This window comes from Arenibacter amylolyticus (genome assembly GCF_002150785.1).
GTDB lineage: Bacteria > Bacteroidota > Bacteroidia > Flavobacteriales > Flavobacteriaceae > Arenibacter > Arenibacter amylolyticus.
This window is the reverse complement of the sequence record NZ_MTAZ01000007.1, coordinates 1-57,671: the sequence shown is the minus strand read 5'-3', so window position 1 is coordinate 57,671 and position 57,671 is coordinate 1. Positions and strand designations below refer to the sequence as shown.

General features: G+C 41.3%; 43 protein-coding genes, 2 tRNA genes and 1 riboswitch (1 of these 46 running past the window's edge). Of the genes, 28 read left to right on the top strand and 17 right to left on the bottom strand.

All coding sequences use genetic code 11. The features are described from left to right. The 6 genes from BV214_RS04445 to folE all read right to left on the bottom strand — a co-directional run. On the bottom strand, positions 1–871 hold the 5' portion of the coding sequence (locus BV214_RS04445) for an ATP-binding cassette domain-containing protein (RefSeq protein ID WP_086476281.1). It extends 362 nt beyond the left edge of the window; only the first 871 of its 1,233 coding nucleotides appear in the window; the start codon lies at positions 869–871; the stop codon falls past the left edge of the window. 497 nt (positions 872–1,368) lie between these two features. Then, entirely contained in the window at positions 1,369–1,863 is a 495-nt protein-coding gene (locus tag BV214_RS04440; RefSeq protein WP_086476280.1) for a DUF192 domain-containing protein, read from the bottom strand. Between the two features lie 76 nt (positions 1,864–1,939). Continuing rightward, complete coding sequence (lgt, locus tag BV214_RS04435) at positions 1,940–2,905, bottom strand: prolipoprotein diacylglyceryl transferase (protein ID WP_086476279.1); 966 nt, start codon at positions 2,903–2,905, stop codon at positions 1,940–1,942. Positions 2,906–3,063: 158 nt separating this feature from the next. Then, positions 3,064–3,285 (bottom strand): membrane protein insertion efficiency factor YidD, encoded by a 222-nt coding sequence (gene yidD, locus BV214_RS04430; RefSeq protein WP_086476278.1) that lies wholly within the window; start codon positions 3,283–3,285, stop codon positions 3,064–3,066. Between the two features lie 39 nt (positions 3,286–3,324). After that, positions 3,325–4,806, bottom strand: a complete 1,482-nt coding sequence (gene cysS, locus BV214_RS04425) for a cysteine--tRNA ligase (protein WP_086476277.1) — start codon at positions 4,804–4,806, stop codon at positions 3,325–3,327. Positions 4,807–4,821: 15 nt separating this feature from the next. Then, positions 4,822–5,502: a GTP cyclohydrolase I FolE gene (gene folE, locus BV214_RS04420; RefSeq protein WP_086476363.1), complete on the bottom strand. Its 681-nt coding sequence runs from the start codon at positions 5,500–5,502 to the stop codon at positions 4,822–4,824. A 485-nt stretch (positions 5,503–5,987) separates the two neighbouring features. Between folE and BV214_RS04415 the strand changes: the two genes are divergently transcribed. Next, complete coding sequence (locus BV214_RS04415) at positions 5,988–7,430, top strand: T9SS type B sorting domain-containing protein (protein WP_317045164.1); 1,443 nt, start codon at positions 5,988–5,990, stop codon at positions 7,428–7,430. A 151-nt stretch (positions 7,431–7,581) separates the two neighbouring features. Here BV214_RS04415 and BV214_RS04410 read toward each other — a convergent pair whose 3' ends face one another. Further along, positions 7,582–9,084 carry an OmpP1/FadL family transporter gene (locus BV214_RS04410; RefSeq protein ID WP_086476276.1) on the bottom strand — a complete coding sequence of 501 codons (1,503 nt, stop codon included), beginning with the start codon at positions 9,082–9,084 and terminating at the stop codon, positions 7,582–7,584. Between the two features lie 49 nt (positions 9,085–9,133). Further along, on the bottom strand, positions 9,134–10,357 hold the full coding sequence (locus BV214_RS16635; protein ID WP_140157714.1) for a hypothetical protein: 1,224 nt from the start codon (positions 10,355–10,357) through the stop codon (positions 9,134–9,136). A gap of 98 nt (positions 10,358–10,455) precedes the next feature. Here BV214_RS16635 and proS point away from each other — a divergent pair, with 98 nt between their 5' ends. The 4 genes from proS (at position 10,456) to rpsT (ending at position 12,528) form a co-directional block, all read left to right on the top strand. Continuing rightward, the gene (gene proS, locus BV214_RS04395; protein ID WP_086476273.1) at positions 10,456–11,931 is read left to right on the top strand and encodes a proline--tRNA ligase; all 1,476 of its coding nucleotides are present in this window, start codon (positions 10,456–10,458) and stop codon (positions 11,929–11,931) included. A 78-nt stretch (positions 11,932–12,009) separates the two neighbouring features. Next, positions 12,010–12,081: transfer RNA gene (locus tag BV214_RS04390), tRNA-Glu, on the top strand. 73 nt (positions 12,082–12,154) lie between these two features. Continuing rightward, positions 12,155–12,226: transfer RNA gene (locus tag BV214_RS04385), tRNA-Glu, on the top strand. 50 nt (positions 12,227–12,276) lie between these two features. Further along, positions 12,277–12,528: a 30S ribosomal protein S20 gene (rpsT, locus tag BV214_RS04380; protein WP_086476272.1), complete on the top strand. Its 252-nt coding sequence runs from the start codon at positions 12,277–12,279 to the stop codon at positions 12,526–12,528. A 96-nt stretch (positions 12,529–12,624) separates the two neighbouring features. Here the strand turns inward: rpsT and BV214_RS04375 are convergent, their stop codons facing one another. The 3 genes from BV214_RS04375 to rho form a co-directional block, all read right to left on the bottom strand. Then, positions 12,625–13,338: a hypothetical protein gene (locus tag BV214_RS04375; RefSeq protein ID WP_086476271.1), complete on the bottom strand. Its 714-nt coding sequence runs from the start codon at positions 13,336–13,338 to the stop codon at positions 12,625–12,627. Positions 13,339–13,378: 40 nt separating this feature from the next. Beyond that, positions 13,379–14,056 carry a hypothetical protein gene (locus BV214_RS04370; RefSeq protein WP_086476270.1) on the bottom strand — a complete coding sequence of 226 codons (678 nt, stop codon included), beginning with the start codon at positions 14,054–14,056 and terminating at the stop codon, positions 13,379–13,381. 324 nt (positions 14,057–14,380) lie between these two features. Further along, positions 14,381–16,060 carry a transcription termination factor Rho gene (rho, locus tag BV214_RS04365; protein WP_086476269.1) on the bottom strand — a complete coding sequence of 560 codons (1,680 nt, stop codon included), beginning with the start codon at positions 16,058–16,060 and terminating at the stop codon, positions 14,381–14,383. 198 nt (positions 16,061–16,258) lie between these two features. On the opposite strand from rho, the gene BV214_RS04360 reads away from it, so the two are divergent. After that, positions 16,259–16,669, top strand: a complete 411-nt coding sequence (locus tag BV214_RS04360) for a DUF4293 domain-containing protein (RefSeq protein WP_086476268.1) — start codon at positions 16,259–16,261, stop codon at positions 16,667–16,669. A 66-nt stretch (positions 16,670–16,735) separates the two neighbouring features. On the opposite strand, the gene BV214_RS04355 is transcribed toward BV214_RS04360, so the two are convergent. After that, entirely contained in the window at positions 16,736–17,236 is a 501-nt protein-coding gene (locus BV214_RS04355; protein WP_086476267.1) for a metallophosphoesterase family protein, read from the bottom strand. A gap of 209 nt (positions 17,237–17,445) precedes the next feature. Here BV214_RS04355 and truA point away from each other — a divergent pair, with 209 nt between their 5' ends. Then, entirely contained in the window at positions 17,446–18,198 is a 753-nt protein-coding gene (gene truA, locus BV214_RS04350; RefSeq protein ID WP_086476266.1) for a tRNA pseudouridine(38-40) synthase TruA, read from the top strand. Next, a complete protein-coding gene (locus BV214_RS04345; RefSeq protein ID WP_086476265.1) occupies positions 18,191–19,957 on the top strand; it encodes an ABC transporter ATP-binding protein in 1,767 nt (588 codons plus the stop codon). Before truA ends, BV214_RS04345 begins: the two co-directional genes overlap by 8 nt. A gap of 66 nt (positions 19,958–20,023) precedes the next feature. On the opposite strand, the gene BV214_RS04340 is transcribed toward BV214_RS04345, so the two are convergent. Beyond that, positions 20,024–20,809 (bottom strand): diadenylate cyclase, encoded by a 786-nt coding sequence (locus BV214_RS04340; RefSeq protein WP_086476361.1) that lies wholly within the window; start codon positions 20,807–20,809, stop codon positions 20,024–20,026. 116 nt (positions 20,810–20,925) lie between these two features. After that, positions 20,926–21,750, bottom strand: a complete 825-nt coding sequence (folP, locus tag BV214_RS04335) for a dihydropteroate synthase (RefSeq protein WP_086476264.1) — start codon at positions 21,748–21,750, stop codon at positions 20,926–20,928. A 108-nt stretch (positions 21,751–21,858) separates the two neighbouring features. On the opposite strand from folP, the gene BV214_RS04330 reads away from it, so the two are divergent. The 5 genes from BV214_RS04330 (at position 21,859) to BV214_RS04310 (ending at position 25,665) form a co-directional block, all read left to right on the top strand. Then, positions 21,859–22,410: a DUF1599 domain-containing protein gene (locus BV214_RS04330; RefSeq protein WP_086476263.1), complete on the top strand. Its 552-nt coding sequence runs from the start codon at positions 21,859–21,861 to the stop codon at positions 22,408–22,410. 20 nt (positions 22,411–22,430) lie between these two features. Then, positions 22,431–23,528, top strand: a complete 1,098-nt coding sequence (locus tag BV214_RS04325; RefSeq protein ID WP_086476262.1) for a BT_3928 family protein — start codon at positions 22,431–22,433, stop codon at positions 23,526–23,528. Positions 23,529–23,607: 79 nt separating this feature from the next. After that, positions 23,608–24,357: a triose-phosphate isomerase gene (gene tpiA, locus BV214_RS04320; RefSeq protein ID WP_086476261.1), complete on the top strand. Its 750-nt coding sequence runs from the start codon at positions 23,608–23,610 to the stop codon at positions 24,355–24,357. Positions 24,358–24,531: 174 nt separating this feature from the next. Beyond that, entirely contained in the window at positions 24,532–25,368 is an 837-nt protein-coding gene (gene prmA / locus BV214_RS04315; protein WP_086476260.1) for a 50S ribosomal protein L11 methyltransferase, read from the top strand. A 21-nt stretch (positions 25,369–25,389) separates the two neighbouring features. Continuing rightward, positions 25,390–25,665, top strand: a complete 276-nt coding sequence (locus BV214_RS04310; protein WP_086476360.1) for an ATP-dependent Clp protease adaptor ClpS — start codon at positions 25,390–25,392, stop codon at positions 25,663–25,665. 284 nt (positions 25,666–25,949) lie between these two features. Here the strand turns inward: BV214_RS04310 and BV214_RS04305 are convergent, their stop codons facing one another. Next, a complete protein-coding gene (locus tag BV214_RS04305) occupies positions 25,950–26,666 on the bottom strand; it encodes a LytR/AlgR family response regulator transcription factor (protein ID WP_086476259.1) in 717 nt (238 codons plus the stop codon). After that, positions 26,663–27,751, bottom strand: coding sequence for a sensor histidine kinase (locus BV214_RS04300; RefSeq protein ID WP_086476258.1), 1,089 nt, complete (start codon positions 27,749–27,751; stop codon positions 26,663–26,665). Before BV214_RS04300 ends, BV214_RS04305 begins: the two co-directional genes overlap by 4 nt. A 297-nt stretch (positions 27,752–28,048) precedes the next feature. Between BV214_RS04300 and BV214_RS04295 the strand changes: the two genes are divergently transcribed. From BV214_RS04295 to BV214_RS04245, 11 genes are all read left to right on the top strand, one after another. Then, complete coding sequence (locus BV214_RS04295; RefSeq protein ID WP_086476359.1) at positions 28,049–29,101, top strand: carbohydrate-binding family 9-like protein; 1,053 nt, start codon at positions 28,049–28,051, stop codon at positions 29,099–29,101. Between the two features lie 28 nt (positions 29,102–29,129). Continuing rightward, a complete protein-coding gene (locus BV214_RS04290; RefSeq protein WP_086476257.1) occupies positions 29,130–31,457 on the top strand; it encodes a beta-N-acetylhexosaminidase in 2,328 nt (775 codons plus the stop codon). Between the two features lie 772 nt (positions 31,458–32,229). After that, the gene (locus tag BV214_RS04285; protein ID WP_086476256.1) at positions 32,230–35,349 is read left to right on the top strand and encodes a SusC/RagA family TonB-linked outer membrane protein; all 3,120 of its coding nucleotides are present in this window, start codon (positions 32,230–32,232) and stop codon (positions 35,347–35,349) included. 21 nt (positions 35,350–35,370) lie between these two features. After that, entirely contained in the window at positions 35,371–37,284 is a 1,914-nt protein-coding gene (locus BV214_RS04280) for a SusD/RagB family nutrient-binding outer membrane lipoprotein (RefSeq protein ID WP_086476358.1), read from the top strand. Positions 37,285–37,678: 394 nt separating this feature from the next. After that, the gene (locus BV214_RS04275; RefSeq protein ID WP_086476255.1) at positions 37,679–40,786 is read left to right on the top strand and encodes a SusC/RagA family TonB-linked outer membrane protein; all 3,108 of its coding nucleotides are present in this window, start codon (positions 37,679–37,681) and stop codon (positions 40,784–40,786) included. 10 nt (positions 40,787–40,796) lie between these two features. Continuing rightward, positions 40,797–42,269 (top strand): SusD/RagB family nutrient-binding outer membrane lipoprotein, encoded by a 1,473-nt coding sequence (locus BV214_RS04270; protein ID WP_086476254.1) that lies wholly within the window; start codon positions 40,797–40,799, stop codon positions 42,267–42,269. Between the two features lie 102 nt (positions 42,270–42,371). Then, positions 42,372–45,695, top strand: a complete 3,324-nt coding sequence (locus BV214_RS04265) for a VCBS repeat-containing protein (protein ID WP_086476253.1) — start codon at positions 42,372–42,374, stop codon at positions 45,693–45,695. Positions 45,696–45,752: 57 nt separating this feature from the next. Then, positions 45,753–46,637, top strand: a complete 885-nt coding sequence (locus tag BV214_RS04260) for a phytanoyl-CoA dioxygenase family protein (RefSeq protein ID WP_245806742.1) — start codon at positions 45,753–45,755, stop codon at positions 46,635–46,637. A gap of 131 nt (positions 46,638–46,768) precedes the next feature. Continuing rightward, positions 46,769–47,644, top strand: a complete 876-nt coding sequence (locus BV214_RS04255; protein ID WP_086476356.1) for an SMP-30/gluconolactonase/LRE family protein — start codon at positions 46,769–46,771, stop codon at positions 47,642–47,644. A gap of 538 nt (positions 47,645–48,182) precedes the next feature. Continuing rightward, positions 48,183–49,772 carry an FMN-binding glutamate synthase family protein gene (locus tag BV214_RS04250; protein WP_086476252.1) on the top strand — a complete coding sequence of 530 codons (1,590 nt, stop codon included), beginning with the start codon at positions 48,183–48,185 and terminating at the stop codon, positions 49,770–49,772. Between the two features lie 168 nt (positions 49,773–49,940). After that, positions 49,941–50,819 (top strand): SdiA-regulated domain-containing protein, encoded by an 879-nt coding sequence (locus BV214_RS04245; RefSeq protein WP_086476251.1) that lies wholly within the window; start codon positions 49,941–49,943, stop codon positions 50,817–50,819. A gap of 99 nt (positions 50,820–50,918) precedes the next feature. Here the strand turns inward: BV214_RS04245 and BV214_RS04240 are convergent, their stop codons facing one another. Further along, a complete protein-coding gene (locus BV214_RS04240) occupies positions 50,919–51,362 on the bottom strand; it encodes a hypothetical protein (protein ID WP_086476250.1) in 444 nt (147 codons plus the stop codon). A 489-nt stretch (positions 51,363–51,851) separates the two neighbouring features. Further along, positions 51,852–52,036, top strand: a riboswitch (cobalamin riboswitch). 531 nt (positions 52,037–52,567) lie between these two features. Between BV214_RS04240 and BV214_RS04235 the strand changes: the two genes are divergently transcribed. From BV214_RS04235 to BV214_RS04220, 4 genes are all read left to right on the top strand, one after another. Further along, positions 52,568–53,842, top strand: coding sequence for a ribonucleotide-diphosphate reductase subunit beta (locus BV214_RS04235; protein ID WP_086476355.1), 1,275 nt, complete (start codon positions 52,568–52,570; stop codon positions 53,840–53,842). A 1-nt stretch (position 53,843) separates the two neighbouring features. After that, complete coding sequence (locus BV214_RS04230; RefSeq protein ID WP_086476249.1) at positions 53,844–55,631, top strand: ribonucleoside-diphosphate reductase subunit alpha; 1,788 nt, start codon at positions 53,844–53,846, stop codon at positions 55,629–55,631. 343 nt (positions 55,632–55,974) lie between these two features. Continuing rightward, the gene (locus tag BV214_RS04225; RefSeq protein ID WP_394334913.1) at positions 55,975–56,790 is read left to right on the top strand and encodes a sugar phosphate isomerase/epimerase family protein; all 816 of its coding nucleotides are present in this window, start codon (positions 55,975–55,977) and stop codon (positions 56,788–56,790) included. A gap of 289 nt (positions 56,791–57,079) precedes the next feature. Next, a complete protein-coding gene (locus BV214_RS04220; protein WP_317045163.1) occupies positions 57,080–57,568 on the top strand; it encodes an MgtC/SapB family protein in 489 nt (162 codons plus the stop codon). Positions 57,569–57,671: the final 103 nt, after the last annotated feature.

Sequence of the window (57,671 nt, the reverse complement as noted above, 5' to 3'; positions counted from 1 at the left end):
AATCGTTTAATCCCGATATAACCATATTGAAGGCGGTATGCAGGCCAGAGAAGTTATCTGTCATGGAAGGGGTGTAGTACCCAATGTTTTTTTTGATGTCCCAAACGCTTTCCCCACTTCCTTTCCGCTTTCCAAAGAGATAAAGCTCCTGATTGTATCCCTTATGGTTGTCTCCTGTGATCATAGAGAGTAGGGTAGATTTACCGCTGCCGTTAGCGCCTTTTAATTGCCAAAACTCCCCCTGCTTTATGGTCCAGTTAATATTGTTTAACACCTCCTTTTCCCCATAGGTTACCGAAATATTTTTGCATTCCACTAAAATGGGGTCTTGGTAGGGGTTGGACTGAAACGGGAGTGGTATCTGTCCGTTAAAAAGGGCTTTTGGCTGATTTTCTATTGCGGTGTTTTCTAAGGGTTGTAAGGTTGATACGTCTAGGGTGAGGTGTTGCTCACAGAAGGGAAGTAGGTCTCCTTTCCTGCTTAGTAATTGGATTATGGAGGTGGTCTTGCTTACTTCTTGAAGACGCGCTCTAAGCGCTTGTTGTGACTCTGCATCCAGATTATCGAAGGGATTGTCTAAAATTAAAAATCCGGGATCTAATTGCAATAGGTATTTTAGGAGTGTTTTTTTCTGCTCCCCGCTAGACATAGTGCTAAGGCGTTGCTCCGTGTCCTTGTTTATTATTTTTATATCGTGCCGGTCCTCTTCCTGGATAAGTTTCTCTAGGCTTATTTTGGAGAATAGCGCACCTTCCCTCTCGGAGAGGGTGCTGAGTGGTTCGGGAAATTTCCCTTTCATCAATTGCTGAATAAAGGGGTCTTTCTTAGAATTGTTGTTGGTGAAAATGGCCCAATGTTTTGGTGATTTCATTTAGATAGCCTTTATATAATTGGTGTTTTGTTGTTGTAATATTCGGAAGGACCAAGATATTAACAAATCCCACTGCTTGCAATGCATTTGCTGTTTTATGCAGTCCTGGGTTTTTCCCTTGGATATGTGTAGTAGCGTAGGCTGTTATTGACTAGGTGGATGGGTTTAATCTCGGTAAACTCATTTTTGGCCAGTTCTAAGCGCAGCAGTGCTTACTGCCTTAGGTTACACTTATATGTAGTGCTAGGCGGCTGCCAAAGCCTCTTATTGGTTAGGGTGGCGAATGCTGAGGGGTGACGTCTTCCCTGTTTCTAGAAGGCTCTATTTGCTTAGGAATCGGTAGAGATGCTATTTAATTAAATAAAATGGTTGGGAAGAAAGCTTTTGCTCTCTTGAAGTTTTTGGGAGCAGTGGTGTTTAAAATACTGCTACTAGTGTATATAAATGGAAATGCCGTGGGGTTTCCACGGCATTTTAATAACATTGTAGTTTTTATCCTAGGGTATTTTATGGTACTTTATGTGGTCTCCTACTTTCAATCCCCATTCATCTGACTTGCCAGCATTGATTTCCAGCACATATTTGGCTGGAAATTGCGAGCTTAGGCCTGTTTCGTCAAAAGGTCTGGCATTCTTTTGAAAACTAACAATCTTTAGGTCTTCATCTATGTAGAGAATGTCTAAAGGGATAGCGGTGTTCTTCATATAGAACGAGCGCATGGCCACATCCTCAAAAACAAAGAGCATGGCTTGGTTTGCTTCCATCGACTCTCTGTACATAAGGCCGGTGGCGGTCTCATATTCACTTTCGGCAATTTCTATGTCCAAGGTCACCAATACGGAATCGGTTTCCTGCTGAATTATTTCTAAACTGCCTTCCTTCTTAAATTCGATTTTAGTGGTTTTAATAATGGCTTTTTCTTTTTCCTTGCAAGATACCAATAGTGTGAAAATGGCAAGGATTGCCACTAAATATACGCTGTGCTGCTTCATTTGTACAGTGCTTATTTATCCTTTAGGATGTTATTATCTTTATTGAATATGTTGATGTTGTCTGATAGTATCCCCCTTATTTTACCTTGGCAGCTGTTGGCCTGAACATAAAATAAAACCCGATTAGGATAAAAGGTATGCTCAGCCACTGACCCGTAGATAAAAGTCCCAAGCTTTCTTCGAATCCGCCTTGACTCTTTTTAACGAATTCTACAAAGAATCTAACCGTCCATAGCAATACTAGGAAGAGGCCAAATAAGAAACCAGATTTGTTCTTCTTGTCTGTTTTCCAGTAGAGGTAGTAAAGGATGGCGAATACAAAAATATAGCATATCCCTTCGTAGAGTTGCGCTGGATGCCTATAGGGTACTGCCTCTAGGTATTCGGCAAATCTAGGGTCTTTTTCTATAAGTTTATAGGCGGCGTTCACTGTTTTTTCCTTGGTAATTGCCAAAGCGTTGGCAGGATGCAGGTCGTCTGGATCTCTTAGGAATCGTGTAGCAAATAGAAAGGATTTGTCCACTATTTTTCCATTGATCTCAGAGTTGAAAAAATTCCCCAATCGAACGCAAAAGGCACCGATGGATACGGGAATGACGATGCGGTCTAAAATCCAGAGCATTTTAAACTCCGGATATTTCCGGGTGTATAGATACATACCTATAATTATCCCGATGGCTGCACCGTGACTTGCCAAACCGGAAAAGCCAGTAAATTCATAACCGTTGATAATGCCAAAAAGGGCGCTCCCTTCCGTCTCCCTGATGGGAAGTAAAATTTCGGCCAAATGATTCTTGTAATAGGGCCAATCGTAGAAAAAGACATGTCCCAAACGAGCACCTAACATGGTCGCTAAAACGGTGTATATGAAAAGGGAATCTAATTGCTCTATGGATTTTTTCTCCTTAACATAGATTCTCTTCATTATATACCAGCCCAATGCAAAGGCGATTATCCAGAGGAGGTTATAATATTTTATTTGTAATACCCCTATATTGATTAAGGTGTCGGCGGGGTTCCAGGTGAATCCTAAAAAATACATTCGCAAACTAATTTAAGGGACTAAGATAAGTAAATAGTAGGAAGTATCGCCTCTGGATAAATAGTAATTAAATGCAGGCAGGTAAAGCTAGTCCTTAGTGAGAAAAGTACCGGCAAATACTACCGCATGCAAGATGGGTTCTGGGTAGTTTAAAGTAGCTAAGGAACAGGGTCGTACCCGCTTCCGCCCCAAGGGTTGCAGCTAAATATTCTTTTTATGGCGAGCCACCCTCCCTTGAACAAGCCGTGTTTTTTTAAGGCTTCCAAAGTGTATTGGGAGCAGGTGGGAGAATAACGGCAAGAGGCCGGGGTAAGGGGGGAAATAAGGGTCTGGTAAACTCTAACCAAGAACACAAAGGGGGCGATCAATATTTTTTTCATCTGTGCCTAAGTGTTCTTGGTGAGTATAATCTTTATTTTTTATGAAAGGGTAAAGGTAGTTCCGTCTTTCCCATCTTTTAGTTGGATGCCCATTTCGGCCAATTGATCCCGAATCTTATCGGAAGTGGCAAAATCCTTATTGGCTCGTGCTTCGTTCCGCATTTCAATTAAAAGACCTACTACATTGGATAGTTTGTCCGAATTGGATTGGGTGCTGTTCTGGTTTTCCAAGCCTAGGATATCGAAAACAAAATTCTGCATGGCCTGGGAAAGTATTTTCTTGTCCGCTGCAGAGATGGTTTCTTTCCCTTCCTTTATTAGGTTGATGTGTTTAACGGCCTCAAAGAGATTGGCAATAAGGATTGGGGTGTTAAAATCATCGTTCATGGCATCGTACCCCTTCTGCACCCATGCTGCCACATTAAAGTCGCTGCTGTCTCCCGTGGGTAGTTGCTCTAAGCTCGCAATACTATCCATTAATCGCTGGTATCCTCTTTCGGAAGCTAAGAGTGCCTCGTCACTAAGATCCAGAATACTGGTGTAGTGCGCTTGCATCATAAAAAAGCGTACCACGGATGGGGAGTAAGCTTTGCTTAAAAACGGATTTTCGCCAGAGAAAATTTCGTTCGGCAGAATATTGTTGCCGGTAGACTTTGCCATCTTTCTCCCGTTAAGGGTAAGCATATTGGCATGCATCCAATAATTTACCGGCGTCTGATTATTCCAGGCTTCGGCTTGAGCAATTTCGCATTCGTGATGCGGGAATTTAAGATCCATGCCTCCACCGTGAATATCAAAGGTTTCCCCTAGGTATTTGGTACTCATAGCGGTACACTCTAAGTGCCATCCCGGAAAGCCATCTCCCCATGGGGAAGGCCATCGCATAATATGCTGGGGTTCCGCTTTTTTCCATAAGGCAAAATCCTGGGGACTTTTTTTCTCGTCCTGGGCGGTAAGCTCTCTGGTATTGGCGATCATATCTTCCAATTTTCTACCGCTAAGCTTCCCGTAATCATTGGTCTCGCTAAATTTTGCAACATCAAAATAGACCGATCCATTAACGACATAGGCAAGTCCTTTGTCTAAAATGGCCTTTACAATTTCAATTTGTTCTACGATATGGCCGGTTGCCGTAGGTTCTATACTGGGGGGCAGAAAGTTGAACTTGTTCAATATATTGTGGAAGTCCAAGGTGTAGCGTTGTACTACCTCCATAGGTTCCAATTGCTCTAGGCGTGCCTTCTTGGCAATCTTGTCCTCTCCGTCCTCTGCATCATCCTCTAGGTGACCGGCATCGGTAATATTCCTCACATAACGCACTTTGTACCCAAGATGTTTAAAGTACCTGAAAATCATATCGAAAGACATAAAGGTGCGGCAGTTGCCCAAGTGTACGTTGCTGTACACCGTGGGGCCACAGACATACATGCCTATATGACCTTCATTTAAAGGTTTAAAAACTTCTTTTTTGCCCGAAAGGGAATTGTATATTTTTAATTCTTGGGTTTGGTACAACTGCATTTGTAAACAGGAGGATTAAAATTTGGTTTCTATATTAATGTAGCTAAGAAATTCGCTTCGCACTGCTTCTTCTTGGAATCGGCCGCCATACTCAGCAGTAATAGTGCTGCTCTCAATATCGCGAATTCCTCTGGAATTTACACATAAATGTTTGGCATCCATAACGCAGGCAACATCCTCGGTTCCTAATGCCCTCTGAAGCTCTCTTACTACTTGGATGTTTAAGCGCTCCTGTACCTGGGGACGCTTGGCGTAATAATCCACAATTCGGTTCATTTTGGATAGCCCTATTACACTTCCGTTGGAAATATACGCAATATGTGCCTTTCCTACGATGGGAAGTAAATGGTGCTCACAGGTAGAGTATAGGGTAATGTTTTTCTCTACTAACATCTCCCCGTACTTATATTTATTGTCAAAAGTAGAAGGATTAGGCTTGCGCTTGGGATCCAATCCGCCAAATATTTCGGTTACAAACATTTTGGCTACCCTGTTGGGGGTTCCCTTTAGGCTATCGTCCTCTAGGTCTAAGCCCAAGGTAAGCATAATCTCATTTACATTTTCTCTAATGCGTGTGATCTTTTCCTCGTCGCTAAGAACAAAGGCATCTTTACGTAGGGGAGTGTCTTCGGCCGCAGAAACGTGATCGTCTCCCATGTCTTCAAGGTGCTTTTCCAATGCGTTATCTATTTTCATTAAAATATGGCTTTTTAAGGGTGCAAAGATATGCATAATATGGCACTTAATAGTATATTTCACTAGTAACACACTATAAATTAGTGTTAACGAATGAGGAGGGGCGCTTTTGTTTTTCTGGAGTTTTGGGTCGATAATTAAAATGACCGCTAAGGTCCCTTTTACCCTGTGTCCAAGTTGGTACATGGTTATCGTCTTGTTTTTCACTATAGTTATTGGCCTAGAAAGGGAGTTGTGTCTTTAGGCTGATGCTTATAGAAATAATTCTTTAGACTCCGCTACTCATTGGGATTTATGGGATTTAAAGGAATAATCAAGATGGTTTTAGGCTACAAAGAATAAAGTGGTTTTGTGCTCGTTTTGTATAGGAATTGGCGTTGCAAGTGGTATTGTATGCGGTTTAAATGTTGTTGATTTACAGCTAATTCCTATTCTTAACTTATACTAAATCCCTTTGTAAAGAGTTATAGTATTAACTCCTGTAAATGATAGGGAGATTATACAATATGCGGATAATAAGCTATTCCCTGGGGGTGTTACTGTTGTTTACGGGTGCGGTGTTTGCGCAAAACTCACCGGATTGTAGAAGTGCTATTCCCGTTTGTGCCGATGCGCCCATAAACGGAACGGCCGATGGCCATGGTATTGACGATTTTGATCCCGATGAAGTGCGGCAATCTGGTTGCCTGGAAAAAGGGAGTAATGTATCCTCCAATATCGAGTACAATACGTCTTGGTATGTGTTTAGGACCGGAGCGGACGGACAGCTAGGTTTTGATATCGAAGCCCTACCAGTGCCAGGGGGACCGGATGTGATTACTGCAGAATGGGATTTTGCCGTTTATGGTCCGGATGTCAATTGCTTGGAAATAGGAGCGGGGAACATAGAGCCAATACGGTGTAATTTTGAGACCAATGAAACCCGATTTACCGGTGTGGGGATTAACCCTGAAAGTGGCCAGGAAGGTGCGCCTTTTGTAAAGCAAAGTAGGAACACTTATGATGAATGGCTAGAAGTGAAGGAAGGGGAAATTTACTATATCTTAATCAATAACTGGAATACTAATTTTGATGAGGAAGCAGAATCCTTTGTGCTGACATTTACAGGTAGTACCGTTGATGCAGATCAGGATAATGCGTTGGATTGTACCCTTAGGGATCAGTTTTTGGGCTTGGATATCGTTGCCTGTGAAGGGGATCCTGATATTACCCTATCTGCTATGAACTCTCCCGTAGGTCCTAATCTTGCCAGTGTGGTGTGGACGGTAGATTATGAGGGTGATGGGGTAGTGGATGCTACCTTAACGGGAAGCGGACCCTCTGGCGCGGAATTGGTGGTGCAAAGTCCTAACTCCGGCAGCTATATGGTAGAGGTGACCAATGTATTTGCTCAGCAGGCAAGGGATACTATTCAAATTACCTATTTTGGGGATCCCGTGTTGCAAGAGGTGCTGGTGCTAGAAGATGTATCCGACAATAATAAAGTGGAAATAGTGGTGGGTAATCCAGATGGGAATTTTGAATACGCCCTAAACGGGTCGGACTTTCGGGACAGTCCTGTTTTTACCAATGTGCCCCCAGGAGAGAATACGGTTGTTATTAACGATAAAAATGGGTGTGGCACCACCGCGCCAATTCCCTTTCTGGTAGTAGGCTATCCCAAATTTTTTACACCCAATGGAGATGGTATCCACGACTATTGGCAGGTGTACGGTATTGCAACATTAGCCAATCCCGTAGTATTTATTTTCGATCGGTATGGGAAGCTCCTTAAGCAGTTAGATGTGAACTCTGCGGGCTGGGATGGTACCTTTAATGGCAGGCCTATGCCTTCTTCGGATTATTGGTTTAAAATGGAGTATTCCCAAGACGAAGGTGGAATGCTGGTGGCAAAAATGGTTCGTTCCCATTTTACCCTAAAAAGGTGATGGTGGCCCATATAAGGCATCATGGCCCTAATAATGAATCGTAGAATGGGAAGGAAGGCGATTAGGGTTGTACGGGTGGAACTTGACTATTAAAACAAAGAAAGACGGGATATTTCCCGTCTTTATATTTCTATAGGTGTCATATTTATTTTTAGAAGTTAAGGGTGTACCCTAAGCTGAAGACCGAATTCTTGTTGGTGATATTGACCGGGGTTGGCATGCCTGTTTCATACAAGGATTTACGGTAATCCTGTGTGGCTTCGCTAAAAGAAAAGTCCAGCCTACTTCCGCCAAAGTTATACCCTATTCCCGCAGAATAACCGTTTAGGTCGCCCACGGTATTGCCATCGGCATACGGACTCTGTTCGTACCGATACCCAGCACGTAGGCTTAAAGCGGCTAGTCGGTATTCACCACCAAGTCTAAGGGTAGATACCCCGCCTAGTTCCTTGGCAATTATATTGTTCTCTAATGAAAAACTGGGGTCTGCAGTAGGTTTTATCTTGGCTTTGGACATGTCTTGGTAGCTATAATCTAAGCTAATGAGTCCCTGCTGACCAAAGATAACAGCCAAACTTCCCGTTAATTTTGCTGGGGTTTGTATGGTATATTTCTCAAATACGTTCACAACATTAAAGTTGATAAAGGAAATATCGTCATCTGCTAAGTCTGAATTTATCTTTTGGGAAGTCTCGTCCGAGAGGTTGTACCAGGTAGGGGATTGATAACTACCTCCAACCCTAAGGTTGTCTCCTACTTTTCCTATGGCCCCCAAGCTAAAGGAAAATCCATTTCCTTGGGTTCTTAGGAGATTGTCGAAAGAGGTGTTTTTTATTTCCGAATCCGAATCAAATCCGTTTTCGGTAAGCTGGCTGAGCTTTTCAAATAATACATTGTGAAAATTTAAAGAAGCACCCAGATAAAGGTTGTCGCCATATTGCCCCGCTAAATTGGCAGTGAACTTGCCATTATGCCCCGTGGTACTTTCAAAATAGCGTTGATTTACAGTGCTGTATCTCGCATTGGAAATATAGCTGGTATTGTTGTTGTCCGACTCATCCATGGGGTCTATGATCCCCCCGAAATATCCTAGAAAAGCCTGTTGTTCTGCGTAGCCATAGCTAGCTCCTATGTCTAAATAGGCTTCTTCCAGAAACTCGTTGTCCTGTAGCAACAGGTCGCCAAAAGGGACTCCCCCAGCAAAATTCAAGAAGTAGTTGTCTATCCCTTGATCGCTATTTCCGGTGATATAAGTTTCATTGTCAAAACTCCTCGCCATATCGTAATTAAATGCCAGGGATACCTTTTTCCAATTATCGTTCCTGCTTTTAAAAACAAACACTCCGCCTAATTGGTTTAGATCAAAAGCGTTGATGGTGGTGGCGTTAAAGGATGAGAAGTAGGTTGCATCGTTCTGCTGACGGTTTTTAGATCCGGTAATGGTAAATAGGCCGTGGTTAAATACTGCAGATCCAGCCGGATTGGCATTTAGGGCCGATAAGTCCCCGCCAAGTGCCCCAAAAGCACCGCTCATTGCTTGGTAGCGTGCAGTTCCCTGAAGCGATTCGGTGCTGTAGCGCACCACGTCGTTAATGTTTTGGGCACTTGCGTATGCGCATGCCAATAGTAGAAAGAAAGTGTTGAGTCTTCTCATCTTAATAAATTTTGGATGTCTATTTTGAAATATAGCCTATAGCAGGGTTTTAGTTGCCTCTAGATCTACTGCCAGATGATCTGCTAGAGGAGCTACTGCTCCGTACGCTTCCTGAGGAAGATCTAGGTGGACTGCTGCTTCTAATAGTACCGCTGGAAGATCGTTGGTTGCTTCCCGAGCTTCTAATAGTACTACTGCTAGGTCTGCTAGTGCTTCTGGTGCTTCGGTACGTAGAAGTCCTAGGAGCGCTTGTGCTACGACTGCTTCTGTAGGTACTATTGCTGGGCGCACTGCCTTTGTAGGTTTGGGTGCTACGAGTTCTGCTGTTATAATTGGGCACCGCCCTAGTGCTTCTGCTGGTTCTATAAGATCTGTTTCTGTCCAAGGCATCCACTCCAACCCTAGTTCTAGTATTGGTGCTGCTTCTATAACGACTGTTGTTATTAGTAGAAGACTGTCTGGAAACATTGCTGCGCGTTCCATTACTCCTATATCGGGTGGAGTTGTTGTTAGTGCTTACGTTAGACCTGCTGCGTAAAGAATTGCTTCTGTTCAGGGTGTTAGATCTGTAAACGCCTCGTCTACTAGCATTGTACGCATAGTTTCTATTGTAGTTGTAGTAACCCGGTCTGTAATAGTGGTTATAATAAGGTCTGTAGTAAGGGTAGTAGTAGGATCTGTAAGGGTAGCCCCATCCGTAAGAATAGCCGTAACCGCCCCATCCCCAATAATAGGGACTATAAGAATATCCGTAGCTACCGTAAAAGCCCCAACGCCATGGGTTGTGGTAGCCTCTGTAGAAACCGCGATAAAACCAGGGGCTTCCCCAGCCATAGTAGAAGTCGTTATATCCCCAATTGTCATAGATATTAATGCTCACGTTGGTAGGATTGTCTCCCCAAGCGGCGTAACCTCTGTAGTCATTATTGGCGCCATAGGCATTTATATCAGCCTGAGCATACTGGCCATCGCCTTCCATATCGCCGTAATATCCATCTATATCGGTGAAAATTTCGCTGTCTAGAATCTCCCCAAATTCATCAGCTTTTTGTCCAAAATATTCCCCGTAGTTATTTTGTTTTGTCTCAAGGCGTTGATTGTTAGCCTGCCTGTGCTGTCTAGGCTGTTCCTCGCTTTGTGTTCTGCTGGCATAGATGCCATCATTGTCATAATAGGAGGCTGATTGATAAGAGCCACAGGAAACCACCAGCAAACCCAAAAGGAAAAGGGGGATCCGTATGTGTATTTTGCTATGAAGTAGGGAGTGTATCATCGTTAAAAATTTAATTGTTCGACTTTGTAAAAATAGTTAGTTTTGCGGAACTATTCTATATTAACATAAGTCACAAGTTTTGTGCCAAACTTACTAGCATGGGTAAAAAATTAACGAAAAGAGCAGAGGACTATTCCAAATGGTATAACGAGCTGGTGGTGAAGGCAGATTTAGCTGAAAACTCAGGGGTTAGAGGGTGTATGGTCATTAAGCCATATGGTTATGCTATATGGGAAAAAATGCAGGCCCAATTAGATAAAATGTTCAAGGAAACCGGACATGAGAATGCCTACTTTCCTTTGTTTATCCCAAAGTCGTACCTAAGCAAAGAAGCCAGTCACGTAGAAGGATTTGCCAAGGAGTGTGCCGTGGTTACACATTATAGACTAAAAAATGCCGAGGATGGTAGTGGAATAATTGTAGACCCCGAAGCTAAATTGGAAGAGGAGCTAATAGTTAGGCCAACTTCCGAAACTATTATATGGGATACTTATAGGCGATGGATACAGTCTTATCGAGATTTACCTCTTTTAATTAACCAATGGGCCAATGTGGTGCGTTGGGAAATGAGAACCCGTCTCTTTCTTAGAACGGCAGAGTTCTTATGGCAAGAAGGGCACACTGCACACGCTACCGAGAAAGAAGCGGTGGCAGAAGCAGTACAGATGATGAATGTGTATGCAGAGTTTGCAGAGGAATATATGGGAGTGCCTGTGATAAAAGGTACCAAAACTGCCAGTGAACGTTTTGCCGGAGCATTGGATACCTATTGTATAGAAGCCTTAATGCAGGATGGAAAAGCCTTGCAAGCGGGGACATCGCACTTTTTGGGTCAAAATTTTGCCAAAGCCTTCGATGTAAAGTTTGCAAATAAGGAAGGAAAGCAAGAATATGTATGGGCTACCTCTTGGGGTGTTTCCACTAGGTTGATGGGTGCTTTGATCATGACTCATAGTGATGATAATGGTTTGGTGTTGCCACCAAAGTTGGCCCCTATACAAGTAGTAATTGTTCCTATCTATAAAGGAGAGGAGCAGTTGGATGCCATTTCTGACAGGGTGGCTCCCTTGGTGAAGGAATTACGTTCCAAAGGGATTTCAGTAAAATATGATAATAGGGATACCCAAAAGCCAGGATTCAAGTTTAATGAGTATGAGCTAAAAGGAGTTCCAGTGCGTTTGGCCATAGGACAACGCGATATGGATAACAATACCTTTGAGGTGGCTAGAAGGGACACCTTGGAAAAGGAAACCGTTTCTGCCGATGCCATTGTAAGTAAGATTGAGTTTCTATTAGAGGATATGCAGAAGAATATCTTTAAGAAAGCATTGACCTATAGAGAGGAGCATATTACTGAAGTGAGTTCCTATGAGGAGTTTAAAGAAGTATTGGAAACTAAAGGTGGATTTATTGCTGCGCATTGGGACGGGACTGCCGAGACCGAGGAGTTGGTGAAAGAAGAGACCAAGGCTACCATTCGTTGTATTCCTATAGAGGGTGAAAACGAGGAAGGAGAATGTATGGTAACCGGGAAACCGTCTGCCAAAAGAGTCCTTTTTGCACGGGCATATTAATTTTTTAAAAATTTTTTGCTTAGTGCTTGCGAACCTTAAAAATAGTTGTATTTTTGCATCCGCAATTAGGAATTAGTTGGTCCGTTCGTCTAGGGGTTAGGACGCCAGGTTTTCATCCTGGTAGCAGGGGTTCGAATCCCCTACGGACTACAAAGGTTTTTTGAAATATTAATTTAGGATTAGGACAGTGCATCGGCAAGGTCCGTAAATCAAAAATTAGAATGGTCCGTTCGTCTAGGGGTTAGGACGCCAGGTTTTCATCCTGGTAGCAGGGGTTCGAATCCCCTACGGACTACATAGTAGCGAAAGGGATAGCTCCCATTAAAAAATTATAATTAAAAAGAAATGGCAAACCATAAGTCAGCAATAAAGAGAATCAGAAGAAACGAGGCAGTACGTTTACGTAACAGGTACCAGCACAGAACAACTCGTAATGCAGTAAGAAAATTGCGTGCAGAAGAGGATAAGGAAGCTGCTGAGAAATTATTGCCAAGTGTAGTAAGCATGATCGATAGATTGGCAAAGCGTAACATTATTCACGCTAACAAAGCTGCTAACCTTAAGAGTAAGCTTACTAAGCAAGTAGCTGCACTCTAACGCTATTTATTATAACGGTATTTAAGAAACGCCCTTTCCTGATGGAAAGGGCGTTTTTTTGTTGGGTCTTGGTTAACGCTATAACTATTTAGCCCCTTAGCTTCGTTTGCTGGATAGGATCCAGAATTTACGCTTCATCTTTAAAAGACCAACTATAAAACATATGTATAGGAGGCACACTAAACTTAGATGAATCCTCCTTAGGTGTATGTACTCGTTTATTTTATAAAGGTAATTATGATATCTAATAACCTTAATGGGGAGGTAGCCTGCATAAAAAATAAAAAGTCCAATACTGATCCACTTTATACCCTCAAACCTAAACCCTTGTCTTTCTTGTATCTTTTTCCGTTCTAAAAATAGCAGTATCGTACATAGGAGAATAAGTAGCCCTCCTGCCAAATAACTGAATATTTGGGATTCCAATATAAAACTCTGTAGAAAGACGTTGGCTATAGTAACAACCAGGAATATTATGCTTCCGTATAGGATTATTCTTTTGTATTTAGGATGTGTCAAATAGCTCCAATACACATAAAAAAAGAAGCTGAAGAAGATAATATTGTAGATGTTGTAGATAATTACATTATGCGCTACAAAAGCCGAGAAAATGGTAATATCGTATACTTCGTAATTTTTGGTGATATAGCCCAGTAACTCTGTAAGGAAGGTGTACATGGCTATGACCGGGAATAGCTTTAACGGGGTGTTGTAGTACTTTGGGTATTTGATTAATGCTACCAGTACCGTTAAGCCGTATAAGGGTCTGTATAAGTTCTCCAGTATTAGGTCTATAAATGCCTTTTCCATTGGTGGGGGTGAAATAGGGTGCAACGAGTCTTGAGCTGTCTTAATTCTCCGTATATGGTGGAGGGGTCATATCTGCCTCGTTCAGGATGAGGCTTGTGTTTTTGGCAAACAAGGTTTTGTTAGTAAAGTTGGGGAGCATGGAAGCTTCCATCTTTTCATTGTCTTGTTCTTGACTTGGGGTGGCATTCCCTTTTTTCTTAGGGTTTAAGTTGTTTGTTAGAAGGATGGGAGTTCGGTTGCCAGCGTCATCCTCTTGGATATAAAAGGCATAATCCTCCTTTTTATCGTCTTTTGTTGTGGGTATTAGAAAAAAGGAGTTTTGCTTAGGGTGCTTAATCTTTCTGCCGTCTTTAAAAGTCTCCTGATCTGGATAATTGGAGAAATAAAAACGTAAAGTTGAGATCTCCACATTGGCCTTTTTTGCTTCCTGTTCAATATAGTTTAAGTAGTCCTTTATGGTTTGGTAGTCATAAGATCCAAATCTGGCCACGTCAAACTTTTTTTCTGGACTTTGTTCGTTCTCAAATCTTTCTATGAGTCCTACGCGGCGCTCTCCATAGGCATCGTACATCTGTTTTGCTTGCGCAACGGAAACTATCTGTGCGGGTGCCTTTACAGGGGTAGGGGCTGGTTCTGGGGAAGGTTTGCAGGAGGCAATTGCTAATAAAAGTAGGGTTAATAGTGCGCTTGGTTTTGCAACTTTTTTTAGATACTTCATAAGGTTGGTTATTTAGATTGGTTGGTGTTATTAGGTTATTTCGTTATAAAGACTGGGGGGAGCCTGTTAAATTACTGATAATACCGCGCTTAAAAAATAAATATACTTCAAAATATCATTAATTGGTGTCTGAAGTCCGTTTATAAATGTCTGTAGGTTTCAGGTATAAGGGAGGGGAGTAGTGCGATTATTGGGGTAGGGTGTCCAGAATAATTCTTGGGAAAAGGATGAGGAAAGGGTGTTTCATGTTGCATGAAAAAAAACTCCCGATTGGCAAATTTGTCAATCGGGAGTAATAATTTATCCTACGGTTAGCGCTAAATGCTACTGATTCATGGTCAGTAAGAACTCTTCGTTGTTCTTGGTTTGCTTAAACCGCTGTTCTATGAATTCCATAGCTTCTACAGGATTCATATCTGCCAAGTATTTTCTCATGATCCACATACGCTGAATGGTGTTTTCATCCAACAGTAGGTCGTCCCTCCTTGTACTGGAAGAGGTGAGGTCTATAGCAGGGAATATTCTTCTGTTGGAGATTTTTCTATCCAACTGAAGTTCCATGTTACCGGTTCCTTTAAATTCCTCAAAAATCACCTCGTCCATTTTAGATCCAGTTTCGGTAAGTGCCGTTGCTATGATGGATAAAGATCCACCTCCTTCGATGTTTCTGGCAGCTCCAAAGAATCTTTTTGGCTTGTGAAGTGCGTTCGCATCCACCCCTCCACTCAATACTTTTCCAGAGGCTGGCTGTACTGTGTTGTAAGCTCTTGCAAGACGGGTGATAGAATCTAATAGGATTACTACATCGTGTCCACATTCTACAAGACGTTTTGCTTTTTCCAATACAATATTGGCAACGCGCACGTGTTCTGTAGCTTCCTTGTCGAAAGTAGAGGCTACTACCTCGCCGCGTACATTTCGCTGCATGTCTGTAACTTCTTCCGGTCTTTCGTCAATTAGAAGGATAATTTGGTATACCTCTGGGTGATTGGCGGCAATACCATTGGCAATATCCTTAAGCAACATCGTTTTACCAGTTTTTGGCTGGGAAACAATCATCCCTCTTTGGCCTTTTCCAATAGGGGAGAATAGGTCAATTATGCGGGTAGATATAGTGCTTTGGCGTTCTGCCAAGTTAAATTTTTCCTGAGGGAAAAGCGGGGTTAAGTGCTCAAATGCAACTCGGTCCCTAACTATTTGTGGGTCTATTCCGTTAATCTTGTTCACCTTAATTAGCGGGAAATATTTCTCTCCTTCTTTTGGAGGTCTAACGTTACCTAAAACGGTATCCCCTGTTTTTAATCCAAATAACCTAATCTGCGATTGGGATACGTAGATGTCATCTGGGGAAGAAAGGTAATTGTAATCGGAAGACCTTAGAAATCCGTAACCATCCTGCATAATATCTAGTACACCCTCGCTTTCAATTATACTGTCAAATTCGTATTCGGGTTCCTTATATTTATTTTTTAAGTCCTTGTCAAAGTTGCTGTTTCCTTTGTCTGCGTTTGACTTTTGGTGGTGTGGACTTTTCTTGTGTTGTTGCTTGTTGGGTTGCCCCGTGTTTTGTTGACTGGAGTTCTTCTGATGATCTCTCTTTGTAGGGCCCGAAGCGTTTTGTGTGCGTGGGGTTCTTTCTGGTCTGCTCTTCTCTTGCTTTTGGTCCTCCGAGGGTGATTTGGAAGCCGGTACGCGTTTTTTGACCGGAGTATCGGTACCCTCCTCTTTTGCTTTGGTGGGTGCCGGACCTGGTTTTTCAGCAGGGGCAGGTGGATCCTTTTTAACTACCCTGGCCCTTTTGGGCTTGGGGTCCGTCTTCTCGGGCTGCACAGCGGCTGCGGTTAGGTTCTCCTGGACAATTTTGGGGTTGGAAGCCTGAACGTCCAAAATTTGATAGACTAAATCCAGTTTTTTTAAAGATTTAAACTTGGCTACATTTAAGCCTTTGGCTATTTCCTGAAGCTCAGGAAGCTTTTTTGATTTTAATTCTGAAATTTCAAACATTAAGTTTTGAATAAATTATACGTATTTCGAAAGTATGAAGTATACTGTACTTGTTTTGGGTAATAAACCGGGCGTGTAAGCCCTTGTTGGTAAGTGATTTGACTTATAACAACGCAAAATTACAAATAATTTTCAATATTTAGTGGATAAATTTTAAAAAGACGCTTATTTTTGCTTTCTAATAGACGATAAGAATTCATGATTCAAAGAATACAGACTCTTTATTTAATTGTGGTTATCATTCTTGGGGCAGTTTTGCCCTTTTTTGTGAATCTATGGTCCGATGCCGCTGGGAACGAAATATATGCGGATAAAGCAGTATTCGTTTCACTTGCCTTTTACGGGAGTGCAGTTTTGGCATTGGTGGCCATAATGATGTATAAAAATAGGAAAAATCAATTTGTGATGAACAGATTGAACATGATATTGAATCTTTTTTTACTAGGATTTTTCGTTTATCGATCTCTAAACTTATCCGGAGAGACCTCGGTTTCAGAGAAGGGTATTGGGATGCTGATTCCTGTATTTTCTATCGTTTTTTTAGTGCTGGCTAACAGGGCTATTAAAAAGGATGAAGATCTTGTAAAATCTGTGGATCGTTTACGTTAAGCCTAACATCTTAGTAGTATTAGTGCGTTAAAACCCGGGGTTGTTCCCGGGTTTTTTTATGGGCTTTTATCCACCTCTTTTCCCTAGTTCTATAATCTCCAGATCTTTGATCTCTTCCCCGTCAATGACAAATCTTAGCATGGTTCTCATCTGATGAAAACCGTGGGTTCCGCAGGCACCGGGATTCATATGGAGTAGGTTTAATTTTTTGTCCCACATAACTTTTAGAATGTGGGAATGTCCTGAGATGAATATCTTAGGTGGATTCTCTTTTATTTTTTCCCGTATGCGCGTATTGTATTTGTTGGGGTAGCCACCGATATGGGTGATCCATACATCTACGCCCTCACATTTAAATCGGTTGTCTAACGGAAATTCCAATTGTATCTTATGCTCATCTATATTTCCGTAAACACCTCTGAGCGGCTTAATTTCTTTGATGGCATCCGTGACGGCTAAACTTCCGATGTCACCGGCATGCCATACTTCATCTGCCTGTTTCACATATTTCAATATTTGCTCGTCCATATGGCTGTGGGTGTCGCTCAGTAGTAATATTTTAGTCATATTGTTTCTTTACTTTTTTTGAGGAGGGGAACTCCTTTTTTAGGTGCAGTGATGTTAAGTAGCCTTAGTCCGTTTATGGGCTGCTTAGCGGTTCCATCGCCAAAAAAAATGTTTTTAATAAAGTCCAAAGGGGATGCGCTAAGGAATCTTTTTTATTTTTTCTAATCCAGAACAAGTATCTTTGCCATCCACAAAACTAATTGATTCTGTTGAGATATTTCATCCAATTTTCATATCACGGGAAAAGGTATCACGGCTCGCAAATTCAGCCCAATGCGCTTACTGTACAGGAGGTTTTGCAGCACGCCTTGTCTCTGTTGTTAAGGGAGACCATTCAGATTACGGCGGCGGGTAGAACGGATGCTGGGGTGCATGCCAAGGTGATGTTTGCTCATTTTGACTGTAGTTTGGTTTTGGAAACGGAGGCCTTGTGCCAAAGGTTGAATTCGTTTTTGCCCCCAGATTTGGCGGTGCAAGCTATTTTTCCTGTCCCCGAAACGGCCCATGCAAGATTTGATGCAACGGAGCGAACTTATGAGTATTGGGTGGTTAATGAGAAGGATCCATTTTTAAATGATGGAGCCTATCATGTGAAATATCCGTTAAATATTGCCCAAATGAACAAGGCAGCCAGTATTTTAGTGGGACAGAAAGATTTTGAATGCTTTTCCAGGTCTAATACCGATGTAAATACCTTTAGGTGTGATCTTCGGAGCGCAAATTGGACAGTGGATAATAATAAATTGGTGTTTACCATTGTGGCCGACCGATTTTTGCGCAATATGGTGCGTGCCATTGTGGGAACATTAATAGATGTGGGAAAGGGAAAGACTTCCTTGTTAGAGGTTGTCTCCATATTAGAGAGTAAGGATAGAAGTAGGGCCGGGGCATCCGTACCGGCAAAAGGCTTATATTTAACAGCAATTAAGTATCCGGATAATAGTATAGGAAAACATGGATAAAGATACCGGTAAGGCATTTGATTTTAGATTGTTTAGGCGATTGCTAAGGCATGTGAAACCTTATATGGCAACGTTTTTTGGCGTTGCCGTGTCGGCTATATTGCTTTCGGGATTTGCTGTGTTGACCCCTATTTTGGTGGGGGAGATTGTAGACAATGCCATTACCAATAAGGATAGTGCCAAATTGTTAAATCTTATTCTGGCCATGGTGGGCGTATTGTTGGGAGAGGTGATTTGCCAGCTGTTATTTAATTACTACGCCAATTGGTTGGGGGAGTCCGTAATTAAGGATATCCGAATTCGTCTTTTTCAGCATTTGATGAGTTTTAAGATGAAGTACTATGACAATTCCTCCATTGGTTTGTTGGTAACCAGGGCCGTTACCGATATGCAACGAATAGGGGAAATCTTTAGTCAGGGCTTCTTTGTAATTGTCTCGGATCTTTTAAAAATGGTGGTAGTAGCCTCCGTAATGCTCTTTACTAATTGGAAACTGGCCTTGATCGTTTTTGCGGTTTTGCCAATACTATTGTACGCTACCAGATTGTTTCAGCAAGCAATGAAGGTTGCTTTTATAGAAGTTAGGGCACAGGTTTCCAATTTAAACTCCTTTGTACAAGAGCGTATTACGGGAATGAAAATAGTGCAGCTTTTTACCCGTGAGGAAATTGAAAAGGAAAAGTTTAGGGAAATCAATGAAAAACATCAAAACGCCTGGCTGAGAACAGTCTGGTATAACTCCATCTTTTTTCCTATTGCCGAGATTGTTTCTTCTATTACGGTGGGGTTAATCGTTTGGTATGGCGGACTTCAGAATGTGGCCAATATAGGGAAGGAAGAATACGGAACCATTTTTATGTTTATACTGCTTTCCAGTATGTTGTTTCGTCCTCTAAGGCAAATAGCAGACAAGTTTAATACCTTGCAGATGGGAATGGTTGCCGCAAATAGGGTCTTTAAAATTTTGGATACCAATAGCAATATTGAAGATCTTGGTACGGTGGAAAAAGATACTATTAAGGGGGATATAGAGTTCTGTGATGTGCGTTTTGGATACTTGGAAGATGAAGAGGTGTTACACGGCGTCTCTTTTAAGGTGAACGCTGGGGAGACCATAGCCATTGTAGGGGCAACGGGTGCGGGAAAATCTACTATTATTAATTTGTTAAACCGATTCTATGAGATTAATTCGGGCAGCATTAAAGTGGATGGCGTAGATATTAGGGATTATAAATTAAGCTCCCTCCGATCTAAGATTGCTGTGGTGTTGCAAGATGTTTTCCTGTTTGCCGATACCATCGCAAATAATATTTCTTTAAAGGATGATGAAATTACCGAGCTGCATTTGGAGGAGGCCGCCAAGCAGATTGGGGTACATCAGTTTATAACTAGTCTCCCGGAAGGCTACCGCTATAATATAAAGGAGCGTGGAACTATGCTTTCTAGTGGTCAAAGGCAGCTTATAGCCTTTTTAAGGGCTTATGTAAGCAATCCCAGTATTCTGATACTGGATGAGGCTACCTCTTCGGTAGACACCTATTCCGAACAGTTGATACAAAGGGCTACCGAAAAAATTACAGAGGGCAGAACGTCTATAATTATTGCTCATAGACTGGCAACTATTAAGAAAGCCGATAAAATATTGGTAATGGATCAAGGGAAGATTGTGGAAATGGGCACCCATAAAGAGCTCTTAAAGCAAAATGGGTATTATCAGAACCTGTACGAAGCCCAGTTCTTAACCGAAGAGGTGCTGTAAAGAGGGTATTGCTGTTTGGGTTATTCTTGTGAATTCTAAGTCTTACCTCTGCTTTTAGCAGTGTAATTACATAAGGTCTTCCTTTATTTGGCTGGCTAACTCATCCAAATTATTGAACAGTATAAATTCTCCGTTTTTAATATAAGAGATAAGTCCGGTTTCCTCGCTAACAATTAATGCCAGGGCATCCGTTTTTTCCGTAATCCCTACCGCTGCTCTATGTCTTAGACCAAATCTTAAGGGGATGGTACGTTCATTGGATACCGGTAGAATTACTCGGGTGGCTACAATATAATTGTCTTGGATCACCGCAGCTCCATCGTGTAAAGGGCTGTTCTTATAAAAGATACTTTCTATGATGGGCTGGTTAATTTCAATGTTCATTTTATCCCCGGTAGATTTTACAAAATCCAAAGAGTTATTTCTTTCTATTACCAAGAGGGCCCCGGTCTTGGTGCTGCCCATTTTCTCGCAGGCACTGATCAAGGCATCCACATTGGTTCCTATGGAGAGTCCGTCTTCCCGCATAAACTTAAAATGTTTTAAGAAGTTGCGTTTAGAGGCAAGGTTGGTAGAGCCTACCATTAATAGAAATTTTCGTATTTCTTGTTGAAAGACAATAATAAGGGCAATAAGTCCCACCTGCATAAAGCCACCAACCATACTGCTGATCATGGTCATATCTAAGACCTCAGTCAATTTCCAAAATGCCCAGACTATGACAATCCCTATAAAAATATTAATGGCAACCGTTCTGCGTACTAATTTGTATATGTAGTACAACAAGATGGCCACCAAAAAGATGTCTATTAAATCTGTTACGTTAAAATCTAAGAAATTTAGAAAATCCAATGTTAGGGTTTTTGTAAAAATAGGAAATAAGAAAGAACCCCAAATTAAATCAGGGAAAAATATTGAGGTCTTCCTCTTTTGTTTTTGTGGGATTTCACTGTAGCCTTCACCGGTCGTTATGCCTGTAGGGCGTTGTAAATGGTGATGCATTCCATGGCCTCCTTTACATCGTGCACCCGTAATATGTGGGATTGCTTGGAAAGAGCAAACATGTTTAACGCGGTGCTGCCATTTAAGGCTGCTTGTGGGGTGGAATTTAAAAGTTTATAGATCATGGACTTCCTGCTGATTCCTGTAAGCAGGGGCAACTCCAATTGATGGAACAATTCCATTTTCTGCATAACCTCATAATTTTGTTCCAGGGTTTTTGCGAACCCAAACCCGGGATCTATAATCAGATCGTTTATTCCTTCCTTTCTCGCTAAGAGAATCTTTTCCGAGAAGTAGTATAGAATGTCTCCTAGGAGATCTTGGTAGTCTGTTTGCTGAGCCATATTTCTGGGGTTTCCCTTGGTATGCATCAAAATATAGGGAACTTGATGCGAGGCTACCGTGGCCATCATTTTTGGGTCTAGGCTTCCTGCCGAAATATCGTTTATCAAGGCAGCGCCAGCTAATATGCATTCGTGGGCAACCTTGCTCCTAAAGGTGTCAATGGATAATAAAATATTTGGAAAGGTCGCCACCAATAGCTCTACGATGGGAAGGATGCGTTGTAACTCCTCTTCCTCGCCAATATGTAGGGCTCCAGGCCTACTGCTATACGCCCCCAGATCTATAAATGTGGCTCCCTCCTGTAGCATTTTCCCTACCTGGGTCTTAATTTCATCCTCATTTTTATATCGGCCCCCATCATAAAACGAATCTGGAGTGACGTTGAGGATTCCCATCACCTTAGGAGTGTTAAGATCTACTAAATTTCCTTTGCAATTTATGGTCATAAGTTTAATAAGATAAAAGGGCTCAAAACTTTGGGAAGTTGCTTAAAAACCTCGATTTTTGATTTCCTTAAAAATTTAGGCGAAATTTACACAAATTAGATTAATTACATGGGTAAAACCTCTAAGCAATACGATACCGTAGTAGAAAAATGTAGGGACCTCTTTCAGAAAAAGATGCATGATTACGGGAGTGCATGGCGCATTTTACGATTGCCTTCTCTTACAGATCAAATCTATATAAAGGCACAGCGCATAAGGGGTTTGCAAGAGAACCAAGTGCGTAAGGTAGACGAGGATGAGCAATCCGAGTTTATTGGGATTGTAAATTATTCCGTTATGGCCTTAATTCAACTGCAAAAAGGGGTAGTAGACCAGCCAGATCTTTCGGTTGCGGAGGCCGTAAGCCTATATGATGAACACATCGCTATAGCAAAAACCTTGATGGAGAATAAAAATCACGATTATGGGGAAGCCTGGAGAGATATGAGGGTTAGCTCCTTAACAGATCTTATTCTGCAAAAATTACTTAGGGTAAAACAGATAGAGGATAATAAAGGAAAAACACTGGTAAGCGAGGGTATAGACGCCAATTACCAGGACATGATCAATTATGCCATATTTGCAATGATTCTTCTTGATTCTAATGAGCAAGAAGATTAAAAAGCTATATAAAATTTAATATGAAATATTTAGTAGGATTTAGTCGTGCCGTAGTTGGGTTGTTATTTATTATTAGTGGACTGATAAAATTGAACGATCCCGTTGGATTCTCTTTTAAGTTGGAAGAATATTTTAGCGCTGGGGTATTAAACCTCCCCTCGCTAGAACCCATTGCTTTGGAAATTTCCATCGCATTGGTAATTTTAGAAGTTTTGCTGGGGGTTATGCTCTTGGTAGGATTCCGTATTAAATTTACCATATGGAGCTTGCTGGTAATGATTGTATTCTTCACCTTCCTTACCTTTTATTCGGCTTATTTTAACAAGGTTACGGATTGTGGGTGTTTCGGGGATGCCATTAAACTTACCCCATGGGAATCCTTTGCCAAGGACATTGTGCTGTTGGTGCTCATAATTATCTTGGTACTGGGCATGAAGACCATTAAGCCTATTTTAGGAAATGGAGCAAAAAGATTTATTGTAGGGCTTACTTTGTTGGCTTCCGCTATCTTTGTATACCATGTGCTTCATCATTTGCCGGCGGTAGATTTTAGGCCCTATAAAATTGGAGCCAATATAGAAGAGGGGATGACGGTGCCCGAAGGAGCGCCGATGCCCATTTTTGATTATGCATGGAAATTTAAGGTAGACGGGGAAGAACAGATTATTGTTACCCAAGGAGATTATCCCAGTGTGGAGGGAGAGTTTATAGGGGTGGAGACTACGGAAGTGCAGAAGGGATATGAGCCTCCCATTCACGATTTTACCATAGAAAAGGAGGGAGAAGACTTTGCAGCGTCCCTTTTGCAGGAGCCAAAGTTAATGATGGTCATAGCCTACGATTTAAGAAAAGCGAACCTCAATGTATTTGGGGAAATTAAAAGCTTATCGGAAAGAGCTGTTAAAAATGGCTATAAGGTAATCGGGATGTCGGCCTCCGACTCGGATTATACAGGGGGAGTAAAAAAGGATTATCGATTGAATTTCGACTTTTACTTTACTGACGAAACCACCTTAAAAACTATGGTAAGATCCAATCCTGGTATCTTGGTCTTGGAAAAGGGAACCATCACGGAAAAGGTCCATTATAATGATATAAAGAAACTGAAACTAGAATAGCCCCAATTATGATTCCCTTTGGTGGGGAGTAGTATTGGTTAAGTAGATAGTAAAAGAACAACAACCTAATTAAAAGAACATGAGAAGTAAAATTGTAGCAGGAAATTGGAAAATGAATAAAAACTTGGCGGAAACCGAAGCGTTGTTGGCTGATCTTTCCGCTAAATTGCCAGAAACCAAGGCAGAAGTAATGGTAGCACCCACTTACGTAAACCTTGCGGCGGCTAAAAAGGCGTTGGAGTCCTCGGCGGTACAAGTAATTGCACAGAATGTGCATTTTGCGGAAAACGGTGCCTATACAGGTGAGATCTCTGCGGATATGTTGTTGGGAATCGGCGTAGATACCGTAATTATTGGGCATTCTGAAAGGAGAGCCTATTTTGGTGAAACAGATGAGATTCTTGCCAAAAAAGTGAAGGCCGCATTGGCTAAAAATATGAGAGTGATGTTCTGCTTTGGAGAAGAATTGGCAGATAGGAAATCTGATAATCATTTTACCGTAGTAGAGAGTCAGTTGAAGAATGCATTGTTTGATTTGGACGCTTCGGACTGGAGTAAGATTATATTGGCCTATGAGCCTGTTTGGGCCATTGGTACCGGGGAAACCGCCTCGCCAGAGCAAGCACAGGAAATGCACGCATTTATACGTAAGGCTATTACCGATGCTGTAAACGCTGAGGTAGCTAATAATGTATCCATTCTTTATGGAGGTAGTGTGAAGCCTAGTAACGCAGAAGAGATTTTTTCCAAGCCAGACGTGGATGGCGGACTCATTGGGGGAGCTTCTTTGGTAGCAGATGATTTTGTAGCGATAATAAACGCTATTTAAGTAAAGTATTATTAATGTTAACTGCTGAACCACATCAATTTCAGCAAGGGACTGCTTCCCTAAAAGGATTTGATGTGGTTATACCAGTAAACTGCGGTCTCCATAAATGCATGGAGGTCTAGCTGCCTGGAATATTGAACCAGGTTCCATTTTATTCAATATTAAGTACACGCTATGTCTAATTCCATTTATTTAGAGTACAATTTTACGGTAAAACCCCTGCAGCCAGCTTCGGATATTTTGATCGCCGAATTGGGAGAACGTGGCTTTGAAAGCTTCGTGGAAACCGATGAGGGAGTACAAGCCTATATTAAAAAGGAGGAATGGAATCCTGAAATTTTAGAGGGTTTAGCAATTCTTAGTAATAGCCTGTTTGCTATAGAATACTCATTTGTGGAAATAGAACAGGAGAACTGGAACGCCACCTGGGAGCAGAACTTTAATCCGATACAAGTAGGAGATAAGTGTGTGGTACGTGCCCCTTTTCATGAAAAGCCAGAGGTGGAGTTCGATATTGTTATAGAGCCAAAGATGAGCTTTGGTACTGGGCACCATGAAACTACCCATATGATGTTGCAGCACATCTTGGAACACGATTTTAAAGGGAAGTCGGTCCTAGATATGGGGAGCGGAACCGGGGTATTAGCAATTTTGGCGGCCATGAAAGGAGCCAAAAGCATCGATGCGATTGATATTGACAATTGGTGCTATTTAAATGCTTTGGAAAATGTGGAGCGAAACAATTGTAATCATATTAAAGTATACGAAGGAACCGCCGATTTATTGGTAGATCAACAATACGATATTATTATTGCGAATATTAATAGAAACATCTTGCTGGAGGATATTCCGGCCTATGTGAAATGTCTTGCTCCAGATGGACTGCTGTTCTTAAGTGGTTTCTATGTGGAAGATATTCCAATAATCACCGAAAAGTGTGAGGAGGTAGGGCTCAAATTTGAAAAAAAATTGGAAAAGAACAATTGGGTTGCGGTAAAATACGTAATTTAGATAGTTATGAAAATTGATTCTATGAGTACCAAAGAAAAAGTCTCGGAGGAATTACTTTTGGATGAAGAGACTGCTAATCAGAATGAAATAGTTCTATTTAATGACGATGTCAATACTTTTGATCATGTTATTGAAACCTTGATCAGAGTTTGCGATCATGCGCCAGAACAGGCAGAACAATGCGCTTTAATTGTTCATTACAACGGTAAATGTACCGTTAAAACTGGGGATTATAAGGAGTTGGAGCCAAGATGCACCCTGCTTTTACAGGCAGGATTAAGTGCAGAAATCGTATAGCGCTCTTATTTTACAGGTTTAATCTTCCTTCACTACCCATGCCATAAGGTCTTATTAAATAACTTTATAAAAGGATGATTGCTAAGCAGTTTCCATGATCAGGAAGTTGTAAATGTAAACGTTTACTGTCCTAGGCAATGTTAGCTCCCCATAATTCCATTCGCTAAACTCTTATAGAGCATCCTATGCATCCACCTAATTATGGGGTGCACTGCCAATAGTGTTGGAGGGGATAAAATGGTCTTATATGAAAGAAGACTTCATCCTATAGTAAAGACGGGGTATTACAGTAATGCATTCTCCAAGAGGATACTTTTCACCTCGTGCAAATAAGACCTTCCTATAGTATACCTAATCCCGCCAATCTCAATGCTATTGCCCTCTATGGCATCCACTTTATCAACAGCAATGGTGTAAGACCTGTGAATTCTTAAAAACTTGTCCTCGGGAAGCTCTTCCGTAAAGCTGGTAAGTGTGCTATGGACAATAAAATTATTGGTTTTGGTGCGTATTCGGATATAGTCCTTTAAGCTCTCAATTACCGTAATCTCGTCTAGATATACCTTCTGCATTTTCTTCTTATCTACCTTTACGAAAATACTGGGATTTTCTCCAGGCATAGGGTGCTTAGGGTGCTTGGTCCCTTCCTTAAGTTTAATGATCCTATTCACTGTTTTTAGAAAGCGGGGAAAAGGAATGGGTTTCATTAAATAGTCTATCGCCTCTAATTCAAAACTTTTTAAGGCATATTCTTCGTGAGCGGAGGTGATAACCACCATGGCGTCAGTATTTAGGGTGTTAAGAAATTCCAAGCCGCTCATAATGGGCATGTTGATGTCTAGGAAAACAATATCTACCTCATTTTTCTGAAAAAATGAGGAGGCATCAATAGCATTGGTAAAAGTGGCCTTCAATTGTAATTCCTTAATTTGGGCCACGTAGTTCTTGATTATTTTAACCGCTAGTGGCTCATCATCAATTATTGCTACTGTATAACTCATTGTACCTTTAATTTTAGAATTACATTAAACGTTTTGTCTTTTTCAAATATGGATAGATGGTAATCTTCAGGGGCATACCCTAGTTCCAATCTTTTTTTTACATTCTCCAGGCCAATTCCACCTTCCTTGGTTAACGGAATAAGGTTTGTTTTATTTTCTGGGATGGTATTGATTGCTTTAAAGTATAAAAACGATTCTTCTATAACAATATCGATTGTGATGTCCATCTCGCCTATATTTTTATTGGCCCCGTGTTTAAAACAGTTTTCTACAAGGGGGATCAATAGCATGGGGGCGATGGTTTTGTTGGTTGGATCTCCCGAAATATTAAAATTGATTCGCAGGGACTCATCAAACCGTATCCGTTCTAAGTCTACATAATTTTCAATACAATTTAATTCCTTGCCAAGTTCTTGATGATTTTTTTTGGTTCCGTAGAGCAAATAGCGCATCAGTTCGGATAGTTTTATAATTATCTGTGGAGCTCGGTCCGATTTTTCCAAGCTGAGTGCATAGATGTTATTTAGGGTGTTAAAGAAAAAATGCGGGGAAACCTGTGATTTCAGGAACTTTAGTTCCGTGGTAAGCTGCCTTTTTTCCAACTCATGAAGTTTGTTGCTTTCATTAAGCCAATCTATGGTAACTTTAATGGCCGTGACAAAGGCAATCACATAAAGCTCCCCTAACATGGTGGTAATTGCATAGTTGAGGGTAAGACCAGTGGCATTTTCAGGTCCTTCTGGCCATACATCAGTGCTTACTAAATAGTAGGTTAGGTTATATTTCACCAAAAGCATTACAAAGAGAGAACTCAATATCAATAAGGTGAATTTTACGTACTTTTTGGTGTAGACAAATTTGGGCATTAAGTAGTACACGTTAAAATACGCCAAGGCCATATGAATGGGAAATCCTAATAGGTTGGTTTTAAGGGAATATTCAAAATCGTTGTGCAAGCTGGTCCAACGCAGGGTGTTAAAAACAAAATAAACCAGCCAGAACACTAGGTGGTGTTTGTAATTAATACGATAATCCCTGGATGTATTGTGATTAAGCAATTGGTCTATCCCATCATTTAATGGCATATGCTATAACGGTTGGTTATTCCTTATAAGGACGTAGTGCCTCATTGGATGGTTGTTGGTCTAATTTTGTTTTGGTCGGTATAAAAATGTCAAATATTTGAAATCGATCTGGGTTATTGGTTTAAATTTGCTTTCCTCAGGGTCGAAACCTTAATAATCACGAAATTTAGCAAAAAAATAGGAACACTGGCCTTTTTTAGTGAAATCTCATTGAGGAGACCTTGATGTAAAGTGAATAATATCTAATTGAAGTAACTTGTAAGTACGTGTTTAAAATTTTATAAAATGTTTAATTTGATGAAGTACAAAGGAAGGTTTGGGATGATAGCCCTAGTTGCGCTGTTGGCGTCTTTGGGTTTAAAAGCCCAAGATACTCCCAGAAGCTATATTGCCCATATGACCAATGAAGCCATAGTGGTAGATGGAAAGATGGATGAAAATTCCTGGAGAATGGCCCCTTGGTCGGAAGACTATATAGATATTGAAGGCCAACTTACTCCCACCTATAGAACCAGAATGAAGATGTTATGGGATGAGGACTATCTTTACGTGCTGGCAGAAATGGAAGAACCTCATATTTGGGCGACCCTAAAACAACGTGATACCGTTATTTTTTACAATAACGATTTTGAAATCTTTATAGATGCCGAAGGGGATACCCATAATTACTATGAATTTGAAATGAACGCTCACAATACGGTATGGGATCTATTCCTTACCAAACCATACCGGAACAACGGTAAGGTAATAGATAGTTGGGATATACAAGGAGTGAAGTCGGCCGTGGATATTAGGGGTACACTTAATAATTCCTCCGACACGGATGAGGGGTGGACGGTAGAAATAGCGCTTCCCTGGAAAGTGATTACCGAGGCTTCCAAAGATGGCAGGGTGCCGGAAAACGATTTTTGGCGACTTAATTTTTCAAGGGTAAACTGGGATTTTGATCTAACGGAGGGGCGGTATTCCCGAAAAAAGGATGAAAAAGGAAATTACCTCCCAGAATACAATTGGGTATGGTCTCCTCAAGGTGTTATAAATATGCACGAACCCGAACATTGGGGGTATGTATATTTCTCATCGGAGCCAGTAGGTGCTGAGGTTCAATTTTCCATTCCCCAGGACGATCATATTAAATGGTATCTGTATTCACTCTACAGGGGGGTACTGCATAAGGAAAAAGATGCCGAGAAGAAAGTTGGGAAGCCTAAGGAGATCTTGGGCGCTGTAATACGGCCAACCATAGAAAAACATCAATCTGGCTATAATATTTGGGTTAAGAGCCCTTTTAGCGGAAATGTCCTATTGATAAAGGAAGATGGACAGTTTATAAGTTTAAATAATAATTAATTAAAAGTAACTAGTTAATAGGTTTAGTATGAAGAGAATAGTGGGGAAATGGTTGGGAGTAACGATGCTTGTAGCATTAATAGGCTGTGGAGGACAATCTCAGAAGCAGTTTACGGAAAACGATATCAATATTATTCCCAAGCCAGATAAAGTGGAGTTAATGGCAGGGGCGTTTGTATTTAATGAGGATACCAGGTTTGTAGTCCCTGAGAAATACGCTGAGGTGACGGATGTCTTACTCAATAAATTTGAAGCAGCAGCGGGATGGCAATTGGAGGTGGTAGATGCCGCCCCCTCTAAAAACTATGTGAAGTTGGTCCTTGATCCAGCAATGGGAGAGGAGGCCTATACGCTGAAAGTTACTGAAGAAAATGTACTGGTAACCGCTAAGGGGTATTCCGGATTTTTATATGGGTTGGAATCTGTTAGGCAATTGCTTCCGGTAAGCATAGAAAGTGATACCCAGGTAACAAATGGCGATTGGGTTATTCCTGCTGTAGAGATTAAGGATAGTCCGCGATTTAAATGGCGTGGATTTATGATGGATGTATCCCGTCATTTCTTTGAAAAGGAATATGTTTTGGCAACTATAGACCAATTGGCATTGTTGAAAATGAATACCCTACACCTGCATTTGGTGGACGACCAAGGGTGGAGGATTGAAATTAAAAAATACCCAAAACTTACGGAGGTAGGTGGCTTTAGGGTAGATCAGGAAGATAAGCATTGGGATGCCAGACGAACCCCAGAACTAGGGGAGGAGGCCACCTATGGCGGATATTATACCCAGGAAGATATAAAGGAAATTGTAGCCTATGCCACTAGCAGGGGGATTAATGTGGTGCCAGAGATAGAAATGCCTGCTCATGTGATGAGTGCTATAGCAGCATATCCGGAGCTTTCCTGTTTCCAAAATCCTATTATGGTTCCTTCGGGCGGAGTTTGGCCTATTACAGAAATTTATTGTGCAGGGAAAGAGTCTACCTTCGAGTTTTTAGAAAATGTATTGATAGAAGTAATGGAGCTGTTCCCATCTCCCTATATTCACGTAGGAGGGGATGAGGCTACCAAGACCAATTGGGAAATTTGTCCCGATTGTAAAAGAAGGGTAAAAGAGGAAGGATTGGCTAACGTAGAGGAGCTGCAAAGCTACTTTATTAGAAGGATGGAACAATTTATAAGTTCTAAGGGGCGCACCTTAATCGGTTGGGACGAAATATTGGAAGGTGGACTGGCACCGGGTGCTACGGTAATGAGCTGGCGTGGATTTGAAGGGGGCTTAAAAGCCTCTGAAGAAGGGCACGATGTAGTGATGTCTCCAACCTCACATTCTTACTTCGATTATTATCAGGGGAATCAAGATGTAGAGCCTATGGCATGGGGCGGATTTACCCCATTGAGCAAGGTGTACGAATTTGACCCAGTGGTGGAAGGAATGTCTCCAGAGCAGGAAAAACATGTACTAGGGGGTCAAGCAAATTTATGGTCAGAGTTTGTACCTACTGAAGCACAATCACAATATATGACCTACCCCCGTTTGGCGGCATTGGCAGAATCTGTTTGGAGTAAGAAGGAAAACAAAAGTTGGGCCGACTTCTCAAATAGGGTTCAGGCGATGTTTAAAAGGTACGAGGTGATGGGAATTAATTACGCTAAAAGTGCCTTTCAAGTAACTACGGATGTAACCGTGGATTCAGAAACGGGTACGCTTTCCATTGCTTTGAAAAATGAGTTTCCAAATTCGGATATTCGATATTCATTAGATGGCAGCGATATTGATGGTGATTCTCAGCAATATGAAAGTCCCATAGTCTTGGATAAGACTACCCAGGTAAAAGCGCAGGTATTTAAGGATGGAGAGCCCGTGGGTGCCCAATTGGAGAAAACCATCAATTTCCACAAGGCCGCGGGGAAACCAGTGACCTATTTAAATAAATACCACGATAGCTATCAAGGAGCTAAGGATGTTGGGATGGTAAATGTGGTAAGAGGTTCCAAAAACTTTCACGATGGTCAATGGCAAGGATGGCTGGGAGATGATATGGAGTTGATTATCGACATGGAAGAGCCCACGGAAATTGAACGGGTTACTGTGGGAGCTTTGGAGAATCAGGGCTCTGGTATTTATTTTCCAGTGGAAGTGGAAGTTTTGCTGTCCAATGATGCTAAGTCCTTTGATAGGGCTGGTGTCTTGGAAAGAGACTATGCCGCAAATACGAAATCTGAATTAAAGGATTTTATCATCGATCTTACAAAGCAATCTGCTAGATATATCAAGGTAAAAGCTATCAATTTGGGAACGCCCCCTACTGGTGGTGGATCTTGGTTGTTTATAGATGAGATTATCGTAGAGTAAAAGTTTTTGAGAGGTATACTTTGTATCTCTCATTTAACTGATTCGCCTAAAATAAGCCGATATAAAATTCGGCTTGTTTTAGGCGTTTCTATTTTATAGAAATACGTTGCCAGAAGATTACCTTGTGAGGGTGGTTGCAATCCAAGCCAGGGGTAGCTAAAGGGCTGTTGTCAAAACAAAATATAGCCTCAGCGTTGATTTTTGGGAAAAGGATCGATGGCTCTCCATAACGTTAAAAATTTAACAGATTTAACGGCTCTTATTTCAATAATATTCTTCAATATATCACAGTTCTTTTACCAATTTCGGACAAAGAGGATCCTTAATTTCTGAAAATAGGGGCTGTTTTGCGTTATAAAATATGGACCCTCTGAGATTCATTGGCAAAAATGAAGCACTCGGAGGGAAGGTTGCTGCTAAGTTTAATGGCGGGTTGCAAATTCCCAAATAAAGCCTTTTAAATAATAAATATGATAATTTAAAATAGAGTAAAATTAGTATTTGATAAATCATGAATTGTAGCTATGTTTGGCGCGGTGTTAAAGAACTCTAAAAGGAAATAACTGCATGAGTACTTTTCACCCCTTAAACGATATGATTTTGACTTTGTGGATGGATTTTCAGCTCATTTTTACTAGCAAACAGTTGCGATAACTTGTCCTTTGGCAAGTAGGCTTCGTTGTTGGTCGAAATAGTTTTCTCCTTTGTCTAATAAGGTCAAATTTTATCAAATAATTAACAACTCTAATTAACTAATTTAAAATTCAGAAGTATGAGTAAGAAATTGCATTACTTTTTACTGCTTTTCGCATCTCTCTGTATACAGGGAATGGTAGCGCAGGGCAATCCGGTTACTGGAACTGTAACCGATGATTTGGGCTCCCCGCTCCCTGGGGTGAATGTGGTGGAAAAAGGGACCTCTAATGGTACTTCAACAGATTTTGATGGTAATTATACCATTAATGTTTCCAGCACCGCTACTTTGGTCTTTTCGTCCTTGGGTTTTACGACCAAAGAAGTTGTCGTAAACGGAAAATCTTCCATTGATGTTAGCTTGGAGGAGGATGCCGAGCAATTAGGAGAAGTAGTAGTAACCGCTTTAGGTATTAAAAGGGAAAGAAAGTCCCTTGGTTATGCCCTTCAGGAAATTAAAGGAGGGGAATTGGTTGAATCAAGAGAAACCAACCTTTCCAACGCGCTAACAGGTAAAGTGGCCGGTTTGCAAGTAGTAAGGGGAAGTAACGGACCTGCTAGTTCATCCAAAATTGTATTAAGGGGTAATAACTCCTTAACTGGTGACAACCAGCCTTTAATTGTGGTGGACGGAGTGCCAATGGATAACTTTACGGGTGGTAATTCCGATTTCTGGAATCCAGCAGCAGATATGGGTAATGGTCTAGGGGATCTTAACCCAGAGAACATCGAAAGCATGTCTGTGTTAAAAGGAGCGTCTGCAGCTGCTTTGTATGGATCTAGAGCTGGAAATGGTGTTATTTTAATTACTACCAAAACAGGTAAGGCACAGCAAGGATTAGGTGTAACCTATTCTGTAACTACTGGTTTTGAAAGTATTTTTATGAAGCCAGAATTGCAAAATGAGTTTGGACAGGGGTCAGATGGTATTTATGCCAATGATTCGGGTTCTAGCTGGGGGCCAAAAATAGAAGGTCAGCAGGTTGAAAAGTGGAATGGAGAACAAACTTCCTTAAGAGCTTATAACAACCTTGAAAACTATATTAAAACAGGGTTCAGTGTTAACCATAGTATTGCTTTTCAACAGCAGGTCAGTAACGGAACATCGCTTTATAGTTCCGCTACTTACTACAGTGATGACAGTAAGATTCCAGGGGCTACCTTGGACCGTTTGAATTTGCTTACCCGTGCAGTATCCAATTTTGGAAAGAATGATAGCTGGACGACCGACGTAAAAGTACAGTACTTGAAAATTTCTGCCGAGAACAGGCCTTTGAGTGGAGTTAACACCTCAAACGTTTTTAGTACAATGTATTTATTACCACGTTCCTTGGACGTAACGGATTTTAGAAATAGTACGGACGAATTTGGAAATATGATCTGGTTCCAGCCATCTGGAAATACGGTTAACCCATACTGGGCTTCCAAATTTAACAGGAATATGGACTCCAGGGATCGATTTATGTTAAGTGGTTCCATTAAAAATCAAATTACCGATTGGCTAACTGCCGAAATTAAGGCGGGTGCCGATTTGTATACCACAAATACAGAAACCAAGCTATTTGCAGGTAGTCCACTATCCAATACTGGCCGCTTTGGTCTTGGAAAGGAAACTTTCGTGGAAAGCAACTATAGTGCGTTGATTACTGCTACCAAAGACAATCTTTTTGGTAAGTTTGGAGGAGCGGTAACCTTAGGAGGTAACCTTATGGCTCAAGAAAATAGTAGCCTAAGAGGAAACTCTGGTGAGTTGGAAGTTCCTAACTTATTCTCCCTTAACAACGGTAAAAACAATCCTTCTATTTGGCAAGGATTCAGTGAGAAGAGAATCAACTCACTTTACGGAACCTTGCAGTTGAATTACGATGGATATTTCTTCGTAGATGTAACGGGACGAAACGACTGGTCTTCCGCACTTAGTAAGGAAAATAGATCTTTCTTTTATCCTTCCATAAGTACGTCCATTGTAGTTACCGATTTGGTTAAAAATAATGGAGGGAGTATCCCAGATTGGTTTACATACCTAAAACTGAGAGGATCTCATGCTGAGGTAGGTAATGACTTAGGCCCATATCAGCTGTATAATTTCTATAGTATTGGGAAAGATCCTAATGGAAATACAACTGCTAGTAGCAACAGTACCTTATTTAACCCAGATGTTAAAAGTGAGTTGATTAAATCCAAGGAGGTAGGCCTAGAAGCTCGTTTCTTCCAGAATAGACTTAGCTTTGATTTTGCTTACTATAAAACAAATGCTACAAGACAGCTATTGAATTTGCCGCTAAACCCATTAAGTGGTTACAGTGCTGTGAAAGCTAATGCGGGTGATATTGAGAACAAAGGATTCGAATTAATGGTAAATGCCAGAATCTTGGATAATCCTAATGGTTTAAATTGGGATATGGGCGTAAATTACTCTAAAAACGAAAATACTGTGGTTAGCTTAACCGATGAGGTTACACAATACGCTCTGGGTGGATTTGACAACTTATCCATTTTGGCAGAATCTGGTGAACTTTACGGGCAGATTTCAGGAACCAAGTATCAAAGAGTAGAAGACCCAAACAGTCCTAATTTCAATAAGATAATTGTAGATGCGGATGGAATTCCGTTGGCTACCAGCGAAAAGTTTAACTTGGGGAACCAACAGCCAGATGCATTGCTTGGTTGGACAAACAACTTCCAGTATAAAAACTTGTCCTTGGCCTTCTTGGTGGATGCAAGAATTGGAGGGGAAATATTCTCCGGAACCAATTTGGCTATCAATAGAGCAGGTACAGGTGCAGCAACGGTAGTTAATGGCGAACGTGCAGATTTTGTTTTTGATGGAGTTGTAGAAGATGGAAACGGAGGATATGTAGCCAATACAACCCCAGTTTCTCCGCAGATTTATTGGCAAACCATCGCTTCTAGATCCGGTAACTTGGGGATATCTGAAGCAAATATTTATGATGCTACCAATATTCGTTTGCGAAGTGTGCAACTAGACTATAGATTGCCAAGTAAATGGTTACAAAGCATGTCTGTTCAAAGCGCGAAAATAGGTGTTTCTTGTAATAATGTGTGGATGATAGACAGTAACCTGAATGGAGTGGATCCAGAATCTGTATTCGCAACCAATTCCAACGCCGTTGGATTTGAAAACCTAACCTCTCCAACATCAAGGACGGTATTTCTTAACTTAGCGGTTAGTTTCTAAAAAAAAAATAATATGATAAAGATGAAAAATATACTATATAAAATAGGGATTCTTTCGGGGATGGTCGCTTCCCTGGTTGCCTGTTCCGATTTTGAAGAAATAAATCAGAACCCAACAGCAGCATCGGAAGAGCAAGTGCAAGTGGAGTACTTCATTAATAATTCCATTATAGGTACGCAGCAAGATCCACATATTGCGGAAAGGGTATTTGTCCTTTATTGGAAGGCTGCGGGTAGAATGGACAGAATAAATACGCTTCCCGTAGGAAGTTATAATGAAGGCTGGTCTTCGGATTACTTTCGGTATGTTTCTGACTGGTTAAAGCACACTTATACGGCTATTCAGGTAGCAGATGCGCAAATTGAGGCAGGAACGGTAAAGGAGTATACCAATAACTTAAAGCAGGTTGCCAGAATTTGGAGAGCTTATCTAATGAGTGAAATGGCAGATAATTTTGGGCCAATGCCAATTAACGGATACCAAGGGGTAAACCCTGACTTCAACAGCGTTGAGGAAGTGTACACCTATATGTTGGCTGAGTTGAAAGATGCAGCTGCTGAACTGGATACGGATATTGTAGTTCCAAACAATGTTAAAAATTTGGATCCTGCTTACCAGTATAACTTCAGCAAATGGCAAAAGTACGCTAACTCCTTAAGGATGCGCTTTGCTATGCGTTTATCCGAGGTTGATGCTTCCAAAGCCCAACAGGAATTTGAGGATGCAGCTGCTTCTGGTGCGTTTATCGCTTCCAACGATGATAACTTTAAGGTGGCCGAAGCTCCAGGTTGGAATGCTTTGACCGGAGTTATGTCTAGAGAGTGGAACAGTCAGTACCTATCTCCAACCCTGAATAATTTAATGATAGGTTTGGGTGGAGTTTCCTCCGAAGATCAACTGCCCGCTGAATTACATTCCCATATTAAGCCAGCTGACTATATGGGGCTAAAGTTTGAAGATCACTTCACCACATTAACCAACGATCCTTCAGCCGGATTCTGGTTTGATGGATTGCATGAAAATATAGATCCGAGAGCCTATAAAGCTTATATAATTCCAGGGTATTTTGATAACCCAGAAATGAATAGGTACCCTTCTTGGAATCAGGATTTCACAGGGGTAACCAAAAGGAGCTTGATGGACGATAATGAGAATGTCGTTAAAGAAGTAGAAGGGGCCTTTACATGGAATGCACCTTCCATCGGATCTTGGGGTGAAAAAGGTAGTAAGAACAAAGTTTATAGTTGGGGAGGAACAGTACCCCGCCTAGCCAATAAATTTAGAAATAGCACTTCGGAAAGAATATTTTTCGGAGCATGGGAAACGCATTTCTTAATTGCTGAAGCAGCAGTTAGGGGTTGGAATGTGCCTACCTCTGGACAAGCGGCTTACGAAGCTGGTATAGCTCAAAGTTTTGAATACTGGGGTGTGTCCGAGTATTTAGGGGAGTATATTACCTCTCAAGAATACAATAGGGCTGGTACTTCTGTAGCATGGAATCATACCGTGGAGCCTTCGGCAACAGAGACTAAGACCTTTGTAGACGGTTATACTGATACTCCGGGGGTTACTACTTTTAAGTATCCAGAAAACACTATATACCAAGGAGGTAGCGTTAAAAATGATCTTTTAACAAAGATTATAACACAGAAGTTTATTGCGCAAACCCCATGGTTGCCATTAGAAACCTGGAATGACCATAGAAGATTGGGCTTACCGTTCTTCGAAAATCCCGCTATAGAAAATGCGTTGCCAAACTTACCTTCATTGAACGAGGGTAATTATATGACCAATAGTGTTAATGTTTTCCCGCAGCGTTTGAAGTATCCTAGTAATATTGAGAACAACGTACCAGAAGGTTATCAGCAAGCTGTTGGTCACCTAGGTGGTCCGGATGATGTGTTTACACCACTTTGGTGGGCGAAACAAAACTAGTATTACTAGTTATAATATTAGTCCTAAAAGGCTGTCCATTTGGACAGCCTTTTTTTTTGCTTCAGAGTTTAACCAATGGTGGAATGTCCGGTGTTGTTAGGAAATAATTAGGCATTGTCCTAGTGCCAGTGATGAATAATAGGAACGCCCAGCACTAGTACTGGAAGATAGGGTTGTCCATAGTAGAAAGGTATATATCCTATAAGGAAAAACACTTTATTGAGGAAAGTGCAATAAAATAAACTGTTGAGTGAGTTAAATCTCACATATATGACGATTGTGTTCATTTTATTCAATTAAGAGCGTTAAAATTATTGATTTTTGAAAATTTAAGATTAAATTAACATCCGGGTAGCGCCGAGAACTCTAATTAAACGAACTAAATTTTACAAGGATGTTTAAAAAAAACCATTACTACTTAATGTTTTTTGCAATTTTCTTTATTCAGGGATTAGTTGCACAAGACGTAACGATTACAGGAACTGTAACCGATGATTTAGGAAGCCCTCTCCCCGGAGTAAATGTGGTGGAAAAAGGAACTACAAACGGTACTTCTACCGATTTTGATGGCAACTATGCCATAGATGTAGCCAATCTAAATGGATCATTGGTTTTCTCTTCACTTGGATTTTCCTCCAAGGAAGTGGCGATTAACGGCCAAACTATTATAAATGTAGGGTTGGTGGAAGACGCAGAACAACTTGGGGAGGTTGTAGTGACCGCCTTGGGAATTAGAAAAGAGACAAAAGCACTGGGTTACTCCCTTACCGAAGTGGGTGGGGAAGAGTTGTCCACGGTAAAACAGACCAATGCTATTAATTCCCTACAAGGTAAGGTGGCAGGAGTGAACATCACCCAAAATGCAACCGGTGCCGCTGGTTCCAGTAGAGTGGTAATACGGGGTGCAAGCTCCTTGTCCGGAGATAATATGCCATTGTATATTGTAGATGGGATCCCTATTGGAAATGAAAATAATGGTTCTGCCGGACTCTGGGGCGGGTCCGATGGAGGAGATGGTATATCTAGTATCAATCCAGATGATATTGCTTCCGTAAGTGTATTGAAAGGTGGGGCTGCATCTGCATTATATGGGTCTAGGGCTGCAGGTGGCGTTATTATAGTAACGACAAAATCGGGACAAGGCCAAGAAGGTTTTGGGGTGGAACTCAGTAGTTCGGTTACCTTCGATGAAGTAGATACTTCCTTGCAGGATTTTCAACGTGAATATGGTCAAGGTACCAGGGGAAGAAAGCCCGTTAACCAATCTGAAGCTTTAGATCTTGGACTTAGCTCCTGGGGAGCAAGGTTGGATGGCACCCCTGTGGTACAGTGGGATGGCGTGGAAAGACCTTATTCCTATGTTGGTAGTAATTTAAAGCACTTTTATAGAACAGGTACCACCTTTATAAATACAGTGGCATTGACCAGTGGCTCCGAAAAATTGAGTTATAGGTTTTCTGCTTCTGATTTAGCTAATAAGGATGTAATGCCCAACGCCGGACTGGATAGGAAAACTTTTTCCTTGAATTCCAGTGCAATTTTAGGAGAAAAAATCACCTCTCAAGTCAATGTGAAATATATTAATGAAGATGTTCAAAACCGTCCGCGTTTATCCGATGCTCCAGGGAACGGAAACTTTACGGTGGCCAACTTGTCTCCCAATGTGGACGTGCGATTTATGAATCCGGGAACCAACCCTGATGGTACCGAACGACAGTACTCTAACAATACTTTTTCACAAAATCCCTACTTCGCTGCCTATAGCTTTAGGAATGAGGATACCAAAAACAGGCTAATCGCCTCAACCACATTGCGATACGATATAACGGATTGGTTATATCTTTCTGGTAGAGCTGGGATAGACCATTCTACCATTAAGAGAACGTCCGTAGAACCCTTTGGAACTGCTTACAAACCTTTGGGCGGTATCAACGAGGAAGAGCGTAGGTATACACAAATTGATGCAGATGTTATCTTAGGATTTGAGAAAGATATAACAGAGAAATTTGCTACTTCTGCTTTTGTAGGTGCTAATAGCAATCATATAAAACAAGAGCAATTAAATCTGGGTGGAAATAGTTTTATCGTTCCCGGTTTGGAGGATATCGCCAATACGGAAACCCAATCTAGAAGTAGAGGGTATAGCGAAAGAAAAATTGGGTCGCTTTACGGATCCGTGGAGCTCTCCTATGATCGTTGGGCTTATGTAACTTTCACAGGAAGGAACGACTGGTTCTCTACCTTGTCCTTTCCTGGGAAGACTACCCCTAATGATGATTTTTATCCATCGGTTAATGCTAGTGTAATTATTTCGGATGCCTTGGATTTGGCAGAGCCCGTTAGCTTTCTAAAGCTGAGGGGTGGTTACTCGGAAGTGGCCGGTGGTGCACAGGATGCATATGCATTGGCCCTAACCTATGAAATATTCGGGCAAGGATTTTTAGGACAACCAACAGGTAGGGTAAATGGTGGTACCGTTCCCAACTCCAATCTGGTGCCATTTAGTAAAACCGAAGCTGAAATTGGGTTGGATGCCCGATTCTTCAACAATAGGCTGTCCTTGGATTTTGCGTACTATAATAATGAAACCACCAAGGATATTGTGGATGTTTCTACATCCATATTCTCTGGGTACGGAGGTGCAAAAGCCAATATAGGACGTGTAGAAAATAAAGGGGTCGAATTTTTATTGAGCGGAAGCCCAATCAAAACTGATAATTTCACTTGGACAACAAGTATTAATGGTGCCTATAATCAGGGCAAGGTTTTGGCAACCAACGATTCCAATGCGGATGTAAATTTGGATGAACCGAGAACACGTAATGTTAGAATAACCCACATTGTGGGGGAAGCGTATGGAACTATAGTGGGAGTTTCCTATGATAGGGATGAAAATGGTACCATAAAGTATACGATAAACGGAGATGGAGTCCCAATAGCAGTGGAAGGGGAAAGAAAGATCCTAGGGGAAGGAGTGCCGCCATGGACATTTGGATTCAACAATAGTTTTAGGTATAAAAACTTTAATCTAAACTTTCTAATAGATGGAAAATTTGGTGGTCAAATCTTTTCGGGAACCAATACCATTGTTTACGGAAATGGACTGCATAAGGAAACCTTGGAAGGTAGGGAAAATGGATTATCGGTTTCTGGAATAGATGCCGATACAGGTCAGCCATTTACAACTACCGTGGCTCCAGAATTTCTGCAGACCTATTACGGTGAAATCAACGATATAGCGGAAGAGTTTGTAGAGGATTCGGATTATATAAAGTTCAGGCAAGTCAGTCTGGGGTACACCCTGCCAAAGAAGACCCTAGAGAATATATTTTTGACCAACGTAAATATATCGGTGATTGCTTCCAACCTTTTCTACCTCAAACGTAGTGTGGACAATATAGATCCCGAAAGTGCCTATAACGTAGGCAATTCACAAGGACTGGAATATTTCGGGGTACCCTCAACAAGAAGTTTTGGATTAAATGTAAATGTAAAGTTTTAAAAACATGACTATGAAAAATTCGATATATATATTATTATTTGTGTTCTTTTTGAGTGCATGTGATAAAGGGTTCGAGGAATTGAATGTTAATCCTACGAAACCGGTACAGGTTAGCCTTGCTACCAAACTTACGGCAGCACAAAAATTCATGTCCAGTGAACGATACGACAACTGGCGTGCCAATCTTATTTACCAATCAACCATGATGCAGCATTTGGCGGTTACTGCTGGATATTGGGCGGGGGATAAATACACTTGGAATAAAGGATATGCATCCTCCTTAATCGATCGTTATTATCCTAACGTGATTAAATCCTTGGAGGATATGAAAGTGCAAATGGAAGAAGAAAATTCCCCTGAAGAAATGAGGGCTATCGTAAGAATTATGAGGGTGTTTGTCTTTGCTCGGTTAACAGACCTCTATGGAGATGTTCCTTATAGCGAAGCAGGCCAGGCATTTATTTCTGGCATTTTAACTCCAAAATACGATGCGCAAAGTGAAATCTACCCAGACCTTTTAAAAGAGCTGGAAGAGTCAGCGGCGGCTTTAGGAACGGGAACTTCCGCGTTTGGGAATGCCGATCTAATATATCAAGGCAACCAAACAAAATGGAAAAAATTGGCGAACTCCTTAATGCTAAGATTGGGGTTGCGGTTAATTAAAAGAGATCCGGCTGCGGCAGAAGCTTGGGCTACTAAAGCGATCGCAGGAGGAGTAATGGAGAGCAACGAAGATATTTTTTACCTGCAACACGATGTTAACAATAGAAATGGGAACAGCGAGGCTTTCGATGCCGATGGAAATCAGCGTTTAAGTAAAACTTTTGTAGACTTTTTGCAAGGAGACCCAAGACTTCCGATACTTGCTTCTAGAAGAAGTGATGGGAGTACTGCTCCAGCAGATCTTAAAGGCTTGCCAAACGGCTTGGATTCGGAGCTATTATTAGCTGCAACCGGAGAAGAGGATACTAGTCTGTATGCGGAACCTAGTGATATCATTACCTTTTTTGAAGCTCCAATGTTCTTTCAAACCTATGCGGAGGTAGAGTTTATGTTGGCCGAAGCCGCTGTTAGGTGGAATTTAGCTGGTGGAGATCCAGAGCCCCATTACAACGCAGGAGTGCGGGCTGCAATGAAAATGTTGGAGTTATACGGGCCGGATGCAGTGATAGCGGATGCCGAAATAGACGCCTACTTGGCTGCCAATCCCTTTGATGCAGCTAATGCCCTAGAACAGATTAATACGCAATATTGGGCAGCTACTTTTCTAAATGAATATGAAGCGTTCGCTAACTGGAGAAGAACAGGGTTTCCAAACTTGGTGCCCGTAAATTACCCGGGTAATGTAACCAATGGAACTATCCCAAGAAGACTCACCTACTCGGAAAGCGAACAGAGCAATAATCCAGAAAATTACCAGGCCGCCATTGCAGCACAAGGTCCAGACCTCCTAACAACAAGGGTGTGGTGGGATGTAGAGTAAACTATTTTCCCAAAGCATTGCAAATCAATAATAATTATAAAGGAGGGGAATCCCCTCCTTTTATATAGAATCAAGAAAAAAGTTTATACATTTTTTTATACCATGCGAAGAAAGAAAGCAATCGTCTTTTGGGCTATAGGGCTTTTAGGTTCAACCATTAGTTGGGGGCAGGATATCCCACGATTTTCCCTTTTGGACGCCAAGTATACCGGGGTTAAATTCAACAATAAAATAAAAGATACCAAAGAAGCTAACATCTTATTATACTCTAATTTCTATGGAGGTGCCGGAGTAGGGATTGGAGATTTTAATAAGGACGGACTCCCAGATTTGTTTTTTGCAGGGAATTTAGTGCCCAATAAGTTATATTTTAACCAAGGTGATCTTAAATTTAAAGATGTTACAAAGTCCTCAGGGATTAAGGAAGATAACGGATGGTCTACAGGCGTGACCGTGGCAGATGTAAATAATGATGGACACCTGGATATCTATGTGACTAGGGAGCTGTATGACGACGCCCCGGAGCTCAGAAAAAATCAATTATACATTAATAAGGGAGATGGGACTTTTAAGGAAGAGGCCAAGGCCTATGGCGTAGATGATTCCCAAAGAACAAGACACGCAACCTTTTTGGACTATGATAAAGATGGTTTTTTAGACCTGTTGTTGTTGACGCAGCCACCTAACCCAGGAAGCTATTCCAAATACTCCGGAACAACGCTGTTGCAGCCAGAATATCATATTAAACTATTAAGAAATACCGGCAAAGGGTTTTTCGAGGATGTTTCCAAAAGGGCAGGGGTGGATCTTACTGGATTTCCAAATGCCGTATCGGCAAGCGACTTAAATAATGATGGGTGGACAGACCTCTATGTGGCAAACGATTTTAATGCTCCGGATTTTCTTTTTATAAATAATGCTGATGGCACCTTTACCAATATCCTTCCCCAAGCTATGAACCATGTTTCATTTTATTCTATGGGGGTAGATGTGGCAGATATAAATAATGACGCATTGCTAGATGTGTTTGTTTTGGATATGGTGGCAGAGGATAATTATAGGTTAAAGGCCAATATGAGCGGAATGAACCCTAGCTTGTTTTGGAAGGTAGTAGAGGAGGGCGGACACTATCAGTATATGTACAATACCTTGCAATTGAATAATGGGAATACCACCTTTTCAGACGTAGCCCAAATTACAGGTATGGCGGCAACAGATTGGAGTTGGGCAAATTTAATAGCAGATTTTGATAACGATGGATTAAAAGATACCTATATAACCAATGGCCTTCTGTACGATATAAGAAATACCGATGCAGATAAGAAGGTGGGCAAGTTTATTACCGAAACTGCTAATAAGTGGGTGATGGAAAATCCGAATACAAATCCTCCAAGCATCTGGGATATTTTGGATTTGGATAAAACTATTGCCCTCTTGCCATCGCAACCCCTTAAAAATTATGCCTTTAAGAACTTAGGGAATTTAGAGTTCAAGGAGGTTAAAGCAGAATGGGGACTTGATCAGCCTTCATTTTCCAATGGGGCTGCCTATGCTGATCTGGATAATGATGGCGACCTCGATCTTGTGGTGAACAATATTAATAATACGGCTTTTATATATCGGAATAACACTGAAAAACTGCCACATACTAACTTTATAAGAATTGCGCTAAAAGACGGGGCTAACAGAAGTGTATTTGGGACCAAGGCCACCTTGTATCAGGAAGGTGGAATCCAGTTTTTGGAACATACCAATGTACGCGGTATTTATTCTACCAGTGAGCCCATTCTTCACTTTGGAGTGGGTAATGCAAAAATTATAGATAGTATAGTGGTACAGTGGCCAAATGATCTAACCACTGTCCTACAAAATATACCTGCCAATCAGATGGTTCGTTTAGATATGGAAGACGGGGAGCAAAGGACTGTTTATAACCATGAAAACAGCAAACCGTACTATAGTGAAGTATCACTAAGAGGAGCCTTAGATTACGTACATAAAGAAAATAGTTTTGACGATTATCGCTATCAGGTTTTATTGCCACATAAACTGTCGCAATTTGGACCGGCATTGGCAAAAGGGGATGTTAACAATGATGGATTGGAAGATGTTTATGTGGGTGGAGCCAACGGTCAGGCAGGGGCATTATTCCTCATGCAAGGGGATGGTAGTTTCATGTCCATATTGAATGACCTTTGGGAGAAGGATGCGGCTTATGAGGATGTAGATGCCTTGTTTGTGGATGTAAATGGTGATGGCTTTTTAGACCTCTATGTAGTAAGTGGGGGCAATGAATACAAGGTAAACGATCCACATTATATAGACCGACTTTATATGAATAACGGAAAAGGAGGTTTTACTAAGGGTGCCGTTTTAAATCTTGGTAGAACGAGTGGCTCTAAGGTAGCCGCCAATGATTACGATAAAGATGGGGATATGGATCTGTTTGTAGCAGGCAGACACATTCCCTATCATTATCCCTTGCCTGCCAGTAGTATGCTCCTGCAAAATCAAAATGGGCAATTGGTAAATAAAACTAACGATATTGCACCAGTATTCAAGGATTTGGGAATGGTTACCGATGCCATTTGGGAAGATTATGATAATGATGGGGATGATGACCTGATTCTTGTCGGGGAGTGGATGCCTATTACTATTTTTGAAAATGTGGAGGGTCAGTTGCAAAAGAAAATTCCAATAGGGCTGGAGAATTCTTGGGGGTGGTGGTTTAGTATTGAGAAGGGAGATTTTGACAATGATGGGGATACGGATTTTATTGTTGGGAATATCGGCCTAAATTATAAGTATAAGACCTCAGTTGATAAGCCATTCGATATATATTTCAACGACTTTGACGGCAACGGGAAGTATGATATTGTTTTGGGCTATTATAATAATGATAAGCATTATCCTTTAAGGGGGTTTTCTTGCTCTGCCGAGCAAATTCCTGGATTAAAGGATAAAATTCAAAAATATGATCTGTTCGCCTCCTTGGAAATAGATCAGGTTTACGGTAAGGAAAATTTGGATAATTCGTTGCATTATGCAGCTCAAACCTTCGCTTCATCCTATATGGAGAATTTGGGAAACGGAAATTTTAAGATTTCTCCCCTTCCTAATATGGCACAGCTTTCAAGTATTAATGATATTCATATAGAAGATTTTAATTTGGATGGTAACCTCGACTTCCTTGCGGTTGGGAATCTATTTGTCTCAGAGATTGAAACCCCAAGGAATGATGCCGGGACAGGAGTGATGATGTTGGGTGATGGCAAGGGAGGATTTACATCCCTGCCGTTTAAGGACAGTGGATTTTTCGCCAATAAGGACGCTAAGAAAATAATTCAACTAACGGTAGGTGATCAACAATGGTTGGTGGTTGCTAACAATGACGATCGCATCCAGGTATTTCAAAAGAATCAATAGATTTTTTTGTTGACCCTTTTTCCCCTTTAGCAGGAGAGAACTAGTAATTCCTATAACATGATGGCTACGGAACAAGACCTTGCAGATTACCCTTATTTACTTTCAGACCTCTTTCAGTGGCCAAAGAGTGCGGAAGACTGGGAACAATATAAACTTACGGAGGAGCAGATAACCCATTACCAAGAGTATGGCTATGTTTCTGGTATTAAGCTGTTAGAGGAATGGCAGGTAGAGCAATTGCTAGAGGAACTAAAAAATGTTATGGATCCGGAACATCCTGGGCATCATCTATTTTATGAATTTCACAGCAATGAGTCAGAGGATCCCAATTCGGTTTTATTCCATTCCTTGGGACATTGGCGCATATCCAAGGGTTTCCATGATGTCTTGTGGAATCCAGCTTTTGTAATGGCTGCCCATCAATTGTTGGAGCATAGGTCCGTACGCTTTTGGCACGATCAGCTTTTCTGTAAACCGGCCCATCACGGGGGTGTGGTGGCCTGGCACCAAGATTATTCCTATTGGACCAGAACGGTGGCCATGCAACACCTTAGTTGCTGGACCGGATTGGATGATGCTAATCTAGACAACGGCTGTCTCCATTATATACCTAAAAGTCATCAGTGGGGGTTATTGCAGAAACCTGCTTTGGCAGGGGAAATGGAGGGGCTAAAGCAATTTCTCTCCCCAGAACAACAGGAAGCCTTTAATCCGGTCCCCATTGAATTGAAAAAAGGATACGCTACCTTCCATCATCCTTTATTGGTTCATGGATCTTATGCAAATACCTCCGGAAGAAGTCGGCGGGCTTTTGTGTTAAACGTATTTGCCGATGGTACCACTAGCAATACCGATGAAGAGTTGCTGCATGGGGTGCCGCCCATTCCAAAAGGGGAAAAGATGAAGGGGAAATTCTTTCCATTGTTATTTAGCGGAGATTAAGCAAGGGGTAGCCACTTAAGTACCCATGCATGCTTGGGATATCCTAACCGTAAAGTTTACTATCTTGGAGATTTGATAATGATAATTTTATCGACTCCGATAAAATAGATACTTACTTACAGATGGATACTATGAAATCAATAGAAGTTGTTTGTGCCCATAAGAGCGAATTGGGAGAAGGCCCTATTTGGGATGAGAAGAGAGGACTTATCTGTTGGGTAGATATATTGAGCGGTCATGTTCACGAATGGTCCGTGGAAAATAAAAAATTACGCACCCTAGAAATTGGGCAGATGATTGGTGCTATGGCCGTAGCTAGCAGTGTTAACTATGTGGCCGCCCTTCACCACGGATTTGCCTATCTGGATCGTAAGCATGGGGAAGTGCAGCCAATTGCCGATCCCGAAAAGCATTTGCCGGGCAATAGATTTAATGACGGAAAGTGCGACCCAGCAGGGAGATTTTGGGCGGGGACCATGCCCCTCTCGGAAGATAAAGCCGCTGGGAGTCTATATGTATTGCACAAAAACGGGACCGTAGAAAAAAAAGAGGATACCATTACTATTTCCAATGGTTTGGCGTGGTGCCAAAGGGAGAAGGCATTTTACTACATAGATTCGCCTACCTTGCAAGTAGTTCGCTACGACTACGATGAGGCTACTGGAGCTATTTCCAATAAAAGAACCATCATCCAAATACCCAAAGAAGAAGGTTTCCCTGATGGGATGACCATTGATAAGGAGGGAATGCTATGGATTGCACACTGGGGAGGGGGGCAGGTAACGCGTTGGAATCCTAAAACGGGGGAGCAACTGGCCGCATTTAAACTTCCTGTCTCCAATGTTACCTCCTGTACTTTTGGAGGGCCCACTTTGGAAAACTTGTATATCACCACAGCTAGGAAGGGGCTTAGTGAGGAGGAATTAAAGCGGCAGCCGCTGGCCGGTTCACTTTTTGTGATTGAAAATTGCGGCTATACAGGTATGCCAGCAAATATATTTGGGTGAATCCAGCTTATTTAATCTACTTGCTAAGGGGGGAGATACGGGACTTTGGGGCTAAAGAGTGTTTCCTTATAAACACAGAAAGTATTGGTCATGCCAACCTATGCTACACCTCAAGATCATTTTCTACTATTAGTTTGCCTGAATTAAAGGCCCAGAGGTCATTTTACCGTAAGAATTGAGGGCGATAAAAGTCGATAAAATATGGGTGGTGAAGTCATTAGGGATTTAAAAGGATAAAAGTTGGTTAAATATTCTTAGAGAATAAAAAAAGATGTGATATTTGTAAAAATTTGACGATAGAAAATGGATGTCGTAATCTCTTCCAAATTTGAAGAGTGAAAATTAAGGGATTGATAATCTTTTGGATTCCATTTTATCAACCATGGCTGGTAAAATAATTAGTACGCAAAGGTTGTAGTTATGGAAAGGATGTAGTTTGTTTATTGCTGATCTTCCTAAATGTAAGGGAGTTTAAAAATTAAGAAACATCAATGTAAAGGTGTTTCAATATAAAATGAATAACACTTAAATCATATTTATGAAAGTTCGTGAACAGTTTATGGTTATCTCCGCGATCGTGATGGTTGTAATTGCTGGTATCGCTGTTTTCTGGCCCCCTATCTTATGGGTACTTCTGTTAGTTGGTCCTCTAATCCTTATGGGGGTTTATGATATTGTGCAAAAAAAGCATACCATACGGCGAAACTTCCCGATTGTTGGGAGATTCCGATATATGCTGGAGTCTATTAGGCCGGAGATTATGCAATATTTTGTTGAGACGGATACAGAGGGGAGGCCCTTAAATAGAATCTTGAGATCGTTGATCTATAGGCGTGCGAAAAAACAAACCGATACGGAGCCATTTGGTACGCAAATGGACCTTTATCATGCGGGCTATGAGTGGATGGAACATTCCATGTATGCCAAGCATAACCCCAAGGAAATTGGGGAGTTTCCTAGACTTATTATTGGTGGAAAAGATTGCTTGCAACCCTATTCTTCCAGTTTGTTGAATATTTCGGCCATGAGTTTCGGGTCCTTGAGTCATAATGCCGTGCTAGCGATGAACAAGGGAGCTAAAATGGGAAATTTTGCCCACAATACAGGAGAAGGAGGTATCAGCGATTATCATTTGGAAAATGGTGGGGACCTAATTTGGCAAATTGGTACCGGTTATTTTGGTTGTCGCCATGATGATGGGAGTTTTAACGAAACTACCTTTCGTGAAAATGCATTGCGTCCTCAAGTGAAAATGATTGAGATAAAATTGTCTCAAGGTGCCAAGCCTGGGCATGGTGGTATACTTCCAGCTTCTAAAAACACGGAGGAGATTGCAAGGATAAGACACATACAACCGCATGTTGCTGTTCATTCTCCCCCAGCTCATAGTGCCTTTGCAGACCCCATCCAATTTATGTATTTCATTAAGAAACTACGGGATCTTTCCGATGGAAAACCTATTGGATTTAAGCTGTGTATAGGTAGAAAGCAGGAGTTTATGGACTTTTGTGAGGCCATGGTCTATACTGGGATTACGCCAGATTTTATTACCGTAGATGGTGGAGAAGGTGGTACGGGAGCTGCTCCTGTAGAATTCTCCAATAGTATGGGTATGCCACTTAGGGAAGGGCTAGTTTTTGTTCATGATACCTTGGTGGGCTTTGCCTTGAGAAAAGAGATAAAAATTATTGTTGCAGGAAAGATTATCACCGGATTTAGTATGGCGCGTGCCATTGCCCTTGGAGCCGATGGATGTTACAGTGCCCGGGCCATGATGTTGGCAGTGGGATGTATACAAGCCCTGCAGTGTAACTTAAATACCTGCCCCGCTGGAGTGGCTACGCAGAATAAATCCCTTGCCAAAGGCTTGGTGGTAGAGGACAAGGCGCCCAGGGTGTACAATTATCATAAGGCTACTATTCACAGCTTCTTGGAATTGGTGGCGGCCGCTGGTTTAGACGGACCCTATGAGTTGAGTAGGGAACACATAAGTAAAAGAATAAGTATGTACGATGTGCGTACCTATGATGAGATTTATCCGTACATGGAAGAGGGATCCCTGTTAAGAATAGATACTATTCCGGATCACTACCAACGCTTCTATAAATTAACCCGGATAATGAAATAAAATTTTTAGGTACGGAACCAGATTAAAGCTTCTGTCTTTGGAAATAACCCACCAAGGACAGAAGCTTTTTATTTTTTCGGAATTTTGCGGCATTGGCTCAATTATTTTGTGGGGTATTCTTTAATTTTGAGGAAATTGTATTTTTTATAATACATAAACGGCAACAGAATGAGTGGTCAATTGAAAATAGGAACCATAAAAATATTGACAGTAGTGGTTTTGGTCTTAGGACTGATTACCATTTTTCTTTTATTCAATGGTCACAGGGCACCCGTTGATCCCAGTACAAGCCCCATAAAGATAACGGCTAAGTGGGAGCTTCCAAACGTGCTTCGGGAGATATCGGCAATTTCATGGGTGAGCCAGGATATGATTGCTGCGGTACAGGACGAGGAAGGGGTGATTTTTATGTACGACCTAGCAAACAACAAGTTGGCGAATTCCTATAAGTTTGGAGACGACGGGGACTATGAGGGGTTGGTTGTGCTCGGGGAGAATGCCTTTGTGCTGCGAAGTGATGGCGATCTTTTTGAGGTCCGGGGATATAAAAATCCCCAGCCTCAGGTGGAGGTGTATAAGACGCCTTTTAAGAGCAAGCATAACATGGAAACGCTTACTTTTGATAAGGAGCGGAACAGTCTATTAATGGTGCCCAAAGATCGGAATCTGGAGGATGATACGTTTAAAGGGATCTATGCTTTTTCCTTGGATACCTATGAATTAAATACGGAAGCGGTTATGAAAATTTCTTTGGACGATGAAATGCTAACTCCTTTTGTTCGTAAACATCAAAATAAAACCTTTAGGCCTTCGGATATGGCCATTCATCCTAAAACCGGAGACCTTTATATTTTGGAAGGGACAAGGCCAAAATTAATGATAATGTCGTCCAATAATGAGATTAAAGGGGTGTACCCCTTGGATCCACAGCTATTTCCTCAACCAGAGGGGATTACTTTTAGTGAGGACGGAGAACTCTATGTAGCTTCAGAAGCGGGGAGGGGTTCGGAAGGGGTAATTTACAAGCTCGTCCTAACGGAACTATAGGGTCAAAAAATAAGCCTTTATGGTCCTAGCATTTTGTCGGAATTAATAACGCGACCTAGGTGTTAGGGATGCGCCCAATCAAGGTTGGAAAAGGTGTTTTTAATGTAATAAATAAGACTCCAACTGGGCAGACCATTTGGAAGATCTTCCTATTGCAGGGGTTAAGGTGGCAAAAGCATCTAACCGGCGTCGGATATAGGAGTCCGTTCTTGTTAATTTTCCCAGTTGTAAGTTTACCGGAATTTCAAAGAGTTCGCTTTCCGTACTTGCCAGGATATGCTTTTTTGCGGCTCCAAGATATTGGTCTTTTCTACCTAGTGAAACGGGAAGCACCTTGGTGTCTTCCCAATTGGCCAAGATAACCGGAATGTCCATGGGGCCGTGAATGTCAAATATAACAACGTCCAAGATATATTCCATTTCAAGTTGCATGTCAATTTTGTGGAAGGTAACCGCTACAGCTACCATAATTTCACTCTCCTTATTACCTACATGAATGTATTCAGGGACATTTTTAACCTCTACGGAATTTATTTGTGCCATGTTTTTTTTGGTTTAGTTATGATTTATAAAGGTCAACTCCTAAAAATAGGAGCTTTTTACTCACTAAGCGAGATTTGTATGCCTCAGCGCTTGCCTACCCACTCCGCACAGGCGCACCTGCTCGTTCCATATAAGGGGGAATTGTTGTCGGTAGTATCCGTCCGATGCCTTATGGCCTGCTCGGAGGTAATTGGTTATAAGATCGCATACCTAGATTAGGAGTGCCTTCCTCCTAAATTCTACTGTATTTTGCTTAGATCCAAATATAGATAGGTACGTTATAGTAACGTTCAGGGGTAATAGTATTTATATACATCTTACAAGTAAGTTGTAGGTACTATAAATATACATTTAAACGTCAAGGAATTATAGGAAAATGGTGTTTTTGTGATATATGCTAACTTAAAAAATGTCCAGATAAACTTCACTAAGCTTAGGACGTTTTTGTGAAATTTATGTCTACATTTGCGCTTTGTATGTTCTTAATATTCTTCAATAACCGGAAAAGGATTTACTTAACCGTAGCAAAAAGGGAATCGTGTGAAAATCACGAACTGTCGCGCAACTGTAAGTAACATGCCAAATGCTTTCATCTAAGAGTGTCCACTGCATATGCGGGAAGGACGGTGGAAGCAGTTACAAGTCAGGAGACCTGCCTATTCCGAATTGACAATGCTTTCGCGATTGAAGTTGTAGTCTAATGTGTACTTGGTTATAACAAGAGGGTTATCTATTTATATGGAAGATCCAAGGTTATTTCTTAAACCATTTACCACAAGAAATTTCTTCATAAATAAAGTATTGCTCGGTACCGCAATACCGCTTTAAACTAAGACTATTCATTTGGAAAAGTTTTAAGTGGTTATAAGCGTAGTAAACTGGTTGTTCGCGAATCGGTGACATCTTTTCTATTATTTAAAAGATGTAGTCCTGTTCTAGAGAGGTGTAAAGATTGCTTTTTGTAGGGAAAAATGTAATCCTAGAGTGAAAATAACTCAATTATTCCTATTGGAAAGGGCTAACTGGAATTGAGCGCATACTAAGTAATGTCTAGCATGGTGGGCTATTTAACTCCTCATTGGAGCGTTAAAACCCTGAATGTTAATAACCATGTGGACAATCAAATTTGAAAATATATAATCATAAAGAATAAAGGTAGACCTTTATAACAAGCATGATTTTAAATTTATAAATATTTAATGACCATGGAAATTACCTCAATTGTAAAAAGAGGCTTTGCAACAGAACCCTTTGAATTAAAAAAGATAAGCAATGCCGTATTAAAGGCCATGACCGCCGTAGAACAGGGTGAGCCCGCCGATGCCGAGCGTATAACCGAATTGGTGTACACATTTCTTGCAGAACGAAAAGAGAAGGATAGAGACTATGTGCCTACAGTTGAGGAGGTGCAAGATCTGGTGGAGACAAAATTAATGGAAAGTGGCTTTTTTGAGGTGGCAAAAGCCTATATCCTATATAGGAACGAGCAAGCCAAAAAACGTAAAAGCAATATTTTTGAAAAGCGACTCAATCTTAAACCTTACGAATATCCAGAGCTGTACGAATACGTGCCAGCCATAAGGCATTCCTATTGGATTCATACCGAATTTAACTTCACTAGTGACATACAGGACTTTAAGGCTTTACTTACAGATGTTGAGCGCTCTGCCATCAAGAATACCATGCTTGCTATTTCGCAAATAGAAGTAGCCGTAAAAAACTTCTGGGGAGATTTATACCATAGGATGCCAAAACCGGAAATAGGTTCGGTGGGTTCTACCTTTGCCGAAAGTGAGGTTAGACACCATGATGCCTATTCCCATCTTTTGGAGATTTTGGGGCTGAACGAAGAGTTTAAAAACCTGAAAAAGAAACCGGCGATCATGAAACGGGTGCAGTATTTGGAAACCGCCCTTAGAAATGCCAAAAGTGAGGATAATAGAGAGTATGCAGAGTCAGTTTTGCTCTTCTCACTCTTTATAGAGCACGTTTCCCTCTTTTCCCAATTTTTGATCATCATGGCTTTTAACAAGCATAAAAATATGCTTAAGGGAATTTCCAATGTCGTAGAAGCTACTTCTAAAGAAGAGCAGATCCATGGGGATTTTGGAATTGACCTTATTAAAATTATAAAACAAGAAAATCCAGATTGGTTCGATGAGGATTATGAGCTAATGATTCAGGAAATGTGTAGGGAGTCTTTTGAGGCGGAGAGTAAAATTATCGATTGGATCTTTGAGGCAGGAGAATTGGACTTTTTACCCAAAAACTTAGTTAACGAGTTTATAAAAGACCGCTTTAATAAATCCCTAGAGAGTATTGGGATTGGAAAAATATTTGAAATAGATCAAACGCTCATAGCGGAAACAGAGTGGTTTGATGACGAGATTATAGGCACCAAACACGGAGATTTCTTCGTTAAGCGATCCATAAATTATAGTAAAAGAACCCAAAGTATAACCAGTGAAGACCTTTTTTAATATGAACGATAACAAATTGACCGCAGATTCCGAAGTCCAAACCACCAACCAGAGCGAATTGCTAATAGCGTCTAGAAAAGAAGCGCTAGAAAAGAGTAAAGAAAAAAACAATAAAGGTTTTGAATGGTTAACCGAACATAGTAGAAACTTCCTGGCCTTAGGATATATCTCCAATGGAATGTCTGCCGAAGAGCGCATCCGGGAAATAGCCGATAGAGCAGAGGAGATTCTTCAAATACCAGGGTACTCAGATAAATTTTATGGGTATATGTCTCAGGGCTTCTACTCTTTGGCTTCCCCTGTTTGGTCTAACTTTGGGAAGAAAAGAGGACTCCCTATTAGCTGTTTTGGATCTCACATAGACGATGATATGGGGAATATTTTGTACACCCAATCGGAAGTAGGGATGATGTCTAAATTAGGAGGGGGTACCTCCGGGTATTTCGGAAAGATCCGTCATCGTGGCGCTGAAGTAAAAAATAACGGACAGGCATCGGGAGCTGTTCATATTATGCAGTTGTTCGAGTCTATGGTAGATGTAGTAAGTCAGGGCTCGGTAAGACGTGGTCGTTTTTCACCCTACTTGCCCGTAGAGCATCCAGACATTATGGAGTTTTTGGAGATTGGTACCGAAGGGAATCCTATTCAGGAACTGACCCATGGGGTTACCGTAACGGATAAATGGATGCAGGAAATGATAGATGGGGATGTAGAAAAGAGAACCATCTGGGCAAAGGTATTGCAGCGAAGAGGTGAGATGGGGTACCCCTATATCTTTTTTAAAGATCATGCAAACAACGCTGCCGCCGATGTGTACCGAAATGAGAAGCATACCATCTATGCCAGTAACCTTTGTACAGAAATTATGCTGCCCTCCAATGACGAGTGGTCTTTTGTTTGTGTGCTATCTTCCGTAAACTTATTGCATTATGATAAGTGGAAAGATACCGATGCGGTGGAAACAATGGTTTATTTTCTGGATGCGGTAATTACGGAATTTATAGAAAAATTAGAGGAATATAGGGATTCCGAGGAAAGGGAAGACCGCCAAACCTTCCTATTCATGGAACGGGCCTATAACTTTGCAAAGGAAAATAGGGCATTGGGCTTAGGAGTATTGGGATGGCACTCGTTTTTGCAATCCAAAATGTTGCCCTTTAATAGTCAGGAAGCCTATAACCTAAATAGTGAAATCTTTAAATTGATTAAGGAGAAATCCTATACCGCTTCAAGTGAATTGGCCGATAGATTTGGAGAGCCTAAGGTGCTTAAAGGGTATGGTAGACGTAACGCTACTTTAAATGCTATTGCTCCTACAACTTCCTCCGCTTTTATTCTAGGGCAGGTTTCACAAGGGATAGAGCCTATTTGGTCTAATATCTATGTGAAAGATATTGCCAAGATTAAAACCACTATTAAAAATCCATACCTAGAGGCGCTACTAGAGGAAAAAGGAAAAAATACCCAAGAGGTGTGGCGTAGTATCCGAGATTATGATGGGTCTGTGCAGCATTTAGATTTCCTTTCGGACTTGGAGAAAGAGGTGTTTAAAACCTACTCGGAGATAGATCAGATGGATATTGTTTACCAAGCTGCAAATCGCCAGAATCATATAGATCAAGGGCAGTCGGTGAATCTTATCGTGCATCCAGATATGCCGGTGAAGGAAATAAACAAGATCCATGTCACTGCTTGGAAATTGGGCTTAAAATCCCTCTACTATCAGCATAGTATGAATGCCGCGCAAAAATTTAGACAGAAAAAAGAGTGTGCTAGTTGTGAGGCGTAGATACAGCTTTAAGTAAACTAAAGTAGTAAGGCCCCAGGAAGTTGTCCTGGGGTTTTTTATTTTGAAAACCACTACTTAAAGTGGAATGTGGAGTCGCTGAAGGCTTGTTTAGGCGATTTTTGTGCGCTTTTGTTTGTATTGAGTGCTATGGACGTCTTTAGCAATGACTGTCCCAAAGATATCCCTGTGGTGATTATTGTGATAATTAGGAGAGGGTGGCAATCAATTGTAGTTAATTAGTTAAATTTGAAATAGAACCTTAACGGAAATTCTTTCCCTAAACACTAATAGTATGAAAATATCGAGATTAAGTAATGTTGTATTGTCCCTTTTATTAATCGGGATGTTTATTGGTAATGCCCAAGATCAATTTGGAGGGCTGGCATTGTATACCGTGCGCAACGATATGAAACAAGATGCTAAAGCTACCCTCCAAGCAGTGGCAGATGCTGGATATAAAAATATTGAGGCGGCAGGTTATGCCGATGGAAAGTTCTATGGGATGGCACCGGCCGATTTTAAAGCGTATTTAAATAAATTGAATTTAAGGCCAATTAGTGCTCACCAGGGGAGTGTTACTTTGGAAAATGCAGATGCCATGATGGCCGATGTAAAAGCTGCTGGCTTTGAATATTTTGTAGTGCCCATACCGCCAATGGGCCATTTTATCTATGATCAGGAAACTAAGTCCATGGGAATGACAGGCGGAGCGGCCAAGCTAGCAGGAATATTAAATACGCTTGGGGAAAAAGCGCATGCAGCCGGACTGAAGCTGCTTTACCACAATCATGATTTTGAGTTTGTGGAGGATAGGGAGGGCGTGGTACCCATTGACTATCTGTTAGAAAACACCGATCCAAAATATGTCAACTATCAAATGGATCTGTTTTGGGTGACTAAGGCAGGGGTTGATCCTATTGCCTATTTTGAGAAATATCCTGGGCGTTTTATAAGCTGGCATGTAAAGGATATGGACAAAAAAGGCCGATTTGCACCGGTTGGAACGGGTACTATTGATTTTTCCCGTATACTAAGCAAAAAAGAGCTATCTGGGATGAAATTTTATATGGTAGAGCAAGATCAAACCTTTGATGGTTTGGAGCCCTTAGAGGCTATTAAAATTAGTCATAAGGCTTTAAAAAATATCGGGTTTAATTAAGCTGAAACGGAGGTTTTGTAAAACCATCGCTTTGTGCTAAACGGTTTAATTCGGGGTCTAGGCTTTTCGCAGCTTAGGCCCCGATTATTTTTTGCAGTTCGTCCGCCGAGTTTCTAGGTTGGTGATAACTATTAAAGAGTGGATTGTGTTACAATTCCTTTCAATGCAGTAAAATCATTCTTTTTTTATTTTTTTATTTTGTTATACAGACAAAGGAATTATGGCGCGATTATGGTTGAGGTGAAATAATGGAGGCTTAGTCATGGCGCGATTTATAAGAGGGAAGGGTATGAGTGCTACATTAATTTTTGGAAAGGACGTAGTAGGGTTGCTGATGCTGGGGGCGATCGGGGAAAAACCCGATTTTGGATTTACCTCCGATTTTCTTTTTAAAATTTTGTTGGCGGTGATAGCCGGCTTACTCATCGGAATGGAGCGTGAGTTTAAGGGGAAGGACGCAGGGTTAAAGACCAACATGCTTGTGTCTCTTGGGGCATGTGGCTTTGTGATGCTGTCCTTGCAGTTTCAGGGAGTAGAATTTACAGATGTTACTAGGGTGTTGAGTCAGGTGGTGACCGGTGTAGGATTTTTAGGAGCAGGGGTCATCCTTAAAAAAGAGGGATCTGTGAAAGGGCTAACAACTGCTGCCACCGTTTGGTGCAGTGCCGCGGCCGGATGTATAGCAGCTCTTTATTTGGTAACAGATCTGATCCTATTCACGGGACTAGTGGTCTTTGTAAATCTTATTTTTGGATTGATCGGGCGCAAGTTTAAGTAACGGAAGGAGTGTAACGCCTAAAAATGGGAGCGTGGTTTCTTGAGCGATGTGATCGCAATAGGATTAGCTTCGCTTTTCCTGACAAAGCTCCGCTTTGAAAATA

Excerpts from the sequence above, each read along its gene's own strand:
- BV214_RS04440 (WP_086476280.1), bottom strand. The coding sequence starts at position 1,863 with ATGAAGCAGCACAGCGTATATTTAGTGGCAATCCTTGCCATTTTCACA.
- lgt (WP_086476279.1), bottom strand. The coding sequence starts at position 2,905 with ATGTATTTTTTAGGATTCACCTGGAACCCCGCCGACACCTTAATCAAT.
- yidD (WP_086476278.1), bottom strand. The coding sequence starts at position 3,285 with ATGAAAAAAATATTGATCGCCCCCTTTGTGTTCTTGGTTAGAGTTTAC.
- cysS (WP_086476277.1), bottom strand. The coding sequence starts at position 4,806 with ATGCAGTTGTACCAAACCCAAGAATTAAAAATATACAATTCCCTTTCG.
- folE (WP_086476363.1), bottom strand. The coding sequence starts at position 5,502 with ATGAAAATAGATAACGCATTGGAAAAGCACCTTGAAGACATGGGAGAC.
- BV214_RS04415 (WP_317045164.1), top strand. The coding sequence starts at position 5,988 with ATGATAGGGAGATTATACAATATGCGGATAATAAGCTATTCCCTGGGG.
- BV214_RS04410 (WP_086476276.1), bottom strand. The coding sequence starts at position 9,084 with ATGAGAAGACTCAACACTTTCTTTCTACTATTGGCATGCGCATACGCA.
- BV214_RS16635 (WP_140157714.1), bottom strand. The coding sequence starts at position 10,357 with ATGATACACTCCCTACTTCATAGCAAAATACACATACGGATCCCCCTT.
- proS (WP_086476273.1), top strand. The coding sequence starts at position 10,456 with ATGGGTAAAAAATTAACGAAAAGAGCAGAGGACTATTCCAAATGGTAT.
- rpsT (WP_086476272.1), top strand. The coding sequence starts at position 12,277 with ATGGCAAACCATAAGTCAGCAATAAAGAGAATCAGAAGAAACGAGGCA.
- BV214_RS04375 (WP_086476271.1), bottom strand. The coding sequence starts at position 13,338 with ATGGAAAAGGCATTTATAGACCTAATACTGGAGAACTTATACAGACCC.
- BV214_RS04370 (WP_086476270.1), bottom strand. The coding sequence starts at position 14,056 with ATGAAGTATCTAAAAAAAGTTGCAAAACCAAGCGCACTATTAACCCTA.
- rho (WP_086476269.1), bottom strand. The coding sequence starts at position 16,060 with ATGTTTGAAATTTCAGAATTAAAATCAAAAAAGCTTCCTGAGCTTCAG.
- BV214_RS04360 (WP_086476268.1), top strand. The coding sequence starts at position 16,259 with ATGATTCAAAGAATACAGACTCTTTATTTAATTGTGGTTATCATTCTT.
- BV214_RS04355 (WP_086476267.1), bottom strand. The coding sequence starts at position 17,236 with ATGACTAAAATATTACTACTGAGCGACACCCACAGCCATATGGACGAG.
- BV214_RS04345 (WP_086476265.1), top strand. The coding sequence starts at position 18,191 with ATGGATAAAGATACCGGTAAGGCATTTGATTTTAGATTGTTTAGGCGA.
- folP (WP_086476264.1), bottom strand. The coding sequence starts at position 21,750 with ATGACCATAAATTGCAAAGGAAATTTAGTAGATCTTAACACTCCTAAG.
- BV214_RS04330 (WP_086476263.1), top strand. The coding sequence starts at position 21,859 with ATGGGTAAAACCTCTAAGCAATACGATACCGTAGTAGAAAAATGTAGG.
- BV214_RS04325 (WP_086476262.1), top strand. The coding sequence starts at position 22,431 with ATGAAATATTTAGTAGGATTTAGTCGTGCCGTAGTTGGGTTGTTATTT.
- tpiA (WP_086476261.1), top strand. The coding sequence starts at position 23,608 with ATGAGAAGTAAAATTGTAGCAGGAAATTGGAAAATGAATAAAAACTTG.
- prmA (WP_086476260.1), top strand. The coding sequence starts at position 24,532 with ATGTCTAATTCCATTTATTTAGAGTACAATTTTACGGTAAAACCCCTG.
- BV214_RS04310 (WP_086476360.1), top strand. The coding sequence starts at position 25,390 with ATGAGTACCAAAGAAAAAGTCTCGGAGGAATTACTTTTGGATGAAGAG.
- BV214_RS04305 (WP_086476259.1), bottom strand. The coding sequence starts at position 26,666 with ATGAGTTATACAGTAGCAATAATTGATGATGAGCCACTAGCGGTTAAA.
- BV214_RS04300 (WP_086476258.1), bottom strand. The coding sequence starts at position 27,751 with ATGCCATTAAATGATGGGATAGACCAATTGCTTAATCACAATACATCC.
- BV214_RS04295 (WP_086476359.1), top strand. The coding sequence starts at position 28,049 with ATGAAGTACAAAGGAAGGTTTGGGATGATAGCCCTAGTTGCGCTGTTG.
- BV214_RS04290 (WP_086476257.1), top strand. The coding sequence starts at position 29,130 with ATGAAGAGAATAGTGGGGAAATGGTTGGGAGTAACGATGCTTGTAGCA.
- BV214_RS04285 (WP_086476256.1), top strand. The coding sequence starts at position 32,230 with ATGAGTAAGAAATTGCATTACTTTTTACTGCTTTTCGCATCTCTCTGT.
- BV214_RS04280 (WP_086476358.1), top strand. The coding sequence starts at position 35,371 with ATGAAAAATATACTATATAAAATAGGGATTCTTTCGGGGATGGTCGCT.
- BV214_RS04275 (WP_086476255.1), top strand. The coding sequence starts at position 37,679 with ATGTTTAAAAAAAACCATTACTACTTAATGTTTTTTGCAATTTTCTTT.
- BV214_RS04270 (WP_086476254.1), top strand. The coding sequence starts at position 40,797 with ATGAAAAATTCGATATATATATTATTATTTGTGTTCTTTTTGAGTGCA.
- BV214_RS04265 (WP_086476253.1), top strand. The coding sequence starts at position 42,372 with ATGCGAAGAAAGAAAGCAATCGTCTTTTGGGCTATAGGGCTTTTAGGT.
- BV214_RS04260 (WP_245806742.1), top strand. The coding sequence starts at position 45,753 with ATGATGGCTACGGAACAAGACCTTGCAGATTACCCTTATTTACTTTCA.
- BV214_RS04255 (WP_086476356.1), top strand. The coding sequence starts at position 46,769 with ATGAAATCAATAGAAGTTGTTTGTGCCCATAAGAGCGAATTGGGAGAA.
- BV214_RS04250 (WP_086476252.1), top strand. The coding sequence starts at position 48,183 with ATGAAAGTTCGTGAACAGTTTATGGTTATCTCCGCGATCGTGATGGTT.
- BV214_RS04245 (WP_086476251.1), top strand. The coding sequence starts at position 49,941 with ATGAGTGGTCAATTGAAAATAGGAACCATAAAAATATTGACAGTAGTG.
- BV214_RS04240 (WP_086476250.1), bottom strand. The coding sequence starts at position 51,362 with ATGGCACAAATAAATTCCGTAGAGGTTAAAAATGTCCCTGAATACATT.
- BV214_RS04235 (WP_086476355.1), top strand. The coding sequence starts at position 52,568 with ATGGAAATTACCTCAATTGTAAAAAGAGGCTTTGCAACAGAACCCTTT.
- BV214_RS04230 (WP_086476249.1), top strand. The coding sequence starts at position 53,844 with ATGAACGATAACAAATTGACCGCAGATTCCGAAGTCCAAACCACCAAC.
- BV214_RS04225 (WP_394334913.1), top strand. The coding sequence starts at position 55,975 with ATGTTTATTGGTAATGCCCAAGATCAATTTGGAGGGCTGGCATTGTAT.
- BV214_RS04220 (WP_317045163.1), top strand. The coding sequence starts at position 57,080 with ATGAGTGCTACATTAATTTTTGGAAAGGACGTAGTAGGGTTGCTGATG.